The organism is Coprococcus sp. AF99-45, assembly GCF_027663865.1.
Lineage (GTDB): Bacteria > Bacillota > Clostridia > Lachnospirales > Lachnospiraceae > Allocoprococcus > Allocoprococcus comes.
In genome coordinates, this window is record NZ_JAQDGZ010000004.1 from 1 (window position 1) to 46,130 (window position 46,130).

Below are 46,130 nucleotides of genomic sequence, written 5' to 3' on the forward strand. Positions count from 1 at the left end.
TTATCTTTAACTGTTAATGACCTTCTTTTTTTGTATGGATAAGTATACGGTTTCTGGATTTTCATTTCTGTTGTAATAACAACATTATTCCGATTTATCTGTTCCAATCAGGACTTTCTTTCCACAAAACGCGAAACCATAATGCCGGATCTTTGATTTTGGGATACCATCAAATAATAATCCCATTCAGATGATCGCACTCATGCTGAATAATCTGCGCCGTCCATCCGCTGTATTTCTGTCTCTGCCGTTTAAAATTGATATCTTCATATTCTACTTCTATTTCCTGATAGCGCACACATTTTCTTACACCATCCAGAGACAGGCATCCTTCTTCTGTCTCATACTTTCCGTTTCTCTTTACAATCTTCGGATTGAACATCGCAACATTCATAAATCCCATATTGACTGCAATGATCGCTTTATTTACCCCGATCATATTTGCTGCCATTCCCACACAGCCATCTTCGTGCGCTTTTAATGTATCCAGTAAATCAATTGCAACTGGAAAATCTCCTTTCGTTGCTTTCTCTGCCTTCTGGCGCAGAAAAAAGAGATCTCTCATAATTGGTTTTACCATTTTATTTTTCCCCTTTCCGTAGTACTAGTTACTGTTCACAGTATCTGTGACCAGCAACTAGTACTTTCCAGTATACACGATTTTTCCCATTTTTAGGTTGGAAAAATTGGAAAATGCACATATAATTAGATTAGTTTTCAAATACAAACAGGAGTGTATTATCTATGAATAAAATCAAAATCATAAAAAAGAACGATGAATATTCTTCCGAATATCAGATCGGAGATACTTTTAAAATCGAGGGCACCTGGTATGGTGGTGTTCATATCATCGGCAAGACCGGCGCACCGGTTTCTCTCGATAAAGATGAGTATATTTATCTGGATGCAGATCCTGAAAATAAAATAGATTCTTCGTCTGTAATTTCTCACCCGGAATCGTCTGCCTCAACACAAACCAGTACGGTTATCCCAGAAGCACAGCCTGCTTCTACGCTTTCTGCCAATACCGAAAAAAATAACGCAGAACCTCTCCATGAAATCCATGTCGGAGATATTGTGCGCCATTTTAAAAGAGAATGGGTATCAGAAAGCAGCACCAAATACCTCTACAAGGTACTGGCTTTTGCTGAACATACCGAAACAGACGAAAAGTTGGTCATCTACCAGGCCATGTATACCCCATTCAAAATCTGTGCAAGACCATACGATATGTTTATGAGCGAAGTCGATCACCAGAAATATCCGGGGATCAGGCAGCAATGGCGTTTTGAAGTAAATGAATAAATCATGATTAAATAAAAATGGAGAATCTCTCCCAATCCCCGGCTGATACCGGAGCGGATGATTCTCCATTTCAGAATGTCTGCTTTGTTTGTTTCTTCTTATTTCAGGTTCTGATACTCCTCAATCACCTTATCCATCAAGCTTTCTGCTTTTTTATACACTTCTTCATCCATCTGATTGTATGGGAAAATTACGCGATCCAAAACTTCTACTCCTCTATGTTGCATTAGTTTTTTGAACAAGAGCGAGAAATTTGAATCCATGTCATAGAGTGGCATCAGTTCATTTGTATGATTTGGTTCTGACACGGAGTCCTTTAAACCTTTAATATTAGTATTATTTTCTACCAGTTTTTTCAAGGTTTCCGGAGCGATGGAATGTCCACTTCTTACCGGGAAATTATAGATATAAAGATTTCCTTTTATTGACTTTGCAAGCATATCATAATATACAAAAATCTTTTCCTGATCCAGTGCATAATAACATGGTCCGATAACCATTGCTCCTTCATAGCCCATTTCATTCACTTCATTTGACAACGCCACAGTATCTTCAAAATTAAGGCTTCCGGTTCCAGCATAAAGCTTTGTGCGCCCTGCAGTATAATCTGCATAGAATTTGAAGAAATCATGTTTCTCCTGTTTCGTAAGTCCTGTAAATTCACCGGACGATCCCAACACAAGAATTCCATCAACGCCTCCTTCAATCAGGAAATCAATTACCTTTTTATTCCCTTCATAATCCGGTTTTTCTTTTTCATCAAAAACTGTAACAACTGGTGTACCGGTTGCAATAATGTCACCAGCCTCCAGAGTAATTCCTTTGGACAATTCTGCAATCAGCCACTATCCATGTCTGGTCTGCAGATCTCTTGAAGAAAGATCATTAAATACGGAATATCCAAATACATATTCTTCTGCTCTTCCATTCTATGTACCGATCCATCTGTGCTGCTTTTTGCGGATCACCATTTACCACTGGATTACAATAATACGCCAATCGCAGCTTTAAGTGTATCCATGCCAACTTTCCGTATTTCTGGGGAAAAAGAAAAAGAAGTTGTTCAGATTTTATGGGAAGCCAAACACCGAATTGAAGCCCACTTTCAAGTGTATGGTGTTAATTTTGGAAATTAAAAAAACCTGGCAGAAAGCAAAATTCACTTTCTGCCAGGTTTTTCATTTTTCTATACGCCTTTCCCTTCCCCTGCAAAATATTCTTTTACAAGTTTTACCACAACTCCTGATAACAGGAATACTGCAATTAAGTTCGGGATTGCCATCAGTCCGTTAAATGTCTCTGCAATATTCCACATCAGTCCAAGATCCATCGTTGCTCCGACGATCGCAACCAGTGAATACAGCACCATAAACGGTTTGTTGATCTTCGTTCCAAATAAAAATTCAATACATCTGGTTCCATAAAGTCCCCATCCGATAATCGTTGAAAATGCAAAGCAGCACATTGCAACCGCGGTAAAGATCGATACCCAGCTCCCATATGTAGAAGTAAATCCAAGAATCGTAAGCTCCGCACCTGCTGCCTCCCCGTAACCAATCGGAACTCCGCTGCACAGGATTACCAGTGCGGTCAGTGTACAGATTACGATCGTATCTATAAATACCTCAAAGATTCCGAAGAATCCCTGTTTCACCGGTTTTTTTGTATCTGCACATGCATGTGCAATCGATCCGGTACCAAGACCTGCCTCATTAGAGAAAATTCCTCTGGACACACCTTTTTTCATACTGATAAAGAAGCTTCCGACTGCCCCTCCGGTAACAGATGCCGGTGTAAATGCACCTTCAAAAATTGAAACAAATACATGTGGTATATTTTTTAAATTCAACAGAACCACTCCGGCAGCTAACAGAATATAGATAACCGCCATGAACGGTACAAGCTTTTCCGTTACCTGTCCGATTCTCTTGATTCCACCGAGAAGGATCAGTGCAATCAACACCGCAAGCACAATTCCGATCACAAGATTGACCGTCTTTGCTGCATCCACTCCAATCACCCCGTAATTGAATAATGCGGAATCAATTGCTGTCGTAATCGTATTGACCTGTGTCGCATTTCCAGTTCCAAATACTGTCAGCACACCGAATGCAGCAAACAAATATGCAAGCCAGTGCCAGTTTTTATTCAGACCATTCTTAATATAATACATTGGCCCACCGACCAGATCCCCTTCTGCATTCTTTTCACGGAAATGTACGGCAAGTGTTACTTCTGAAAATTTAGTACACATTCCAAGAAGTGCGGAGATCCACATCCAGAAGACTGCTCCCGGTCCGCCGATTGCGATCGCTCCTGCAACTCCTGCAATATTCCCGGTTCCAACCGTCGCCGCAAGCGCGGTACAGACCGCCTGAAATGGTGTCATTGCACCATCTGTGGCATCTTTTTTCCGAAGCATGCGCCCAATCGTCACCTTCATAGCGTATGGAAATTTTCTGATCTGGATAAATCCGGTTCTGACACTGAGCAGAAGTCCTACTCCGATGATACAGATCATTGCCGGCACACCCCAGATAAAATTATTGACTACATTATTGACCGACTCAATCGTAGATAACATCCCTTATTCCCCTCCAGGATTGAAAGATTTTCCTCTTCATCTTTCATTTTCTTATTTTTGGTATATAAAATGAATATTTTATTTATTATACACAATTCGTCAGGGAAATACAACTGCTTTTTCATGGCGGACGTTTCTTCTTTTTTATGCCTCGTAACGTATTTCTTCTTTTATTTTATCCTGGATTTCCACAAGAACTTCCATTAAAAGCGGATTGAACGCTCCGCACTCTCCGTTCAGGATCATCTTCATCGCCTGCTCATGTGAATACGCATCTTTATATACACGCTTACTCACCAGTGCATCATAAACATCTGCCACAGATACAACCTGTGCCGCAATTGGAATCTGTTCTCCAATCAGACCATCCGGATACCCTTTACCATCATAACGTTCATGATGCCATCTGCAGATCTGATACGCGATCTTGATCATCTTCTCATCCTTATAATGCTCCAGCTTATCCAGCATAGAAGCATCAATCAGCGTATGCTCTTTCATAGTCTCAAATTCTTCTTTAGACACCATCCAGGCAACGGATCAGCTCGAGCACATATGGCTTCTCATCCACTTCTATATAACGTGCGATCACTTGATAAATCCTGCCATTTACAATCTCCAGCTTTCCTTTTTCTTCTTTCGTGGTCGCTGCACGCATCGCTACACAGTTATCACATGGTGTTTCCCGTTTTCAATAATGATAGCAGTTCTGCCCCTCGTTGATTTTTCTCCATTCTTCATCAATATCTGATATATTTCCAATTGGGAAAAGACGGATCTCCTGAAAGATCTTCCGAAAATATTGGATTTCTTCTTCTAATTGTCCTTTTGTCATTCGTTCTTCCGCATTCATGTCTTGTCCTCCAGACTTCTACTACGCAGTTTCCTGTTATTTTCATTTCTAATTATTTTACAATATTTACAAAAAATAAAAAGAATTATCCCGATATATGTGAAAAAATTTTTGTGAAGCATAGGCTACATCTGCATTACTGTGAAAAAAGGACCACCAAAACCTGTTTCCGGGAATTGGTGATCCTTCATGAAATACTTATATAACTATCCTTTTATGTAATTTATTTTCTCGTCATCACGCGATTTTCTACCGCTTCAGTCATCGGAACTTCCGCTGTCACTGATGCATTCTCGATTTCCACAGAATAGGTCTTGTGGATCAGACAGTTGATCGGATCTTCTGTCGTGATGACCAGTGCCAGGCTATGTCCAGGCTCTACCGTATATCTTGTCGCATTCAGATAAATATGGTAATCATGGTATTCACCCTTTTTCAGTTCGATACTGTTCTGTGCTGTCTCCGGTTCATATCCTGCTTCCGGATTGCACAGATCTGCAAATGCCCGTGTGATCACACGGTATTTCTTATGTACAGTAGCAAACTCCGCTTCATTCCATGCCGGAACCTCTCCTCCGCTGATAATTCCGCCTTCTTTTACCACATTGACCGGAATTGTATTTCTCTGCGGATCTACAGACTGAATGCTGTCAAATTCTTCATCGCACACGTCACAAAGAAGAAGAGTAAGCTTCACATCATCCATACGTCCTGACATTTCATGCATTCCAAGCTTCATCGTCAGAGTATCTGCATCATTACTGTTTACCGGATTGAAATCTGCTTCTGCATCTCCATCTTTTAACGCTGCTCTTAATCTTACGCAGGTTGTTCCCTGTAATGTCACTGCCTCTTTAAATGGATCCGTCACATAACGCTGTGCCATATTGCTTGATCTCACACCCATCACATCATCGAAGTTCTCTGCACTGACACCCGCTGCTTCCCAGTCTGTATCTATTACAGTTGTTCCCTGTTCTTCGCACGTAAGATTCATCTTATATGCTGTCTCCCAGGAATCTGCTGTCTCCCATTTTCTCTGGTCATAGTTCATCTGCACCAGGATTGCCGGTCTGTTCTCTGCACCATTTTCAACTCCGTATAAATAATGAGAAATCCATTCATTGATAATATCATCATAGAATTTACCATCCACAAGGATTCCATATCGTTTCGGCATCGTTGGTGTGATATGTGCACCCTGATGAAGGATTGCTTTTACATTCTTTCCTGCCTTCTGGAAAGATTTGTACATCATCTCATACTGCTTGGTAGACACGTTCTCGTCATTCAGTCCCTGTACAATGAGTGCACTGCATTTGATCCGGTCTGCATGAAGGCGATAATTTCCCATACCCCAGAATTCCGGATTATAGTCAAATCCACCCTTGATCTGCTGAAGACTCATCTCATGATGGAATGCTCCCATATCATCCCGCTGCTTCTCGGTTAATGTCTCATCATTGTAACGGCTGGAACAAAAATAGGCAAGGAAGCTGTTCAGCATTTCTTTCGGCCAGTACCGCTGTGCGCCCTGCATGTTCTGCTGGCTGTACCAGTCCGCGATTCCTGCGATCGGTACGATTGTCTCCAGTCCTTCTACTCCTGTTGTTGCCACTGCAAACGGCATGGTTCCGGCGTAAGATCTTCCTGTCATGGCAACCTTTCCGTTGGACCAGTCTGCCTTTGTCTCAACCGTTCCTTCGCGGTCTGCATATCCGATACGGTCTCCATGCAGCCATTCTACAATTGCTTTGAAAGCATCTCTTTCATAGTCTGAACCAACATAATTGAATCCGTCAGATCCTTTTGAACCAAATCCCGCACTTAAAACAACTGCAAATCCACGTACAAGATAATAATCAAAGGTGTCGATATTTTCAAAAGCCATAATGTTATTATTTCCTTTATCCGGATAATACCAGTCTGCCGGATCTGCTTTTAAAGAAAGATCCATTGCACTGATACATCCCTGCGGAACATGCGCATCCACTTTTTTGTCAAGATCTGCAAAATTAACCGGATGATATTCTTTTTCTGCCACTTCTTTCATATGCGGATATCCATCTTCCTGGACTCCCGCCGCATATGGACGTGCCTCATATAAAGTTGCAGCCTTATAATTCCCCTCTACTGCACTTCTTGGTACCTGGACAACAGCTTTCACAAGATCTCTTTTTCCATCTCCGTCCACATCGTAATCCGTTTCCACATAAACACAATATCTTACGATACTGGATGTTGCCGGATCATACTTTTCTCCTGTCTTTCCATCTGTAAGTGGAAATACCGGCTGTGCAAGTCCGTTCTCAAATACTGGTACTTTGCTGTAATTCTTTTCGTTCATGGTAAACCTCCCAAACATTAAATAAATACTCGGATCTAATCACATATTATTTCCCCAATATTATTGTGATTTCATTTCTCCATTTCCTATTATAACGGGATGCAAGAAGAACTTCAATGAGATATTTCGCTTTATTTTATAGTTTACTATACCTGTTTTCTTTTCTCAATTCTATAGAAATAATCTTTTAGACATGCTATAGTAAACTTATATTTTACATAGATTTATCTGAAATTTAACAAACAAAAAGGGGATATTATGAAAAAGAACATAAAAAAGATATTAAAAGTTCTCGGAATCTTCCTGCTTATCATTCTGGTTGCGCTGATTGCATATCTGATCTATCTCTTTGCAAGCTATCACCGCATTCCGGATAATCAGGCTTTGAAGATCGAGAAAACTTCCGATGGAACAGCCGCAGCTGACACACTGACAACCGAGAAAGAATATTCCACTCTGACCTACAATGTTGGTTTCGGAGCCTACACGCCGGACTTCAGCTTCTTTATGGACGGCGGAAAATCTTCCTGGGCAAAAAGTAAGGAGAGTGTCGAATCTGATATTCAGGGTGCCGGAGAACTGGTTGCTTCCAAAGATCCGGATTTCGCACTGATCCAGGAAGTTGATCTGAACTCTACACGAAGCTACCATGTAGATGAATATTCAATTTTAAAGGATACGATTCCAAGTTACAATACGGTATTTGCACAGAATTACGATTCTGCATTCCTTTTTTATCCATTCACACAGCCGCATGGTCGCAGCCGTTCCGGACTTGCTCTTTTCTCCAAATATCCGGTTACGGATTCTCTGAGAAGAAGCTTTCCGATATCGACAAGCTTCAGCAAGTTCTTTGACCTTGACCGCTGTTACAGCATTTCCAGAGTCCCTGTAGATAACGGGAAGGAACTGGTTATCTTCCTGCTTCACATGTCTGCTTACGGCAACAGTGATGCGATTCGCGAAGCACAGATCCGTATGCTGAGTGCAGATATGGAAAAGGAATACGAAGCCGGTAATTATGTACTTTGCGGTGGTGATTTCAACCATGACCTTAAGGCATCCGAAAAAGATGCAGAAAATTGTGAGTCCTGGGCTTATCCATTTCCACGCGAAGAGCTTCCGGAACACTTTTCATTCTGCCTGGACAATCTTTCTGACAGTGAAAAGGATGCTCTCTGGAACAGTGCACGGAATGCAGATATGGAATATGTACCTGGTGTGACCTACACGGTAACGCTGGACGGATTTATTACTTCCGATAATATTGAATGCACAGAATATGAAAATATAAATACCGGATATAGCTACTCGGATCATGATCCGGTGTATACGAAATTCAAATTATTGAATAAATAATGCATAAAAAAACTGATTTTGAAGATATCATAAATGTCATATCTTTAAAATCAGTTTTCTTTTATTCGTTCCACTTATGCACTTAGGGGAATATCATCCTGACTGGTCACAACAATCTCATCCATTGTAACTCCAAATACTGCCGCCAGTACAACCAGATTGTCAATTGTCGGAATGGCTGTTCCATGCTGCCACTTGTACACTGCCTGCGGTGTGGTAAAGCCAAAAATTTCAGCAAGATCTCTTACAGACAATCCTGACTCCTTTCTCAGTCTTGTAATGTTCTTTCCTGTAGCCACCATATCAATCGTTAGTCTCATAGTCTTTTTCCTCCTGTTCTACTTCATCATAATCTTTCTTACTCTCATTACTTTTCTACTTTGTGGGAAATACAAGGAGGAGGAATCGAACCTCCGGCTGCCGCTTTATAAGAACGGTCCCATCACCACTTGGGTATCCTTGTAAATAAAAAGAATATGCCTTGGCACATTCTCGCGCCGAGGGCGTTGCTGAGCGCCAGTGACGCTCATTAAGCACCGACCGAAGCGGAGCGTCGACCGCTTGCGACATTCTTCATCTTCGTGCGAGTGCGCATCTCCGGCACGTAGTGCCTTTAATTTCATAGGAAGTTCCTTCGGAATTCCCTGTGAAATTAAAAATACCGCTTACCTGTCTGATTCAAGGTAAGCGGTATGCTAAAAAACATGTTGATCTATCATGCCTGCTTTTCTATACTAGGTATAAGTTTCGCCGGCAATTTCAATCACACAATTCTCTCGTATTGGCTTTCCCTTAAATAAACGTACACAATTAAAGCTCTCTTCAACTTTTGATATGAAAAGTGCTGATGCTGTCAATTTTATAGTTAAATCCAATATACGATTCATTGTTGTCATGTCTTTTCCTTCCCCGGTCGTCTGATTCTCTTCATCTGACTCCGATTTTTCTTTCTGGAATATAATATACCATATCTGGATAAAAATGTCATTATACCTGTAGTATAAAACATGCCTTGGCACACCTTTGACGGAAGCTTTCCAAGGTGGATCATTCTCGGGATCACCAGTCCTACAAAACTTGCAATTACAGTTGTTGCAAGAAAGAACAGCATAGACGCACCGGTGATATGTTTCCGGTACCATTGATAAAAATTCTTCATCTGTACTCTCCTTACCTTTTCTTGCACAAATCCCTCAAATCCGTACATTCTTAACCAGATAAGTGTATAATAAATTTTTTCTCACACAATTGATAATTTTAAAACTTTACCACTGTGAATCTGCTTGTTATGCAATCTGAATGATCTGTTCATAGATCATGATTTCCTCTGCTGTAACATTACGGTTGTCATGATAATGTCCGAAAAACCATTTCTTAAAATGTACACTCTGTCGTATTTCTTCAAAGTAGGCAGATAACTGGTCCGGTTTAAACAGTCCGCCACTGAACAAGGCAAGCGTACTGGATGCACAACAGTGTGAAACAATAAAATCTACTGTATTATCATACTCCAGCAGATTTCTTCGGCCTTCTTCCATCTCCTCTTCTGACGGCATCTCTTCTTTCCACCAGTTCAGGTGATTGACACGGTATAATTTCCACTCTCTGTCAAACTGCCTTTTCTTTACTTTGTAAAACGGATCATCCAGTTCGAGAATTCCATCATCAATATCATGGCTTCTTGCTCCTCCAAACGAAAAAATCCTTTTTCCATCTATATTAAAAACCTGTCCCCTCATAAGGTGAAGCACAGACGGACGAATCCTGTGAACCTTACCGCCCTTCCATTCTTCCACCGGATATGCATACAATCGGTCAAAATTCTCATGATTTCCATCCACAAACAGTGTTGTAAAAGGTTTGCAGTCCAGCCAGTCCATAAGCATCATTTCTTCCCTGTCCGGTTCGTCTTTCATCCATACGCCTCCGAAGTCACCACAAACGATTACATAATCATCCTTCGTCATCTCTTTCTGTTCTGGAAAACATCTGGTATTAAACCGCTCATAATTCCTGTGGCAGTCACCAGTTATATAAATCATCGCTTTACCCCCTTTTCTTCTTATATCTGTTTTGTCAAATCAAGCCGCAGCTTACGCCACGGCTTTTGCTTTCATCTATTATAAAATTTTTCAATCCGTCTGTCATTGAACCTGTAGTATAATTTTACTTCTCTATATATAAAACGCCAAGCGTTCCCGGTCCACAGTGACTGGATACCACACATCCTGCCCGTGTCACAAGGATTTCCTCAAATACCTGCAGTCCTTCCAGATATTCTATGACACTCTGAACAATCTGCTGATCACAACCCGAATGTGTGATAAACACACGATCCGGTTTTGCTCCTTTCAATCCTTCTTCCATATCTTTTACATAAGACATGATCACTGATTTCATCTTGCCACGATATTTTTTCGATGCATCCATCACTCCATCTGTCACCACGATCTTCGGATGCAGTTTCAGAACACTCCCTGCCAGAACCGCAGCCGCACTGCATCTTCCGCCGCGTCCCAGATAAACCAGTGTGTCTGTCACAAAACTTGCCCTTACCTGCGGTCTTAATTTCTCAATCTCCACCGTAATCTCTGCTGCTGTCTTCCCCTCATCGGCAAGGATCGCTCCCTCTATTACAAGATGACCAATTCCGGTAGACAGATTTTTTGAATCAATTACTGTCACCTTACTCTCTGCTTCCAGTTCTTCTGCTGCAAGACGCATTACGTTTCCTGAACTGGACATACTTTCCGATATACAAAAGCATACAATCTCTCTTCCTTCCTCAAGATATGGTCGCATGAGTTCTACCGCTTCTATCATAGACGGAGCAGAAGTTTTGGGTGTTGTTTTATTTTTATCCGACCACTTATAAATTTCCTCCGGCGTGATATCTACTCCATCCGTATATTCTTTATCCCCGAGTACGATATGCAATGGCAAAATTGAAATATCATACTTCTCTAACAACTCTTTTGACAAATCACAAGTACTGTCTGAAATAATTTTTACTTTTTTCATATCCGTCCTCTGCCTTTCATTTACCTTATTACTGATTATTGCCATCATTATAACGCTTTTTTCGTTTTTATGGGATAAAATTTCATATCTGCATTTTTACGCATTATTCACAGCTCATTTTTCCTTAATCTGCAAAATCTGCACTTGACATAAGTCCGATTTCAGACTATACTCTTGTAAGTATGATTTCGGACTTACTTTATATGGTCAAAAATTCATTCATCTATATAATTATATAAATGGAGGAAATTATGGATTCTACTACACTGATCAGCAAATATTTAAAAGAATACAATTGCTTATATAAAGAAGCAAATGAAATTTACCACGAAGCTGCCCGCAAGCTTCATCTGTCTGACAGCGCTTTTGAGATTTTCTATACACTTCTTGATATGGGTGATAACTGCCTGCAGCGTGATATCTGCAAGGCTTCCTGCCTGCCAAAGCAGACAATCAATTCATCCATCCGAAAACTGCAGGCCGACGGATATCTCACTCTTTCTCCTGGAAAAGGACGGAGTATGCATATCCATCTTACAGCTTCCGGCAAGAAGCTGATTCAGGAAAAGCTGCTTCCTCTCATCCAGATTGAAAATGATACTTTAGCTTCTTTCAGTCCCGAAGAATGTGAACAGCTTCTGCGCCTGAATGCCAAATATAATCAGGCCTTACGTTCAAGACTTTCTAACCTTGAGGAGTATCTATAAAACTATGAAAATTCAATTATCCGAACACTTTACTTATAAAAAACTTCTACAATTTGTTTTTCCATCTATTATAATGATGATCTTCACATCCATTTACAGTGTGGTTGACGGACTTTTTGTCTCCAACTTTGTTGGAAAAAGCGCTTTTGCAGCGGTTAATCTGATCATGCCTTTTCTGATGGGCATCAGCGCTCTCGGTTTCATGATCGGAACTGGTGGTAGTGCCATTGTTGCAAAGACGCTTGGTGAAGGAAAGATCGAAAATGCTAATGAGTATTTTTCCATGCTCGTCTATATCACTGCTATCGGAGGAATCATTATCGCAATCCTGAGTATGTTCCTTGTAAAACCGGTTGCCATTTTATTCGGTGCAAGCGGTACTCTTCTTGACAACTGCATTTTATATGGACGTATTCTTTGCATTTCGCTGCCTGCTTTTATGCTGCAGAATGTATTTCAGAGCTTTTTTGTAACTGCCGAAAAGCCACATCTGGGACTTCGCGTGATCGTGATCGCCGGTGTGACCAATATGGTTCTCGACTTTTTGTTTGTAGCTGTACTCCACCTCGGACTTCCCGGTGCCGGATTTGCGACTGTATGCGGAGAGTTTATCGGAGGGCTTTTCCCGTTATTCTACTTTGGACGGAAAAATTCCAGCTTATTAAAGCTTGGAAAAACACATTTTCATGGCAAAATCTTATTAAAGACCTGTACCAATGGCTCGTCCGAGCTTATGACCAATCTTTCCAGCTCTGTTGTAAATGCTCTTTATAATATGCAGCTCATGAAATTTGCCAGTGAAGACGGCGTTGCAGCTTACGGAACGATCATGTATGTCAATTTTATCTTTGTTTCGATCTTCCTTGGTTATGCGATTGGAAGTGCCCCGATCGTCAGCTATCACTACGGTGCCAACAATCAGGATGAACTAAAGAATCTTTTCCACAAGAGTATCCGACTGATCGGAACCTGGGCTGTTTCCTTATTTATCATCGCGCAGCTCATCGCAACACCACTCGCCACATTGTTTGTCGGTTATGACCAGGGACTTTTGGAACTGACACGCAGTGGGTTCCGCCTGTACAGCTTTGCGTTCCTGATCAACGGGTTCAATATTTATGGCTCTGCATTTTTTACCGCATTGAACAACGGTCTGCTCTCTGCGCTGATCTCGTTCCTCAGAACACTGGTCTTCCAGATGGCAGTGGTCCTGCTACTTCCACTGCTTCTCGGGATCAACGGAGTCTGGTGCTCGGTTGCAATTGCTGAACTATTAACTTTATGCGTTACCGGAACTTTTATCATACGGAAGCGCAGTACTTATCATTATTTCTAATTTGTCTCTCTGGCAAGCAGTTTTTTGTAGCTTGCGTCCATACCAAGTGCTCCAAGCGGTGCGGTGATCAGAATCGCCAGTACCGCTACGGAGAGCACAATTTTTCCACAGGAAAGTCCCATCGCCATCGGGACTGAACCGATTGCTGCCTGCACCGTTGCTTTGGGCAGATAAGCAATCACACAGAACAGTCTCTCCTTTTTATTCAGTTTCGTTCCAAGCATACAGATAAATACACCTGCAGCACGGAAAATAAGAGCAACCGCAATCATTCCTACTGCCGCAATTCCGGCACCCATCGTATAACGGATATCTACCGCCGCACCGACTAGTACGAAGAGAATTACTTCCGCTGCAATCCAAAGTTTTCCAAATTTTTCTGACAATCTTTTCGATACAAATGCTGTACTTTTCATTTTCAGGACACATGCCATTGCCACAACTGCAAGAAGTCCCGATACGGATACTACCGGCTTCGCCCATGTCTCAATCGCCATAAGCATAAAAGAAACTCCCATAACAATGATCACTTTCATACTGTTACGGATACAGTGTTTTCGTGCATACGCAGTCTCAAAAAAACTACTGAGCAGAAAACCGGTTATAGCTCCAAGTGCCACTCCCAGCAAAATAGATACCGGAATATCAATAAAGTCCTTCAGATGAGCACTTCCTCCCTGTGCCATCCCGGTAAATGTTGAAAACAGTACAATTACAAAAATATCATCACAGGATGCTCCGGCCAGGATCATCTGCGGAATACTTTTTTTCGTTCCATATTTTTCCTCCATGAGCTGCACCATACGCGGTACAACTACCGCCGGGGATACCGCTCCAAGTACTGCTCCCATAACAGCCGCATCAATCCGGCTAATTCCAAGGATTATCGGTCCGAACAAAAAGTATCCAAGAATCTCAAAGCTTGCCGGAACACACGACATCATTACTGCCGGTCGTCCAACTTTTTTCAGATCCGATAAATTCAAAGAAAGTCCTGCTTTCAGTAAAATAATGATCAACGCAATCTGCCTGAGTTCCGATGAAATCGACAAGATCGAATCATCCAGAAAGTTTAGCACATACGGTCCCAGTATAATTCCCGTAAGCAGCATCCCGATAATCCGGGGTAAATGGATTTTCTGACAGATAGCTGCCATAGCCAGTCCAACCAGAAAAATAAGTGCAAGTGATGTTAACATATTTTTTCTCCTTTTCTTCCCATACACAGAAAAAGCTGATGCTCTTCTGTGCACTAAAAATAGTCCTACAGAAGTCATCAGCTTATATAAGCGGTTTAGGTTTCCCCAGGGAGAACTTCATTCCCTTGAAAAATGATTATACAGGATTTCCTTTTTCATATCAAGACTACAGTGTATATTTATCCTGGATTCTTACCGGTGGAACTATACTTGTTGTATACATACATCATATACACAAGATTAGGTTGAACTATTTGAACTCAAATTAAATATTATCATTGAACATTTCTTTTCAAAGTGATATAATCTCTTTAAGTTTTGAACCATATCGTTAATTATGTTGAAATTGAACTTTTTTTATTGAAAGGAGATTTTCCAGTGACAACTTTCTCGGATAGACTAAAACAAGCAATGACAGTACAGAACATGAAACAAATTGATCTGGTGCATAAAGCCGCACAGAGCAATGTGAAATTAGGAAAAAGCCATGTAAGCCAATACGTAAGCGGAAAAACTATTCCAAGAAATGACATTCTTCATTTTCTTGCAGATACACTTCAGGTAGATCCAGATTGGCTTCTTGGTGACAGTCAGGAAACCAGCTCTGCCCGAAGGACCGCTTCAGCTGCGTCCGGGGCTTCTTCAGCAAAACCTGTTTCAGACACAGAAAGCGAAAAACAATCGCTCTCTGTTACCAAAGAGTCAAAACAATCCAATAAAAACAGTACAGGAGATTCCAGTATGTATTCGTTCAAAAAATCATCCAAACTCGATAATGTATTATACGATGTCCGTGGACCGGTTGTTGAAGAAGCTGCCCGTATGGAAGAACGCGGTACCCACGTACTGAAGCTCAATATCGGTAATCCGGCTCCATTTGGTTTCCGCACACCGGACGAAGTCATCTATGATATGAGCCAGCAGCTTTCCGACTGCGAAGGATACTCTCCTTCTCAGGGACTTTTCTCTGCACGGAAGGCGATCATGCAGTACTCCCAGATCAAAAAGCTGCCGAATGTCACAATCAATGACATTTATACCGGAAATGGTGTCAGCGAACTGATCAACCTGTGTATGTCAGCTCTTCTTGACAACGGAGATGAAATCCTGATCCCTTCACCAGACTATCCTCTGTGGACCGCCTGTGCCACACTTGCCGGCGGCAAAGCCGTTCATTATATCTGTGATGAACAGTCTGACTGGTATCCGGACATCGAAGATATGCGCCGTAAAATCACAGACCGTACTAAAGCTCTTGTAATCATCAATCCGAACAACCCGACCGGAGCACTTTATCCGAAAGAGGTTCTGCAGAAAATTGTTGATCTCGCAAGGGAACATCACCTGATCATTTTCTCAGATGAAATTTATGACCGCCTTGTTATGGACGGAAAAGAACATATTTCCATTGCTTCACTGGCACCGGATCTGTTCTGCGTCACTTTCAGCGGACTTTCCAAATCCCATATGATTGCCGGATTCCGTATTGGCTGGATGGTTCTCAGCGGAAATAAAGCAATCGCAAAAGATTATATCGAAGGAATCAAGATGCTTTCCAATATGCGTCTCTGCTCCAATGTTCCGGCACAGTCTGTTGTTCAGACTGCTCTCTGGGGCAATCAGAGCGTCAACGACTATCTTGTTCCGGGCGGACGTATTTACGAACAGCGCGAATATATTTACAAGGCACTGACTGACATTCCGGGAATCACTGCCGTCAAACCGCAGGCTGCATTTTATATGTTCCCAAAGATCGATGTGAAGAAGTTCAATATTGTAAATGATGAAAAATTTGCACTGGATCTGCTGCAGGATAAGAAGATCCTGATCGTACAGGGAAGTGGATTTAACTGGAAGCAGCCGGACCATTTCCGGGTGGTATATCTGCCACGAATTGAAGTTCTGAAAGAAGCTGTGGAAAAAATTTCTGATTTCCTGAGTTATTATAGACAGGGGTAGAATGATAAGCACCGCCAGAAAAGAAACATAGGGTACGGGTTCCGTTGCACTGGACATTCCGATGAGCTCCCGAAACCGTCAATTGTGTCAGCAATGGCTTCCACAATTGACTGGATCTCATCTCCATAGTGCAAAGTCACCCATACCCTATTTCAATTTTCTTATGAAAGCAATGCTCTCACTGCCTCCCCATCGAATACAACTTCTTTTACATGATTCACCTCGATCTGATACAGTGCATTTGCTGCAATGTGCTCGGCCGCCTGCTCCAGATCACGGATTCCTGATGTATGGGAGTAAAGTTCAATGATCACATCCAGGGCATCATCTGTCACTGTACACTCATCCTGACGAAGGCTCATTCTCTTCAGAATCTTTGGAAGTGCAAATCTTGAGAAGATGATCTTCTTCTCTTCCGGTGTGTAATCCGGAATATCAATAACCGCAAAACGGGACATGATCGGCGCACTGATCTGATCCTTTTCATTAGCAGTTGCGATTGGGTATACACCAACTGTCGGAACATTACACTCGATATAGTTATCTGTAAATCCAAGGTTATCCAAGAGAGTAAGCAGTACATCCGCCGGATTTCCATTTCCTTTTCCGGATGCCGCTTTATCCAGCTCGTTGATGATAAATACCAGATTGGATTCTCCTGCCGCTGCAAATGCTTCCATAATGATACCCGGTTTTGCGTTGGCATATACACGGGAACTTCCTGTAAGCTGTTCTGGATCGTTAATGGAACTCATATCCAGAGTTGTCCACGGAAGCTTCAGGATACGTGCAATTGCATAAGCGATCTGCGATTTACCGGTTCCAGCCGGTCCGATCAGAAGGATTCCATACGCCGGAAGAGTGTGCGTTCTGTTGATCTGGATGATCGTTTCGATGATTCTCTGTTTGACACGTTCCATTCCGTAAAGCTCTTCATCCAGGATTCTTCTTGCCTCATCCGGATCAATAGATTCAAAATAATTGCTCTTCCACTGAATATTCATCATGATTGAAAGAGCTCTCTGCGCATGTCTTCTTTCTTCCGGAGACACTTCGTGTGATCTTGCAACAGCAAGGTTTCTTCTTGCCCACAGACGGATATTGTCCGGAAGGGTTCTTCCTGCACAGTTCATAAAATCGGTGATACTCTGCAGGCTTGTCAGCTTCATGCTGTCGCCGTCCTCTTCCATTTCCTCATCCACTGCTTCTTCTGTCGGTGCACTGCTTGCGAAAAGACGCTCGATCATGAACTGCAGGAAACCATCTTCAGCTGAAAGCTTGGTTGCTCCACCAAATGCGATCTCACGGATCTTGTATACTGCATAGCCATCCGCACGATTTTCACCGGAAAGACGGACATTGATATGATTCTCGCCCAGCCATTTGATCAGGCTGACAAATCTCGCATCAATCTGAAGAATATCCGCGCTTACAGTTCCATCCTCTTCATCAAACTCAAAGGATGTCTTCTTGATCGGGTTTGTGAAAACACCGCAGGAATGGTGTTTCCATTTCCGGTTGCTGTTATCAAGAACCAGCATCGGTTTCTCCGCTGTCGCTTCTGTCTCATTCGAGCGGAATGTTGTATAAGTACATTCCGGGGCCTTTTTTTCATCTGGTGTGTGTTTAAAATCAAAAACTGGCATGATTTTTACTCCTTTTTCCTTTTATATTCGCTCTTTCAAATTGTATATTCTTGCATATTTTATGAATAGTCTGTACTTATCTTAACATATTTACTGTATATCTGAAAGATGAAACCTTTTCTTCCTGGCATTTTTATTCACTTAGATTTTTATTTTCCTTCTGCTCCAGTCCTGCAAAAAACAGCTCATAAAAATCATCTTCTCCTTCCAGTTTCGGTGAATTTTCCCCACCTCCATTGGTGCTCCGCTTCATCTCAGCATGAAATTCTTCTCCGGCACAGATCAGCTCCATTTCATAAATCTCATAACCAAGCTCCCTGCATACTCTGCAAAATGCACTGAACGGTTCTTCTTCTTTTCTGGTTGCAAGAAGCTTTTCTTTTATGTCCTCTTCTTTTGCCGCCCGGTGCTGAAGTTCATCCAGCATTCCATAAATATCTGCCATTTTCAACTCCCTCCTTCTCTATCCTTATGCAGATCAGTCAGTCTTAAGTTCCACTCTGCTGCCACCTGCTTTTTCTTTTGTTACCACGATCTGTTTATCAATTCTTAGCTTCAGTTCCTGCACATGGGAAATGATTCCCACCAGACGGTTACCTTCAGTAAGACCGTTCAGTGCTTTCATCGCCTGTTCCAGCGACTCCTCATCCAGCGAGCCGAATCCTTCATCGACAAACATGGTATCCAGTTGGATCCCTCCTGCCGATGCCTGGATCTCATCGGAAAGTCCAAGTGCCAGCGAAAGAGAAGCTTTGAAGGATTCCCCACCGGAAAGCGTCTTCACGCTTCGCTCGGAACCATTGTAATGATCGATCACATTCAGTTCCAGTCCGCTCTGACTCTTCCGGTCATCGGTATTTGTCTGCCTTTTCAGCTCATACTGTCCGCCGCTCATCACCATAAATCTTGTATTTGCACGGGCAATGATCCGGTCAAAATAGTTTGTCTGGATGTAGGTCTCAAACTTGATCTTTTCTTTGGATCCGCCTTTGATCTTTCCATTTACCGTATCGGAAATCTCGCGCACCTGTGTCCAGTTCCGCTCAAGCTCCAGAAGTTTCGCACTCTGCTTATCAATCTCATGCAGGATTTTCTGATTCGTTTCATAGCGAATCTTCAACGTATCCATCTGCTTTTGAAGTTCTTTCTTCGCCCCCGATACTTCCTGCCGCGCCTGTACAAGCTCTTCCATATCAGTCTCTTTATTGCCTGCGATCTGCTTCTCCAGCGTTTTCTTCTTCGTCTTCGCTGCTTCCACCGTCTGGCTGCATTCCCGAAACGCTTTCTGGGCGACATCCAGATTCTTATCCATCTCTTTTTTCCGCTTTTCCAGCTCTTTGATCTTCTGCTCCGCTTCCGCTTTCTCCGGAAATTCCAGTTTGCCACGCACCTTCACAGCCTGCTCTTCTATATTTGCTTTATCCCTCTCAGACACAAGGAGCTGATTCTTTCGCTCCTGCTCCTCCTCCTGAAGCTTTTTCTGCATCTGCTCCAGTTCCGGAATCTCTGTTTCCAGCTTCTGCTTATCTGCCACTGCTTCTTTAGCTACTTCCAGCTTTTTCCGTAAGTCCTTTTCTGCCTCACCGAGTGCATTCATCTGCTGTCCGATGAACGTCAGCGATTTTTCAATCTCTTCTTCCTGTATGCTGCTGTCAAAACTTTTCACACTCTTTTTGATTTCTTCTTCCAACGCTTTTAACTGAACCAGTTTTGCATTTGCGCTAAGGCTCGCATCATTCGTCTTTTTCTCCACATCGGCAGTCTCTTTCCGGTATTTTTCAAGCTCTTCTTTTTCCGGTGCACCTTCCGTCATCTGTGCCGGACATGGATGGTGAATCGATCCGCACACCGGACACGGCTCTCCCGCTTTCAGAACCTTTGCAAGAATCCCCGCCTGCTCGTCCAGAAATGCCCTCTCCATCCAGGCAAGCTGTGTCTTTCGCTCTGTACATTCCTCCTGCATGACAAGATACGCCTTCTGCGCCTCTTCCACACTTTTCTTCTGTCTTTGGTATCTTTTATATTGAATAAGAATGTCTTCTGCCGCTTCTTTTCTTACTGAAACCTCTTTTTGTTCTGCTGTAACTTTCAGAACTTTAATTTCCGCATCCTTCAGCTGTTCCAGTAAATTCTTTTTCTGTTCCAGCTGCGCCTGCATCTGCGCTTTCTTTTCCTGATACTGGCTTTCCCGGCCCTTTAATATCTCAATCTGTTTTTCAAGCTCTTTAATCTGCTTCTGTAGCTTTTTCAGCTCGTCATACTCTGCAAGCTTTTCCTGCCTCTTTCCAATCTCTTCTGCCAGACGTTCTCTTTCCGGCACTTTTTTCTGTTCTTCTTTCAGCGCCACTTCCAGTTCTTCCAGCGTTGGTGTCTTCTCTGCTATCGTCTGCTCTGCTTTTTCCAGTTCCTTTTTCGCACGGATTACTGCCTCTGCCTTTCCGATTCTCTGGTTCAGCTCTTCCAGATCTTTCTCGATTTTCGTTAAATTCTTCTTCTTTTCTTTCACCGAATCTGCATCCTGATCCGTCAGAGTTTCCAAAAGTTCCAGAACCTTGTCCGCATGAACCACTGCTTTGCTCTCCCGGATCTTTTTCACATCCGCAGCAAGCACGTCATCCTCATCACAGCTGATATCCTTCATATACTGCAAAATGCTTTTACTGACATCCTCGTACTGTTCCTGCATTTTGCTGCTTGCATTTTTCATTTTTTCCTGAAATGCAAGATACGGCCTGGTATGAAAAATCTCCCGGAAAATTTTGCTGCGCTCCTCCGTTTTTGAAAACAAGAGCTTCATAAAATCTCCCTGCGCCAACATTGCAATCTGGGTAAATTGTCCCCGGTCAAGACCGATCAGTTCTGTCACTGCTTTTGTGACCTCTTTTGCCTTTGTGACCGGAAGCCTGTCATCCGGAAATTCCAGTACCGCATCCGCTCTTTGCAGCGTCATGCCCTCGCCCCTGTCCTTCGGACGCATATACTCCGGATTTCTCCGGATATGATAAATCTGCCCCTGATACAGGAAATCCAGTTCTACAAAGGTCGGCGTCTTCGGATCCGCATATTTGCTGCGCAGCATCCCCGGCTCTCTCTCATTTCCACTTGCCTCCCCGTAAAGCGCAAATGCAATCGCATCAAAAATCGTGGTCTTTCCGGCACCGGTATCACCGGTTATCAGATAAAGCCCCCGCTCTCCAAGTTCATCCAGAATGATCTCTGTCTCTTTTGCATACGGTCCGAATGCAGAAATCGTAAGTTTTATCGGTCTCATCTTTCATCCTCCCATATCTCTTCCATCATTCCTCTGGCAATCTCTTCCTGCTCATCCGTCATCGGCTGGTTGTTCTGAAGCTCATAGAACTCTTTTAAAAGCTCCATCGGAGATTTCTCTTCTACTTCTGCCGTTCCTCTCACCGTCACTGCCGCTCTTGTCCGCAGATTGTCATAAGACAGCTTCATGATATTCGGATAAATCGTTCTGAGTTTCCCGATTGCATCCGGAATATCCTCTTCATCGGTCAGCGTAATATACAGATAATCGTCCGTTTTCATATCCTTGTAAAAATCCAGCGCAGTCACTTCCATGTAAGTTCCTCTGATCTCCCGCATATCATGCTTCGGCACAAGCGGGATCTGCTGAATATTTATCTTTCCTTTTTCTTCTACATCCACAATGACTGCTGCCTTTTTCTGGTTAGCTTCGGAAAAGGAATATTTGAGTGGCGTTCCGGAATACCGCACTGTCTCTTTCCCAATCTTCTGCGGTCCGTGGAGATGTCCAAGTGCCACATAATCAAATCCGTCAAATATCGAAGCGTCCACATCATCCAGACCACCCACTGACAGTTCTTCCGAATCGCACCTTGCCGCACCGGTCACGAACTGATGCGCAAGTAGGATATTTCGTTTGTCTGTGTCGATCTGCATATGCTGCACCGCCGCATTTACTGCGTCCTGATAGGTGATGATCTCTTCTTCCGGATACACTCTTTTTACCAGGGACGGCTTCACAAATGGAAGCATGTAAATATGGATCTCACCGTACCGGTCACTTATCGTTATCGGTTCTACATCCGACTCAAATACCGGTGAAAGATAGATCTGTCTGCTGCTCATCAGTCTTGAACCGAAAGCAACTCTTTCTGCAGAATCATGGTTTCCACTGATCAGAAACACCGGCAGCTCCCGCGCGGCTATCCTTGTCAGGAAATCATCCAGAAGCCGCACCGCTTCTGCAGACGGAATCACCTTATCGTAAATGTCGCCCGCGATCAGAACCGCTTCCACCTTCTGCTCGTCGATAATGTTCAGTATCTCTTTTAAAATATATGCCTGATCCTCCAGCATGGAAAATTCATTCACACGCTTGCCGAGGTGCAGGTCTGATAAATGAAGAAATCGCATGGTTTTCTTCCTCCATAAATGCCTGATTAAAGAGTAATCTCTTCTATTTTACAGGTATGTTCTTTCGTTGCTTTTTTGTAATTAATTCCTACTAACAGTACTTCTCCATGATATTCTTTCAGACTCTTCGGATAATTTCTTTTCTTTATCTGAGCAAGCGCAGCCTCTTCCGTCTGATTCCATTTCAGTTCTACAATAATTGCCGGTTTCTCACTTCCTACTTTTGGATAGAATACAATATCTGCAATTCCTTTTCCTGCCGGAAGTTCTTCCATCTTTGTATAATAATCCTTACTGCTCAGATATGCCATTTTTACAACCGATCTAAGTACCTGCTCATTATTATAGAAAATTTCTGCTGTATCCTCGTCGTGAATTTCATCGATAATGTCTGCTACTGTTTCGCCATCTTTTTTCCAGGTCGCCTCCAGGATATTGTCCGAACGGATCACCGCTTTCCTAAGCTCCTGTCTGTTTCCATTTTTAATAGCACGGATAAACTCCTGCCGGATTTCCGCATTTGGAATAAATACCGTCCTGTCATCTTCATTGTACGCCAGATATCCGAGATGAATCAGCAAAGTAAGCACATCATCTCTGCTTTTCATGGAAGTCATATCATTTTGGAAGGAACCCGTATCCACTTCACAGGTCGCTCCACCAAGCATATCAATCACAGCATCTTTAAGACCATCAAAATTCAGGTCAATATAATCTCTGAGTGCTTCATAAGTCTCCGTTTTTGTCCAGTAACTGCTGTATTTATTCCGAAGAATTGATTCCATAACGGACTTTGGATTATACGCATGGATTCCTCCGACATAGTATCCGTCATACCACTGCCGCATCACCCGGTAATCTTTTTCATATTTCTGGCAGAGATACTGTACCTCTTCTTCGGTAAATCCAATATATTTCTGCAGGGGACTTGGTTCTACCATCGTATACTCATAAAAATCACTGACTGCCGATTCGTGTCCGTACTTCTTGATCGGTAAAATACCAGTCATATAGACGCCTGCAAAAAGCTGGTCTGTCAGACTACTCTTGAACAGGGAACGAAGCAGTAAAATATAAGAATCCAGAATTGTCTCTTTTCCTTTGCACTCGCGGAACATAGCATCCCATTCATCAATAATAAGGATTATCTTCTCTCCGGTAATTTTGTAAATCATACAAAGTGCATCCAGAAGCTTTGACTGCCCTTTTACTACCGGATATGCTTTTGCCAGATCTTCTATGATTTCCCGCTCCATCTGTTCTACCAACGTATCATCCTGCTTCATTGTAGACAAAAACAAAGTAATATCCAGATAAATCACATCGTAATGGTTGAGATATTTTTCAAAAGTCGCATTCCTCGAAATCTCAAGATCCGAAAATAATTCACGGGAATCACACCCTTTACTATAGTATGCACACAGCATCTTGGTCGCAAAAGATTTTCCAAAACGTCTCGGTCTGCTGACACAGATCAGCTTCTGTGGCGTATTCAGGCAACGGTTTACAAATGCGATCAGACCGGATTTGTCAATATATTCACTGTTTCGGATGGTGGAAAATCCTTCATTCCCAAGATTCAGGTATTTTTCACCAATTGGATCTGGCTGTTTTTCAACAGATCTTTTTGATTCATATACGGCATCTTCCGGTATCATCCAACGCTGTCCTTTTTTTACTGCACCATATATTTGTCCGCTTTTGCACAGCGCATTTACCTGACGTTTTGAAAGATTCCATTTATCTGCTGCCTGTAGAGATGTTATATATTCCATTGAATCCATCCTTTCTGACTTAATTTCTGTTATTCTAATTATAACCGGGAAGTGGGAAGTAAGCAATGCTTACTTCCCACTTCCCATCCTTTTTCAAACTTTCCTTACCCACAAATCTTCTCTCAAACTGCTCGTTCCCACATACACTTCATATGGAATTGACCACTCCGTCACAAATTCATTTCTACCCTCATCAAAATATGCCATCTCCCGAATCGGACAAACCAGTCTCACTTCTTTTTCTTCTCCCCGACTCAACCATATCTTCCGGAAATCTTTAAGCACATACTCCGGTCTTTCTACTTTCGATTCTTCTGCTCCTACATACATCTGCACAACTTCGCTGCCTTCCCGTTCCCCTGTATTTTTCACGATCACAGATGCATACAGATTTTCTTCATCTCTCCACGCCTTCATATCGGCAAGCGTAAATGTCGTATAAGAAAGTCCATATCCAAACGGATAAAGCGGCTCCACGTGATTTTTATTCAGAAGTGTATATCCATGATAGTAACCATATCGAAATTCTTCCGCATCCCAGTCAATCTCCGGCAGATCTTCTTCTTTCTTCGGAATCACAAACGGAAGTTTTCCACCCGGATTCGTTTTCCCGAACAATACATCTGCGACTGCCTTTCCACCTTCCATTCCCGGATAGTACGCCATCAATATCGCTCCGACCTGATCTTCCCACTCATCCATCAGGATCATGCTTCCGCCAACCAGAACCACCACTGCATCCTGCCGGACTTTTCCGACTGCATCAATGATTCTCAGATGTTCCTCTTTTAATCCCAAACAGTCTGTCCTGTCACCGCCCTCATTCTGAACCGTCACATCTGCCGATTCATTTGCCACACATTCTCCTTCATCCAGATAATCATTTCCCGCTACAATCACAACTACATCTGCTTCTTTTGCAAGCCGCCTGCAATGAGATGCACTTTCACCGGAATAATAGATCACTTCCGCATCGGAAGGATATTCCGTAATTCCCTGCAGGATTGTCACCACATACGGTGCGTAGACCTGACTGGAACCCCGGTCACCAATATTTTCTCTGTCAGCGTAACTTCCCAAAACTACGATCTTCTTTCTCTTTTTACAATCTATCGGAAGTAACTGATCTTCATTTTTCAGAAGCGTAATTCCTTCTCCTGCGCACCTCAGGGCAAGTTCCTGATGCTTTCTGTAATCACAACTTCCTTCTTTTTTGTGTTCTTCTATAAAATGTTCATGTGCCAGTAAAGTCCGGATGATCCGGAGTGCCGATTCGTCAATTGTCTGCTCCGTAACTTCTCCTTCTCTTACTGCTTCCAGAAGCTTTTCTCCATAAAAATGTGTGATCGGCATCTCAATATCAAGCCCACTTGAAGCTGATGCAACGGTATCTTTCACTCCCCAGACAAAATCACAGATCGTAAATCCGTCAAAATCCCACTCATTCCGAAGCACTTGTCTGAGCAAATATTCATTTTCCCCACACATCGCTCCCTGATACCGATTGTAAGCACTCATCACAGAACCTGCTCCGGCATCAATACACTTTTTGAAATGATTCAGAAAAATCTCTCTTTCTGTCCTTTTATCACATTCGATTGACACTTTAAACCTTGCATTTTCCATAGAATTAAAAGCAAAATGTTTGACACAGGCGATCACGCCATTCTCCTGTACTCCACGAACCAGTGCACTTCCCATCCTGCCAAGAAGATACGGATCTTCTCCATATACTTCCTGCGCCCGTCCCCATCCCGGATGATAGGGCAGGTTCACGCATACGCCACCAAAAAAGTTTGCACCAACATCCAGAACTTCCTCTGCAATGGCGCGTCCGATCTCTTCTTCCAGCTCCGGGTCAAAAGCTGCTCCTCTCATGGACGCCACCGGAAAACATGTTGCTTTTTTGCATCCGCATACAACACCTCTCGTTCCATCTGCAAAAAGCATTGCCGGTATGTCTTTCTCTTTTATACCACCTGCACGATATGGATGTTCATTATAGTGTACTTTTAATTTTTTCCGGATTGCTCCCCGGACTTCCGAACGGATTTCTGATCCACTCATCAGTGAAATCTTTTCTTCCAGTGATAATGTCTTTAAAATCGCTTCTGCCCGTTCTGTATAAGTCAGCCGGTATTCTCTCCAGTCCATTCTCTTATCCATTCAGAATCTCCCTCAAAATCCTTTTTACCTCCGAAGTCTCATAATTCAGATAACCCTTCAGCGCCTCATCATATTCTTCCACCTGTCCTTTCTCACGAAAGGCTTTCGGCGTAAACCCGGTTTCTTCCCTGAATACCCGGTAAAACGTTTTTTCCGATCCAAATCCACATGCATCCAAAATGTAATTCATATTTTTATCTGTATTCTTCAAAAGATTCTTCGCCTGCTCTATACGCAGATTTTCCAGAAGTTCTTTCCCGGTCAGATCCAGTGTTGTCTTCAGATTGCGGTCCAGGGATTTACGGCTGAGCCCGATCTTTTTACATACCAGATCCATTACCTTTTCTTCTCCCATATGTTCTTCCATAAGCGTGATCGCCTTTACCGTCAGTTCCTGATCGTTCTGTGCAGCTGCATCTTTAAACCTGATATCATAAATAACCTGATCAAACAGATCTGCGATCAGTGTACACACCTGTGCCCTTATCCGAAATGCCTGATGTCTGTCCTCACGCATAGATTCATATACCAGTTCAGCCATCTTTTTATAAAAATATGCGAATTCTTTTTCCGGCTCTTCCTCGTCTGTACTGTCAAGATAAAACCGTACCTCTTTATTGTCCTCCTCATCAAATGCCAAAAGCTCGCGGCTCATTTGCACGAACATACACAGATTTTCTTCATTTTCTACTCCTTTTATCGCATGGATCACATTCGGATTCACCAGATAGATATCCCCCTTTTTTAATCTGACCTGCTCCGACTGCACCTGCATCCAGATGCTCCCTTTTAATATTCCGATCATTTCATATTCATTATGCCAGTGATAGGTACTGCTCTGAATTGGCGCAACAAATATATTTACAGGAAAGCTCTGATTATTTGTTATTGACTCATAAATTGAATGTGGCATATGGACCTCCTGTGTTCATTTCTCCTCAAAATATACTTGAACATTCTTACAAATCATTATACAGGATTTTCTCCCATACTGAAATATATACGCAAAGAATAGCCGCCAATCCTGACGACTATCCTCTGTAATTTTTAAAATTTTCTATTTTTCGTTCGCTCTTTTTTCTTCCAGTCCTTTTGCAATCTGTGGATAAATCTTATCCAGGTTACAGAAGAACAGTGCAACCATTCCGATAATGATCAGAACTGCAGGAACCATTGTAAATACGGTCTTGATTCCTGAAATGGTAACTGCTGCCTGACCAATTCCCTGTGCGGTAAGACTTCCATCGTATGCAGCCCATGCAAGTCCCCATCCAACAATTGCGGATCCAAGACCAGCTCCGACTTTCATACCAAAGGATGTAACAGAGTTTGTCATACCATCAAGGCGGACACCTGTCTTCCACTCGCCATAATCAATAACATCTGCCACCATTGCGAAAAGTCCTGCATTGTGCGGAATTCCACCGATTCCAAGGCAGACAAGTCCGATGACTGCTGTTGTAAAAGAAGTTCCTGTAAATGCCATGATCAGTACACCAAGAAGTTCAATTGCATATCCGATCATCATGCTCTTCCATTTTCCGAGGAATTTATTGATGTAAGGGTAAATCAGGTTACCGATCAGTTTTGGTAAAATAAAGCATAATGTAAGTGTTCCCATCAGTCCTACATTTCCAAGGACATCTCTTGCATAATAAATACGAAGTCCGTTATTTACACCAAGAACTGTATAGTTGATAACAAATACAACCGTCAGAAGCCAGAAATATCTGTTCTCGAAAAGAAGTTTGAATGATTCTCCAACACTGATTTTGTTTTCCTGTTTCTTAGAAGTATTTTCTTCTGCATGTGTACGCTCTTTTGTTCCTGCAAATGTGATCAAAAGCAATATTGTAGCAATTACCCCAAAGATTACTGCCATTCCGGTCCATCCGAATTTTCCTACCAGGTTATTGCAGTTGTAGTTGATGAAAAGTACCACTGACATTGTAACAAAGAAACGGATAGAACTCATTGTTACACGGTCTTTCGGATCCGGTGCTTCCAGTGAAAGCAGTGTATTATATGCCAGGTTACATGCGGTATAAATAGCAACTGCCATCAGGATATAGGTAATGACCGCATAAGCCATCTTTCCTCCGCTGCTCAGTCCGGACGGTACACTGAACATCAGAACCAGTCCAAGTCCCATTGGGATTGCAGTCCATAAGATCCACGGTCTTGCTTTTCCCCATTTGGTATGTGTACGGTCGATAATGCTTCCCATGATCAGATCTGAAATTCCGTCCAGAAGTCTTGTGAGAAGCATCATCGTACCAATCGCTGCTGCTGCAAGTCCTACACTGTCTGTGTAATATAATGTCAGGTAAGAACCGATTGTTGTCCATACCAGGTTGCATCCACCATCTCCGACAGCAAATGCAAGAATCTCTTTCCATGTTGGTTTACTGTTTTTCATGTTTCTTCCTCCTTAATTCCTTTTTCCTTTTAGATTTAATGTCAAAAGAGAAAGTACACCTTCCCCTTTGTATACCAGATACAGTTCTTTTTCTTCGGTAAATGTTACTTCTGTTTCAGCGGTTTTCCACCATTTACATGGCTTCAAAGAAATAACTGCCTTTCTTTCTCCATTCTCTTCTGTGTAAATTTCCAGTTCACCCGGAACATCTGTCTGATAAACGACTTCAATTTTTCCGGTTTCTTCCAGATTGATATACTTATATCCAATTCTCGTTCCATCTTTAATGTTCGTGATATAACGTTCTTCATTTACACTCGTCATATAAGGAAAATCGATTTCCTGGTTGGTTCTTCCAATGGAAGACAATGCTCCCATGTGTCCATTCGTCAGATTACAACAATAAACTGCCGGATAAGATGCATCTCCGGAAAGAGGTCCTGGATTCATTCCGCTTGTCGTAATCGTTACCTGCGGAATCTGTCCGTTCTCATCAAAATACACCTTTTCTGCACATCCCTGTCGATTATACTGGTTCAGGAAAGTATGGCGGTGATAGAACATATACCATTGTCCGTTTATCTCCACCAGACCACCATGATTATTTCCAACAGACATCAGTTTGTCTTCTTCTTTTCTTCCGTTGTATCCGACATCCCCATTGCTTACAATGACTCCGCCAAATTCAAATCCTTCCATCGGCCTGTCACTAATCGCATAACAGAGCTGATGCGTATTTACGGAAGAATAGATCAGATAATATTTTCCATTTATTTTTCGAATAGATGGTCCTTCAAAGTATTCGTTTCCTTCAAATGAAGTTCCTTTTCCATAATTCAGACTCGGAATGATCACTTGCGGTCCTTCTTTTACGGTGATCATATCGTCTTCCAACTGAAGTACGCTTCCGCCTTTCAGATCCTGGTCTTTATAACGCGGAATATTGATCATACATGGTGCAAATCCAAAATACAGAAAATTTCCTTCCTCTGTACAGATCACAGATGGATCATAGGTCTGATTTTCCATCATCGCCTGACCGTCTTTGTACTGGACACGTCCATAAAATTCATACTGCCCTGCCGGCGTATCACAGACAGCCACATTGATGGAATCCTGGAATTTGATGCAATAATATAAGTAATATCTTCCATCACGCCCCTGTACTACATCCGGCGCATATAAAGGAAGCACATTTACGTTATATGGATCCTGATCTTTTCGGTAGATCACGCCTTCATAACGCCAGTCAGACAGGTCATCCAGCGGTGCCGACCATGATACATAATCCTGCTCACAAAATTCATTCCCATTCTCCAGATCATGACTTCCGAATATATATAATCTGTCTTCAAACACATGCGGTTCCCCATCCGGAATATGTTCCCACAACGGGAGATATGGATTATGACATTGCGTTTTCATACGCTTCTCCTTTCGCTTTTTTATTATTTTTCTTTGTTTTAACGTTTCTTTTTCGTTTGCAATATGATTCTATCTTGAATTTTAAATCTTGTTCTGTCATTTTAGACCTTTCTCACTGTCAAATTTGGACACATTTTGTGCTTGTTGGTTATTTTTGACAATTTTATAGTTTTGTTTTTATGCATTTTCACTAATCACATTTTGGAAAGCAGAGAATATCAGATGATTTTGAAAAAAGTCAAAAAAAGAAAGGGCGTGTGAAAAAACAAGAGTTTTTTCACACGCACTTCACACGGCATAGCCGTGAATAATCTAGGCTAATTATACGCAAGTATTTTCTTTTTATCCCTACGCTCTCATTATTATAAACAAATTTCCAATCATTTAATATCAAAAAAGAATGTACCTTTCCGCACATAGTTTACAAAAAGATACCACCCATAACGTGATATGATATTTTTAATTTTTATAAGAGATCCTTTATTTTTTTATCCGGTTCTTCTTCTCTGAGTTCTTTCATCTTTCTGAAATACGAACTCATCTCATCTGCCATTCCCGAAAGCCTGTTCAGCAGTCCGGAAAACTCCGTCAGCATCTCATCATCCTTGTAATACGGATACACAATATCATGGTCAATCTCGCTCCATCCTTCTTCAAAAAGCGTTCTGCCCTGAATTTCCAGATAGTATCCGTGATACTTGATAATATAATGCAGTGAACGGTAATACCCGCCTGTCCGCACTTCAATCTGCGTACTGTCATAAATCCTCGTATCTCCGGAACGCTTGTATACTTTTGGACGTTCTGCGATATAGCAGTGCTCCGGATCCTCATCAAAATCCCGCAGCCTGTCCTCTACATAATTGTTCGGATCATTTTCAAACATCGAAGTGATGAACTTATGAAAATGGATCCAGTCCTCCCGGTAAAGGAAGAAAACCCTGATACCAATCAAATCTGTGATGTATTTGTGGTAATTCGATTTGTTGATATGTTCAAATTTTGCATAATTTTCTTTCCGCTTCCGGATGATCTTTTCCAGAAGGTGCATTGGATTCTTGGTTCTGTAACGGTAGGAATGGATCCCTGCCCGCTCAATATCATAAATATATTCATCTACAAATTCTTTTCCCAGATGACGGAACAATTTCGTTTTTGACATATAATCTTCATAGATCTCTGTCAGCTCCTCCCAGGAAATCCGGGCAGCCGTAAGGTCATCCTCTGTCAGATTACAGGTTTTCAGAAATTCCTCTTTATTGATCATTTGCTCTCTCACCCAATTCTTTCCGGCCCATGCGGACCTCTTCCATATGACCGGCAAGCTCTCTGTCCATATGATCGAACAGATAATTTTTCGCACTCTCTTTGTGAAGCTCCCATTCTTCCTGAATCTGCCGGTTCACGATCTTCACCTCTTCCAGGAACTCCCGGGAAGATATGATCGTACCTCCCTGTCCCTGTGTGATCACCTGTTCCACACCATCTGATGTAACTACCGTCACATGATACTTTCTTCCGACTTCATGTACTACCTTTTCAATGTACATATCCGCCGTCTCAGCTTCTTTTGTATACACAACATGAATGTTGTGGTATTTGAAGATTTCCATTGCTTCGCCTTCAACCTTGTAGGCATCAAATACCAGAATCAGAGGATAGTTCTTGAACCCCTGATAATTGCAAAGCACATCCATCAGTTTATTTCTTGCTGCTTCAATATTCTCTTTTGCCAGTTCTTTCAGATCATCCCATGCGAAAATAACATTATAACCATCTACCAGCAAATATTCCTGTACGCCTTCTTCATCTTTCTTTGCTTTTGGCGTTTTCCCTGCAGTCACAGTCTTTGGAAGACGATCGGCTTTTCGCTCTACCCGTCCGTAAGTCCGGATAAAAATCTCTTCCAGTTCCCTGTCTTCTCTGGCATTACGTGCATAATGCCTGCCGCCTCTGACTGCTGCTTCTGCTGATCCGCTTTTCTCCTTGCGTAAATTTACCGGTACAGTCTCATCCAGACTTTTTTCTGTCTCTCCTGCCAGCCTTTTCCGCTCTTCCAGGATCTTCGGAAGCTGTGCCTCAATATGCATATGTTCCGGCACTTCCTGCCATGGTACATTATATCCTGCTCCATGAGCACAGAATACAGAGCCCGTCGGATTCTCCACATCCCGCTCCGGATCGTAACCAATCGCCTCTACAACCTCGTCCTGGTTATGGCATGGAAAATATCCCTTCAGCGTACAGAACAGTTTCCCTCTTCCTCTGCTGTATGTGGTTACTTCTCTCTGATAATCCTGCATTTCAGACACCGGTGCACTTCCGGTGACCACAGCCATATCATCTTCCGTCTCCGGTCCGTCAAATTCTCCATTCATCCGCTGAATATCCGTAAGTGCACGGCCTGTCATCTCTGACGGAATTTCCAGACGAAATGCATAATACGGTTCAAGCAGTACATTCTCTGCCTGCATCAGTCCCTGGCGGATCGCACGGTACACAGCCTGGCGGAAATCTCCACCCTCTGTATGCTTCAGATGTGCACGTCCACTGGCAAGTGTGATCTTCACATCAATAAGCACCGATCCCGTCAGAACGCCCCGATGCTCTCTTTCCAGCACATGCGTCAGGATCAATCGCTGCCAGTTCTTGTCCAGCACATCCTCACTGCAGATCGTATCGATCGAGATTCCACTTCCCGGCTCTCCCGGTTCCAGTATCAGATGCACTTCCGCATAATGACGCAGCGGCTCAAAATGCCCTACTCCTTCAACTGTATTTTTAATCGTTTCTTTGTAAACAATATTCCCGCTTCCAAAAGAAATATCCACGTCAAAGCGTTCTTTTACAAGGCTTTGCAGAATCTCCGTCTGCACTTCGCCCATCAGCTGGACCTGAATCTCTCCTGCCTCTTCATTCCAGACTACACGGAGCATCGGATCTTCTTCCTCCAGTTGCCTGAAATTCTGCAGCATCCGGTGTACATCACAGCCTTCCGGCAGCTCCACCCGGTAATTCAGAACCGGCTCCAGTATCGGTGCCGAAGAACCTTGCTGTATCCCAAGCCCCTGTCCCGGATAAGTCCGGGTAAGTCCTGTCACAGCACAGATACAGCCTTTTTCTGCTTCCTGCACCATCTCGTACTTGTCCCCGGAATAAATCCGGATCTGGTTAACTTTCTCCTGCATAGGTTCTTCCTCTGCCATATATTCCAGGATCTCTTTGACCTTCAGTACTCCGTTTGTGATCTTCACATGTGTCAGACGGCTGCCCTGTGAATCTCTGGATATCTTATATACCTTCGCTCCAAATGCTTCTTCAGCATGCGTCCCGCTTACCGGTCCGTCCATGTATTTTCCCAGTCCGTCCAGTAATTCCTGCACACCTTCCAGCTTCAGTGCCGAACCGAAATAGCATGGAAATACCTTTCGTTCCCGGATCAGCGTCTGAATCTGGCTCGCCGTGATCTCTCCATTTTCCAGATAGCTTTCCATTACCGTCTCGTCGCACATAGACAGCTCTTCCAGAAATTCTTCACCCGCTTCTGTAAAATCCACACACTCTCCGCTGAGCTTCCGCTTTAATTCAGTAAGTCTGTCCTGTCTGTCCGTACCGTCCTGATCCATCTTATTTATGAAAATAAAGGTCGGAACCTGATACCTTGCAAGAAGATTCCACAGGGTTCGTGTATGTCCCTGCACACCGTCCGCTCCGCTGACAACCAGGATTGCATAATCAAGAACCTGCAAGGTACGCTCCATTTCTGCTGAAAAGTCCACATGCCCCGGTGTATCAAGAAGAGTCACCTGCTTGTCTCCAAGCACAAAATTCGCCTGCTTGGAAAAAATGGTAATCCCCCGGCTTCTCTCCAGCGTATACATGTCCAGAAACGCATCTCCATGGTCAACTCTTCCAAGCTTTCTGATCTGACCGGTAAGATAAAGGATTCCTTCCGAAAGCGTCGTCTTTCCGGCATCCACATGCGCCAGGATCCCGACAGATATATATTGTTTTGGCTTATTTTCAGATGTTGCTGCCATCGAAAAAATGCCCCTTTCTGCTCATAATAATCTCTTGATTATCATATCACAGAAAGGGGCATAAGTCGACACGCGAATCTTTTTATCTGTCCTGCTTTTCATTTGACATTTTCTGCGGTAAGATACAATCAGAACAAATTTCTAAAAAAGGAGAGTGCCATTTACTCATGAAAAATACTGACTTAACCAATACTTACCGCGAACTTGACAGAGAACTTGCCATTTTGCATGACCAACTCGAAAGCCACCGTTCTTTTGAAAATATCCTTTTTCTCCCGACTCCCGAAAAGATCAGGTCGGTCTGCGAAAAATGGAACGATTTAAAAACACAGGTTGAAAACCTGGATGCACCGGACAATGTCTATCGTCTGGTGAAGCATCATCTGAATGACTTCCTGGATTCTCTTAAATTTACTATCGAAGAAAAAGAACACAATCCGGAAGCACCTCTCCTGGATTTTGTCTATTATCTTCAGGAAATCGCTCGCTGTGACAGGCGTTCTAATGAAGTACGTCTCGATCTCCTGACCAGAAAATTACAGGCATTCCATGAAAATCAGGATTTGATCCTTAATCTGATCCACACACAATACGGAGAAAATGAAGCTTCCCTTTCTTCTGCCTTTGCCCGCGCAAGGCTGGATATGCAGCGCGACCAGAAATTGTTAAATGAATATTTCCCGGATTTCACAGAAGAACAGATTGCATCTTTATCACAGTCCTTCCGGATTTTTATCGATCAGCTTCAGGAAATGGCAGATTTACTCGTTTCTGACTGCCAGTCTGACTCTGAAGAATTGTTAAAGGATGATCTCTCAAAGACCATCAAGATGGATCCGGAAGCTTACCGCAGCCTTCTGAAAAACCGTCTTGGTGTATCTCTCGACGAACTGCTTGCATGGCATAAAGAAGAAATTGAAAAGACCCGTGCTGAAGTATTCGAAATCGCCTCCAAATTAGAGCTTCCGGAAGGAACTCCGAAGACAATGAAAGAAGTCAGCGATGTGCTTTTCCGCTATGCCGGTCCTTGCGACAGTGCCGAGGAAATGTATACACGTGCCAGAAATTATCTGAAACGTACCCGTGCTGTCGCTCATGAATATGTACGTCTTCCGGAAGATGAAACCTGTCTGTGCGTTCCGCTTCCGCCTTGCTATAAGGATTCTTACCCTTGGGGCGGTTATGAGGGTGGTGATTTCCGTGTCAAACCGCTCCGCGGCCAGATGTTCCTGAATCAGTATAATTATCAGAACATTACCGATGGCTGGATCAAGATGAATACCATGCACGAAACTTATCCGGGACACCATGTCCAGTTTATCCGTGCAGCGATCGATCCAACACCGGAAACTGTAAAAATAGGAGCAAAAAGTGTACCTCTGGAAGAGGGAACCTGTATTCGTACTGAACGCGCATTTACCTTTATCTTTGCGGAAGACCCGTTCTTCCCTCTGTTCGTTGCATTCCGCCGTCATCATGCCTCTGTCCGTATCCTGGTTGATCTGCAGCTGTATTATTTTGGAGCGACACTGGAAGATGCTGTAAAAATCTACGAAGAAGAGCTTGGCTTTGACCGCGTAACTGCCCGCGCCCAGGTACAGGCACACCAGAATGCGCCGGGATATTTCACCTGCTATTATTATGGAATGAAGAAAATCTGCGACTGGGAAAAAAAGTATGGATATACGAAATGGGATTATACGGAACTGCTGTTCTCAGCCGGGCGGATCAGTATGGAAAGCCTGGAGATGCTGATTAAGATGACCAAAGAAGAGCAGGGACGCTTCTTTACGGAATTTCGGAGCTTGCTGATGGATGAATAGGGTTTAGGTTGTTGAAGGGATACGAAAAAACGGATAAGTAAATGGATCGGGTCTGCTTCCCACGCACTGGGCATTCCGATGAGCCTCTGAAAACGTATATTGTGTCAGCAATGGCTTCCACAACATCCTGAGTCTCATCTCCATAGTGCTCAAGCGAATCTGACCCGATCCATTTATTTATCCGTTTTTTCTGGTACTCCTGCAACTTGAAAATTTTCCCTTGTGGAGCATCAGCTCGCTGCGCATGGCTGATGGTGATTTGTTTGTCTAGGGTTTTAACCATATTCATAAATTTGAGTATAATGATTTGTTTTAGTTTTTAAAAATTTGTATCTTTAAAATAGTTCCAACAACACATTATTATAAAGATATAAGTCTACCAAGTTCTTCACGTTTCTTTTCAGTTATGCCATAGATATTTATATGGTTCAGGTCACCGCTGCGGTCTGTAAAGGCGGGGAAGAGGAAGCCGGATGTTGGAGAACCAGGTTCGTATTCGCCGACAAGGGGACAGATGGCGCAGATGAGATATGGGAACATCTCTTCGGATTCTCCGAGGCGTTCTTTGTCGGTGGCTTTGGCTGGGATATCGTAGTTATCATGGAAAACATAGATCGCGTAAGGGGTGGAGATCCGGATGTTTTCCATGATGATATCATAAAGAGTATCCATCAGGGCATCGTTTTTGAGTTCACAGTCTCTGAGCGCCATCAAAAGCTGCCACATACTTCCGGCTTTCTGATTTTCCGGCTGGATCTCGTATTTTTTCAGTTTTGTGTTTGTCTCTGCAAATGGAATCGTTTTGGCGATTGCGAGATTTTTTGTTTTTTCTGACGCAGAGAGTTTGAGGAAGTTGATGTTAAAGCTTCCGTCAAAATCTCCGTCTGCATCTACATAACAGCCTGCTATTCTTGTGAATGATGTTCTTGCAGGCGTCATCCGCCGCGTCAATTCCAGCATATCTTCTCGGTTGATCATTTGTATTTGTTCCTCTCTTTGAATATCAATTGAGTCTCACTCCGTTGACCTGTTTCTATTTTCTAAGTTCTCATATCATCCATTGCTAAAATTCTTCTATTTCAGCAACACGGTTCCCCTGTTTTTCTTTCCAAATCATCAGGTACACTTTGAAATCTACCGAATCTCTTGCCGCAGCAAATGGCTCCTCACGTACAAGTGTAACTTTCTGTCCGTTTGACTCCAGCTCTGCTTTTCTTTTTTCGGCTTTTTTCAAAATGTTCTGATATTTCTGATTAAATTTCTCCCCAAAATCCCTCCGTGGATAATTTTCCGCTTCTTTGGCAAGTTTTTTATTTAGCAAGTCTACAACCGCCGCATGTTTCTCCCGATGTAATAATCGGGCAATCCATCTGCTCATTCTTTTTCCATGATATCTCCGGTATCTTTGCAGCCACCACAACAGACTTTTATCCCCTGCTTCTTTAACGAGCTCTTCCATCACAACCATTGCCTCTTCGGTCGGATTCCACGGATCTTCCATCGGGACAATATATTTTGCCGGAACTGCCGGATAACAGGTATAGTTCAGCGGAGGAAAATGTACCAGTTTTGCAAGTTTCCGTTCTGTATCACTTGTTGCCTTTTCTCCAAGGTATTCACATTTATCATTCAGAATCGCCAGACGGTATTCCAGAATCCGCAGATACTCATACCCTTTCACCCAGAAATGTCCCACATCTCCGTAATTATAGAGATTCATCTCCAGCAAAAGATCCTGGAAGAAAATGGTCACAACCGTTTCGCCCTGATATACGACAAGTACATATTCTCCATCCTCCTGGCTTAAAGTTGCGTCCAGCTCTCCTTCATAATCTTTCTGATAATGTCCGGTCATTCTTGCACCAGAGAATACCAGAAAGCTTTCCACTGCATCATTCATCAGATACACCAGACGCATTTCATCCTGGTTTTCCACATCTTTGTCTGGAAACAGAAGTTCAAACTGATCCTGACCGAGTAACTGGGCAAGCTTCTGGAAGGCCTCCGGAATTTCTTCATATGCACTTTCTGTATCCATGAACGCTTCCTCTGCTGACATATTTTCCTGTATTTCCAGTTCACTCATCTATTCCTTTTCTCCTTCATTTGCCTCTTCCATATCCACACAGGCAAGTCCTCTGTCCTCCACATAACTGACACTGATCACTGCCTGCGACCAATTGAGGCTGATCCTGGCAGCCTTCTGCTTCTCTTCTCCGGCTTTCCGGAGCAGATCCAAAAGTTTCTCCAAAACTTCTCTTGTCAGATAGCCACCTCTCCACTGAAAGGTCAATGTCCTGCCCTTCTTAGCCGCCTGCAGCGACCGTTTATAGACATCTTCTTCTTTTGTAAAGGAAAGTTTCTTCTCCCGATAATAAAAATGATCCCCATTCGTACAGACCGGTGCCGGTGCGATCAGCGGTTCATGATCCCGGAAAATCTTCTTGTCGTCCAGATTGAAATAATCATAGCGGATCTCCTGTCCTGCCGCACTGTGTTTACCAAGCGTATTGTCAAAAGTTGCATCCAGATGATAATATGTACCACCAATTTTTACGATATTCCAAGTATGACGGTACTTGATCCCTTTTTCCGGATTGTTACCACAGACTGCGATCATGCACCAGATTCCAAGCGCATCACAGAGTACTTTCACAGATTTTGCAATCCCTTCACATACGCCAACTCCATGTCCAAGTGGACCGATGATCTCATGGGAATACGCCTTTTTCAGCTTATCATAAGTCACATTATCACAGATAAAATCATGAATATATTTCTCCTTTTCCCATTCAGACAAATCTTTTGCCGCCCGCGCAAGTTTTTCTACTCTGGAGGACATTGCCCTCTGATGCTCCCGGATTTTATTTTTGTCAAACAGATACTCCGGTACAAAGATCAGATTCGGAGAGTCCTGATAGTATTTATACTTATATCCTGTCATCCAGAAAATCTCCGGATGATCCAGCCGAAGTCTGAAAAAGACATCATAAAGCTCCGCACTTTCTATGCGCGGTATCTGAAATTCATCCGCAAGTGCATTCGCTCCCTGCATGATTACATGGTATGCTGCCTGCTGCTGTTTCGTCATTTTGGTATAATAGAATGGTTCCATGAAAGTCCTCCTGCGCAATGTTTCGATTCTCCTATTATACATTTTTTCACGAAAACACGAAATGTTTTTCCTTGCTTTTTAACGAAAAACAGAAATGTTTTACGCTAGTTTTTAACGAAAATAGAAAATGTTTATACCCATTTCTTAACGAAAAACAGAAATGTTTATACTTAGATTTTCACGAAATCACAAAATGTTTCTCCAGAATACAATATAAAAAAGTCCCATATGGCAACCCTTTCCGTCACCATACAGGACTTCTCCTTCTTTTCCTTTTATTCAACATTCTTCGTCGCAACAATATCCACGCCCGTGTCCGCCACATTTTCAAGAATCACATCCCCAATATGAACCGGAGCCGGAACTTCAATTCCTTTGAGCGCCTTCACACATTCAAAGATCTTGCCCTTCGGGATATCTTCTTTTGTCTTCACCGATACCATATCGATGCTTCCGCCGGACACACGCACGGTCGAAGTTACGATTCTCGTCGGATTCGTCACTTCTTTTCTTGCGTATACATCACCGCGCTTGCAGGTATTTCCGGTTACACCCACTACTTCTTTCCCATTCATTATAACTGTAAGAGGGCAGCCCATCGGACAGCCGATACATGTCAATTTTCTCTCTTCCATCGTCTACGCCTCCTCAATCTTTACTGTGATGGTCTGCAGATCCGGATATTTCAGAAGCTGCTCTTTTGTCAGCTTAATCTCTTCCATCTCACCTGGTGCAACAACCGGACGTTTTCTGTGGATCACTCTCTCATCATCAAAATATGCACTGATATAACAGTTCTTGTAGACACCGCCCACACGGAAACGCACAGTCAGATTTTCATCCATCCGGTCTACGTTAATTGTTCCGGGCACAGTATAGCGGACACCTTCAATCGGATTCATCCGAATCTCTTTTCCGTCCTGTCTGCGCTCTTCTCCCAGTTTGACGTATTCCGCAGCATTTCTTCCTGCAGTTCCGGCTTCTTCCGATACAAAGTCAACCAGGTCATGCACATGCAGGACATTTCCGCAGGCAAATACACCTTCGATGTTTGTTTCCAGGCTCTCATTTACCTTTGGTCCTGATGTGACAGGGTTCATATCCACGCCCATGCCTCTTGAAATTTCATTTTCCGGGATCAATCCTACGGAAAGAAGAAGCGTATCACAGCTGTATTCTTCTTCTGTTCCCGGAATTGGTTTTCCGTGACTGTCCACCTGTGCCAGTGTAATTCCTTCCAGCCGCTCTTTCCCTTTGATGTCCACAACGGTATGGCTCAACTTCAGCGGAATATCATAATCATCCAGACACTGTACAATATTTCTCTTCAGTCCTCCGGAATACGGCATCAGCTCTGCAACAACCTTAACCTTTGCGCCTTCAAATGTCATTCGTCTCGCCATGATCAGTCCGATGTCGCCGGAACCAAGGATCACGACCTCCCGCCCCGGCATATAGCCTTCGATATTGACCAGTCTCTGTGCCGTACCTGCTGAGAAAATACCCGCCGGACGATAGCCCGGAATATTAAGTGCGCCTCTGGAACGTTCACGGCATCCCATTGCCAGGACAACTGCCTTCGCCTGAATCTCGAAAAGACCTTCCTCCCGGTTCATTGCGGTGACAACCTTCTGTGGGCTGATATCCATAACCATTGTATTCAGCTTGTATTCAATATTCAGTTCTTTCGCCTGATCAATAAAACGTCCTGCATATTCCGGTCCGGTCAGTTCTTCCTTAAATGTATGGAGTCCGAATCCGTTGTGGATACACTGATTCAGGATTCCGCCAAGTTCTTTGTCTCTTTCCAGGATCAGGACACTGTCCACTCCGCTTTTCTTCGCCGAAATTGCAGCCGCAAGTCCTGCCGGTCCTCCTCCAATGATAACAATATCATAAGCTCTCATGATGCAATGCCTCCCTCTTATAACGAATCCTTATTAGTACCTGTGACAATTTTAGAATCTCCACCGGATTTTGTGATCTCGAACATACTCACATGGCGTTCTCTCGCCAGGATTTCCATCGTTCTCGGTGAACAGAATCCAGCCTGACATCGTCCCATTCCGGCTCTTGTTCTGCGTTTTACCCCATCAAGAGATTTGGCGCCGAGCGGTCTGTTGATCGCATCCATGATCTCACCCTCTGTAACCATTTCACAACGGCAAATAATATTTCCATATTCCGGTTTCTCTTTGATCAGTTCCATTCTTTCTTCCTTGCTGAGTGTATTCGGATCCAGAACACCCTTTCTTGTTGCGATAAAATCTTCTTTTTCTTCCAGATTCATTTTCTCTTTCAGGATCTGTGCCACCATTTCTCCGATTGCCGGTGCACTGGTAAGTCCCGGTGATTCAATGCCTGCACAGTCGATAAATCCTTTTGCATCCTCCACTTCCCCGATCAGGAACTCATGTCCGTCCTCATGTGCACGAAGTCCGGCAAATGAAGTAATCACCTGACGGAGCGGAATATTTTTCACATTCATCTCTGCTCTTTCGATCACCTGATCCAGACCTTCTCTTGTTGTATTGGTTCCTTCTTTATCTTCGATATCGATCGCCGTTGGTCCAAGGATCAGATTACCGTGAACCGTCGGTGCAACCAGAATACCTTTTCCATATTTTCCCGGAAGTGCAAAAATCGTCTTGCTCACATGACTTCCCGCACTCTTATCAAGCAGGCAGTAATCTCCTCTTCTAGGGGTAATATGGATCTTCTTCTCACTTACCATATTATGAAACTTGTCTGCATAGACTCCAGCTGCATTTACCACGTACCTTGTCTGGAAAACTCCGTTATTTGTATGGATCTCCCATCCCTCATCTATTGGTTTAAGATCCGTAACTTCCGTATCAAATTTGAACTCCACACCATTTACATTTGCATTCTCAGCCATTGCAATGTTCAGATTAAACGGACATACAATTCCGGCTGTCGGTGCATAAAGTGCGGCATACGCCTGATCGGAAATATTCGGTTCCATTTCTTTCAATTCCTTACAGTTAAGAATTCTTAACTCCTTAACACCATTTGCAACACCTCGGTCATACAGTGCCTGAAGCTTCGGCATATCCTCCTCATGCAGACATACAACCAGAGAGCCATTTTTCTTAAATGGGAAATCCAGATCCTTTGAAAGCTGTTCCATCATCTGATTTCCCCTGACATTCAGTTTTGCCATCAGCGATCCTTCTGCCGCATCATAACCGGCATGGACAATTGCACTGTTTGCCTTGGAAGTACCACAGCATACATCCTCTTCTTTCTCGATTACACATGCCTTCACTTTATAACGTGACAGCTCTCTTGCTGTTGCCGCACCGGATACTCCAGCCCCGATAATTATTACATCATACATTCCCAGATCACTCCTTAATAACTGTTTTTTCTTCCTGAACTTCCTGCTTATGAAAAAGAGCCTACCAAGTAAACGCATTTCCTTTATGCGGTTATCCTGTCAGGCTCTCTCATCTCATGCCATTACCATTTTCAATTCTGAACTTTTACCACGGAATTGCCCCATACAGTAATACTGCTGCGATTGCTCCGATGATTGGTCCGATGATCGGTACAACCAGACCGTATCCGAAGTTTGAATCACCTTTTCCTTTAATCGGAAGTACTGCGTGTGCAAGTCTTGGTCCAAGATCTCTTGCCGGGTTGATCGCATAACCGGTCAGTCCGCCAAGTGACATACCTACTGATACGATAATTCCGAATACAAATAATTTGTCAACGCCTGTGGAAAGTCCTGTCACGTTTCCAATTCCCTTGATCGCAAATACAAGGATAAATGTTCCAACTGCCTCACTGAAAATATTCAGTCCTGTGTTTGCAATCGAAGGTCCTGTACAGAATACACCAAGCTTTGTTCCCGGATCTTCTGTGGCGTCAAACTGTCCTTTGAAAAGTAAATAAACGATACAGCCGCCTACGAATGCTCCTGCGATCTGGGCGATGATATATCCAGGAACCATCGACCATGCAAAACTTCCGTCCACTGCAAGCGCGATTGTAAGTGCCGGATTAAAGGAAGCTCCTGAAGCCTCTCCGAAAATAAATGCCGGAAGCAGAACTGCAAGACCCCAGGCAAATGTAATCTGAACCGCACCGGCACCTTTCATACCGGATTTGTTAAGGTTCACATTTGCTACTACTCCATCTCCAAGAATAATAAGTATCATTGTTCCAAGAAACTCTGCTATATAAGGTAACATAATAAGTCCCCCTTTTCCCTATTCAATGTTCCGTTTTCATTTCCTTTTTACTGTCAAAATCTAATCTTCTTTTGCCCATCCGTAAGCATATTTGACAGCCTTATTCCAGCCTTTGATCCGTTTTTCTCTTTCTTCATCTGCAATCTTTGGCTCGAATGTCTTATCAATTGCCCAGTTCTTAATAACATCCTCTTTACTTGCCCAGTATCCAACTGCAAGACCTGCAAGATAAGCAGCTCCCATTGCGGTTGTCTCTACACACTGCGGACGGTTAACCGGTGCATTGATGATGTCAGACTGTGTCTGCATCAGGAAATCATTTGCACTTGCTCCACCGTCAACCTTAAGTGCTGCAAGTTCAATTCCAGAGTCAGCTTTCATTGCTTCCAGAACATCATTTACCTGATAAGCAAGGGATTCCAGAGTTGCGCGGATAATGTGATATTTATTAACGCCACGTGTAATTCCTACGATCGTTCCTCTTGCATACTGATCCCAGTGCGGTGCTCCAAGTCCGGTAAATGCAGGTACTACATAGCATCCGTTTGTATCTTTTACTTTCTTAGCCATGTATTCTGAATCCGGTGCGGAATCAATAATACGAAGTTCATCTCTCAGCCACTGAATTGCAGCTCCTGCCACGAAAATTGAACCTTCCAGTGCATAATTTACTTTTCCATCCAGTCCCCATGCGATGGTTGTTACCAGTCCGTTCTTTGAGAAGATCGGTTTCTCACCGGTATTCATCAGCATGAAACATCCGGTTCCATATGTATTCTTTGCTTCGCCTGCATTGAAGCATGTCTGTCCAAACAGTGCGGACTGCTGGTCTCCTGCTGCTCCTGCGATCGGAATCGGTCCACCGAGGTAAGAAGGATCTGCTTCTCCATATACACAGCTTGACGGTTTTGGTTCTGGAAGCATGCATTTCGGAATGTTCAGCTCTGCAAGAATCTCATCATCCCATTCAAGCGTATTGATATTGAACAGCATCGTACGGGAAGCATTTGAATAATCAGTTACATGAACTGCACCTTTTGTCAGTTTCCAGATCAGCCATGTCTCAACTGTACCGAATAATAATTCTCCCTTTTCTGCTCTCTCTCTTGCTCCCGGCACATTATCAAGAAGCCATTTTACCTTTGTTCCTGAAAAATACGCGTCGATAACAAGTCCTGTTTTTTCTCTGAATTTATCGGTAAGTCCTTTTTCCTTCAGACTGTCACAATACTCAGAAGTTCTGCGGCACTGCCATACGATTGCATGATGGATCGGCTCTCCTGTCTCTTTGTCCCAGACGATGGTTGTCTCTCTCTGGTTTGTAATACCGATTGCTGCAATGTCCTCTGCTTCTGCCCCAATCATGTTCATTGCTTCAACGGCTACACCAAGCATACTTGCCCAGATCTCATCTGCATCATGTTCAACCCAGCCCGGTTTCGGGAAATACTGTGTGAATTCCCTCTGTGCAACGCTGCACATTTCTCCTTTTTCATTGAACAGGATACATCTGTTACTTGTTGTTCCTGCGTCCAGTGCCATTACATACTTAGCCATACTCTTTTTCCTCCTTTAATAAAAATCGCTGCTTTGCATGTTTTATAGTAAAGCGGATATTCTATGCCGCTTCGCTACTTACTCATCCTCAAATACCTGTACTTTGTTTAAATATCTTCTGTTACTTTTGTTTTACATTTTCCAGACTTCATGATTCGTAGATGAAACTGCGATCGCTCCAGCTGAAAGTGCCGCCATCACAGATTCTTTGTCCGAGATCAGACCACCTGCAATGATCGGTGTCTTTGACATTTTACAGACTTTTCCGATCACCTTCGGCATCACACCCGGAAGTACTTCGATATAATCGGGCTTCACGGCGTGTTGTTGCTGCCTGATATTCTCATATGCCATTGAATCCAGAAGAAAATACCTTAGGACTGTGAACATCTTAAGTTCCTTCCCCCTTTTAATCAATGCGGCTTTTGTGGAAATTATTCCATCTGCTTCTGTATTTTTCCGAATAAAATCTACGACAATTTCCTTACTGCTAAGACCGCTTATCAGGTCTACATGAACCATCGCAACCTTCCCGGAATCTTTTATCTGTTGGACGATCTCACGGATCGAACAGACATCTCCAAATAAAATAAACACAACCCGGATATCTTCCAAAGAACAGCAGATTTTTAAATCATCCATGTTCTTTACTGCTGCAATGATCGGATTTTCTTCTACTGCTTCATGAAAAAAACTGTTCATTTTTTCACCCCTCATACTATGATCGAGTAGGATGCTCCTGCCCACTCTGTATACTTTGTACAGCCTCTGCACTTGACTCATCGTATAATCGAGCAGGCTGACTTCTGCTCGATCTGTATACTCCGTACAGCATCTCACTTAGCAGCTCGATGATGTACATTCGCCAAA

Annotated in this window: 38 protein-coding genes, 1 tRNA gene, 2 pseudogenes and 1 riboswitch; of the genes and pseudogenes, 6 read left to right on the top strand and 35 right to left on the bottom strand. The window is 43.0% G+C overall.

The features are described from left to right. Nucleotides 1-169 precede the first annotated feature (169 nt). Complete coding sequence (locus tag PGR14_RS04280; RefSeq protein WP_055247494.1) at nt 170-580, bottom strand: peptide deformylase; 411 nt, start codon at nt 578-580, stop codon at nt 170-172. A 164-nt stretch (nt 581-744) separates the two neighbouring features. Between PGR14_RS04280 and PGR14_RS04285 the strand changes: the two genes are divergently transcribed. After that, nucleotides 745-1,305: a DUF1653 domain-containing protein gene (locus PGR14_RS04285; RefSeq protein ID WP_270223029.1), complete on the top strand. Its 561-nt coding sequence runs from the start codon at nt 745-747 to the stop codon at nt 1,303-1,305. 98 nt (nt 1,306-1,403) lie between these two features. On the opposite strand, the gene PGR14_RS04290 is transcribed toward PGR14_RS04285, so the two are convergent. The 7 genes and pseudogenes from PGR14_RS04290 to PGR14_RS04320 all read right to left on the bottom strand — a co-directional run bounded on the left by PGR14_RS04290 (nt 1,404) and on the right by PGR14_RS04320 (nt 7,089). Next, nucleotides 1,404-2,147: a dihydrodipicolinate synthase family protein gene (locus PGR14_RS04290; protein ID WP_330663435.1), complete on the bottom strand. Its 744-nt coding sequence runs from the start codon at nt 2,145-2,147 to the stop codon at nt 1,404-1,406. A 3-nt stretch (nt 2,148-2,150) separates the two neighbouring features. After that, a pseudogene (locus PGR14_RS16230) lies at nt 2,151-2,222 on the bottom strand (hypothetical protein); the annotation flags it as partial. A 269-nt stretch (nt 2,223-2,491) separates the two neighbouring features. Continuing rightward, nucleotides 2,492-3,889, bottom strand: coding sequence for an alanine/glycine:cation symporter family protein (locus PGR14_RS04300; RefSeq protein WP_270223030.1), 1,398 nt, complete (start codon nt 3,887-3,889; stop codon nt 2,492-2,494). Nucleotides 3,890-4,033: 144 nt separating this feature from the next. Continuing rightward, nucleotides 4,034-4,414: pseudogene (locus PGR14_RS04305) on the bottom strand (HD-GYP domain-containing protein); the annotation flags it as partial. Then, complete coding sequence (locus PGR14_RS04310; RefSeq protein WP_156339386.1) at nt 4,407-4,547, bottom strand: hypothetical protein; 141 nt, start codon at nt 4,545-4,547, stop codon at nt 4,407-4,409. The pseudogene PGR14_RS04305 and the gene PGR14_RS04310, both read right to left, overlap by 8 nt. A gap of 33 nt (nt 4,548-4,580) precedes the next feature. Next, complete coding sequence (locus tag PGR14_RS04315; RefSeq protein WP_156333039.1) at nt 4,581-4,742, bottom strand: hypothetical protein; 162 nt, start codon at nt 4,740-4,742, stop codon at nt 4,581-4,583. Between the two features lie 223 nt (nt 4,743-4,965). Further along, a complete protein-coding gene (locus PGR14_RS04320; protein ID WP_175305750.1) occupies nt 4,966-7,089 on the bottom strand; it encodes a CocE/NonD family hydrolase in 2,124 nt (707 codons plus the stop codon). Between the two features lie 258 nt (nt 7,090-7,347). On the opposite strand from PGR14_RS04320, the gene PGR14_RS04325 reads away from it, so the two are divergent. Further along, nucleotides 7,348-8,448 (top strand): endonuclease/exonuclease/phosphatase family protein, encoded by a 1,101-nt coding sequence (locus tag PGR14_RS04325; RefSeq protein WP_270223033.1) that lies wholly within the window; start codon nt 7,348-7,350, stop codon nt 8,446-8,448. Nucleotides 8,449-8,522: 74 nt separating this feature from the next. Here PGR14_RS04325 and PGR14_RS04330 read toward each other — a convergent pair whose 3' ends face one another. The 6 genes from PGR14_RS04330 to PGR14_RS04355 all read right to left on the bottom strand — a co-directional run bounded on the left by PGR14_RS04330 (nt 8,523) and on the right by PGR14_RS04355 (nt 11,469). Continuing rightward, nucleotides 8,523-8,768 (bottom strand): helix-turn-helix domain-containing protein, encoded by a 246-nt coding sequence (locus tag PGR14_RS04330; RefSeq protein WP_243259160.1) that lies wholly within the window; start codon nt 8,766-8,768, stop codon nt 8,523-8,525. A 70-nt stretch (nt 8,769-8,838) separates the two neighbouring features. Next, nucleotides 8,839-8,911, bottom strand: a tRNA-Ile gene (locus tag PGR14_RS04335). Between the two features lie 271 nt (nt 8,912-9,182). Beyond that, on the bottom strand, nt 9,183-9,344 hold the full coding sequence (locus PGR14_RS04340) for a hypothetical protein (protein ID WP_173688288.1): 162 nt from the start codon (nt 9,342-9,344) through the stop codon (nt 9,183-9,185). Next, entirely contained in the window at nt 9,341-9,607 is a 267-nt protein-coding gene (locus tag PGR14_RS04345) for a hypothetical protein (protein WP_270223106.1), read from the bottom strand. The genes PGR14_RS04340 and PGR14_RS04345 overlap by 4 nt, the downstream gene beginning before the upstream one ends. A gap of 127 nt (nt 9,608-9,734) precedes the next feature. Continuing rightward, nucleotides 9,735-10,490 (bottom strand): metallophosphoesterase family protein, encoded by a 756-nt coding sequence (locus PGR14_RS04350; protein ID WP_270223034.1) that lies wholly within the window; start codon nt 10,488-10,490, stop codon nt 9,735-9,737. Nucleotides 10,491-10,614: 124 nt separating this feature from the next. Further along, nucleotides 10,615-11,469, bottom strand: coding sequence for a DegV family protein (locus tag PGR14_RS04355; protein ID WP_270223035.1), 855 nt, complete (start codon nt 11,467-11,469; stop codon nt 10,615-10,617). 251 nt (nt 11,470-11,720) lie between these two features. Between PGR14_RS04355 and PGR14_RS04360 the strand changes: the two genes are divergently transcribed. Together PGR14_RS04360 and PGR14_RS04365 are read left to right on the top strand one after the other, a co-directional pair. Beyond that, a complete protein-coding gene (locus tag PGR14_RS04360; RefSeq protein ID WP_270223036.1) occupies nt 11,721-12,176 on the top strand; it encodes a MarR family winged helix-turn-helix transcriptional regulator in 456 nt (151 codons plus the stop codon). 4 nt (nt 12,177-12,180) lie between these two features. Beyond that, a complete protein-coding gene (locus PGR14_RS04365) occupies nt 12,181-13,512 on the top strand; it encodes an MATE family efflux transporter (RefSeq protein ID WP_270223037.1) in 1,332 nt (443 codons plus the stop codon). Here the strand turns inward: PGR14_RS04365 and PGR14_RS04370 are convergent. Then, complete coding sequence (locus PGR14_RS04370; protein WP_270223039.1) at nt 13,509-14,711, bottom strand: cation:proton antiporter; 1,203 nt, start codon at nt 14,709-14,711, stop codon at nt 13,509-13,511. The genes PGR14_RS04365 and PGR14_RS04370 overlap by 4 nt on opposite strands. Before the next feature lie 61 nt (nt 14,712-14,772). Beyond that, a riboswitch (Fluoride riboswitch) is annotated at nt 14,773-14,845 on the bottom strand. Nucleotides 14,846-15,137: 292 nt separating this feature from the next. Between PGR14_RS04370 and PGR14_RS04375 the strand changes: the two genes are divergently transcribed. Next, nucleotides 15,138-16,670, top strand: a complete 1,533-nt coding sequence (locus PGR14_RS04375; RefSeq protein ID WP_270223040.1) for an aminotransferase class I/II-fold pyridoxal phosphate-dependent enzyme — start codon at nt 15,138-15,140, stop codon at nt 16,668-16,670. A gap of 161 nt (nt 16,671-16,831) precedes the next feature. Here PGR14_RS04375 and PGR14_RS04380 read toward each other — a convergent pair whose 3' ends face one another. The 11 genes from PGR14_RS04380 to PGR14_RS04430 form a co-directional block, all read right to left on the bottom strand. After that, nucleotides 16,832-18,316 carry an AAA family ATPase gene (locus PGR14_RS04380; protein WP_173688293.1) on the bottom strand — a complete coding sequence of 495 codons (1,485 nt, stop codon included), beginning with the start codon at nt 18,314-18,316 and terminating at the stop codon, nt 16,832-16,834. A 133-nt stretch (nt 18,317-18,449) separates the two neighbouring features. After that, a complete protein-coding gene (locus PGR14_RS04385) occupies nt 18,450-18,761 on the bottom strand; it encodes a hypothetical protein (protein ID WP_173688294.1) in 312 nt (103 codons plus the stop codon). A gap of 33 nt (nt 18,762-18,794) precedes the next feature. Further along, complete coding sequence (locus PGR14_RS04390) at nt 18,795-21,587, bottom strand: AAA family ATPase (RefSeq protein ID WP_270223042.1); 2,793 nt, start codon at nt 21,585-21,587, stop codon at nt 18,795-18,797. Next, complete coding sequence (locus tag PGR14_RS04395; protein ID WP_270223043.1) at nt 21,584-22,720, bottom strand: exonuclease SbcCD subunit D; 1,137 nt, start codon at nt 22,718-22,720, stop codon at nt 21,584-21,586. The genes PGR14_RS04390 and PGR14_RS04395 overlap by 4 nt, the downstream gene beginning before the upstream one ends. A gap of 26 nt (nt 22,721-22,746) precedes the next feature. Then, nucleotides 22,747-24,495, bottom strand: coding sequence for an AAA family ATPase (locus PGR14_RS04400; RefSeq protein ID WP_270223044.1), 1,749 nt, complete (start codon nt 24,493-24,495; stop codon nt 22,747-22,749). 93 nt (nt 24,496-24,588) lie between these two features. Then, nucleotides 24,589-26,661, bottom strand: a complete 2,073-nt coding sequence (locus tag PGR14_RS04405; RefSeq protein WP_270223045.1) for a beta-glucosidase family protein — start codon at nt 26,659-26,661, stop codon at nt 24,589-24,591. Then, the gene (locus PGR14_RS04410; protein WP_270223046.1) at nt 26,654-27,574 is read right to left on the bottom strand and encodes a helix-turn-helix domain-containing protein; all 921 of its coding nucleotides are present in this window, start codon (nt 27,572-27,574) and stop codon (nt 26,654-26,656) included. Before PGR14_RS04410 ends, PGR14_RS04405 begins: the two co-directional genes overlap by 8 nt. 144 nt (nt 27,575-27,718) lie before the next feature. After that, nucleotides 27,719-29,080: an MFS transporter gene (locus PGR14_RS04415; protein ID WP_270223047.1), complete on the bottom strand. Its 1,362-nt coding sequence runs from the start codon at nt 29,078-29,080 to the stop codon at nt 27,719-27,721. Nucleotides 29,081-29,092: 12 nt separating this feature from the next. Further along, a complete protein-coding gene (locus tag PGR14_RS04420; RefSeq protein ID WP_270223048.1) occupies nt 29,093-30,505 on the bottom strand; it encodes a family 43 glycosylhydrolase in 1,413 nt (470 codons plus the stop codon). 466 nt (nt 30,506-30,971) lie between these two features. Then, on the bottom strand, nt 30,972-31,772 hold the full coding sequence (locus PGR14_RS04425; protein WP_270223049.1) for a GTP pyrophosphokinase: 801 nt from the start codon (nt 31,770-31,772) through the stop codon (nt 30,972-30,974). Next, complete coding sequence (locus PGR14_RS04430; protein WP_270223050.1) at nt 31,762-34,545, bottom strand: translation factor GTPase family protein; 2,784 nt, start codon at nt 34,543-34,545, stop codon at nt 31,762-31,764. The genes PGR14_RS04425 and PGR14_RS04430 overlap by 11 nt, the downstream gene beginning before the upstream one ends. Before the next feature lie 167 nt (nt 34,546-34,712). Here PGR14_RS04430 and PGR14_RS04435 point away from each other — a divergent pair, with 167 nt between their 5' ends. Then, on the top strand, nt 34,713-36,368 hold the full coding sequence (locus PGR14_RS04435) for a DUF885 family protein (protein WP_270223051.1): 1,656 nt from the start codon (nt 34,713-34,715) through the stop codon (nt 36,366-36,368). A gap of 360 nt (nt 36,369-36,728) precedes the next feature. Here PGR14_RS04435 and PGR14_RS04440 read toward each other — a convergent pair whose 3' ends face one another. From PGR14_RS04440 to PGR14_RS04480, 9 genes are all read right to left on the bottom strand, one after another. Further along, entirely contained in the window at nt 36,729-37,346 is a 618-nt protein-coding gene (locus PGR14_RS04440; protein WP_270223052.1) for a DUF4317 family protein, read from the bottom strand. A gap of 85 nt (nt 37,347-37,431) precedes the next feature. After that, nucleotides 37,432-38,454, bottom strand: coding sequence for a DUF3878 family protein (locus tag PGR14_RS04445; protein ID WP_270223053.1), 1,023 nt, complete (start codon nt 38,452-38,454; stop codon nt 37,432-37,434). Further along, nucleotides 38,455-39,483, bottom strand: coding sequence for a transglutaminase domain-containing protein (locus tag PGR14_RS04450; RefSeq protein WP_270223054.1), 1,029 nt, complete (start codon nt 39,481-39,483; stop codon nt 38,455-38,457). A 275-nt stretch (nt 39,484-39,758) separates the two neighbouring features. After that, entirely contained in the window at nt 39,759-40,118 is a 360-nt protein-coding gene (locus PGR14_RS04455; protein ID WP_055155468.1) for a DUF1667 domain-containing protein, read from the bottom strand. A gap of 3 nt (nt 40,119-40,121) precedes the next feature. Continuing rightward, nucleotides 40,122-41,390: an NAD(P)/FAD-dependent oxidoreductase gene (locus PGR14_RS04460; RefSeq protein ID WP_008373326.1), complete on the bottom strand. Its 1,269-nt coding sequence runs from the start codon at nt 41,388-41,390 to the stop codon at nt 40,122-40,124. A gap of 17 nt (nt 41,391-41,407) precedes the next feature. Continuing rightward, nucleotides 41,408-42,844 (bottom strand): NAD(P)/FAD-dependent oxidoreductase, encoded by a 1,437-nt coding sequence (locus tag PGR14_RS04465; protein WP_270223056.1) that lies wholly within the window; start codon nt 42,842-42,844, stop codon nt 41,408-41,410. 145 nt (nt 42,845-42,989) lie between these two features. After that, nucleotides 42,990-43,703 (bottom strand): MIP/aquaporin family protein, encoded by a 714-nt coding sequence (locus tag PGR14_RS04470; RefSeq protein ID WP_022220047.1) that lies wholly within the window; start codon nt 43,701-43,703, stop codon nt 42,990-42,992. Nucleotides 43,704-43,763: 60 nt separating this feature from the next. Then, complete coding sequence (glpK, locus tag PGR14_RS04475; protein ID WP_008373317.1) at nt 43,764-45,260, bottom strand: glycerol kinase GlpK; 1,497 nt, start codon at nt 45,258-45,260, stop codon at nt 43,764-43,766. Nucleotides 45,261-45,392: 132 nt separating this feature from the next. Then, complete coding sequence (locus PGR14_RS04480; RefSeq protein WP_022220048.1) at nt 45,393-45,962, bottom strand: glycerol-3-phosphate responsive antiterminator; 570 nt, start codon at nt 45,960-45,962, stop codon at nt 45,393-45,395. Nucleotides 45,963-46,130: the final 168 nt, after the last annotated feature.

Excerpts from the sequence above, each read along its gene's own strand:
- PGR14_RS04280 (WP_055247494.1), bottom strand. The coding sequence starts at position 580 with ATGGTAAAACCAATTATGAGAGATCTCTTTTTTCTGCGCCAGAAGGCA.
- PGR14_RS04285 (WP_270223029.1), top strand. The coding sequence starts at position 745 with ATGAATAAAATCAAAATCATAAAAAAGAACGATGAATATTCTTCCGAA.
- PGR14_RS04300 (WP_270223030.1), bottom strand. The coding sequence starts at position 3,889 with ATGTTATCTACGATTGAGTCGGTCAATAATGTAGTCAATAATTTTATC.
- PGR14_RS04310 (WP_156339386.1), bottom strand. The coding sequence starts at position 4,547 with ATGCGTGCAGCGACCACGAAAGAAGAAAAAGGAAAGCTGGAGATTGTA.
- PGR14_RS04315 (WP_156333039.1), bottom strand. The coding sequence starts at position 4,742 with ATGAATGCGGAAGAACGAATGACAAAAGGACAATTAGAAGAAGAAATC.
- PGR14_RS04320 (WP_175305750.1), bottom strand. The coding sequence starts at position 7,089 with ATGAACGAAAAGAATTACAGCAAAGTACCAGTATTTGAGAACGGACTT.
- PGR14_RS04325 (WP_270223033.1), top strand. The coding sequence starts at position 7,348 with ATGAAAAAGAACATAAAAAAGATATTAAAAGTTCTCGGAATCTTCCTG.
- PGR14_RS04330 (WP_243259160.1), bottom strand. The coding sequence starts at position 8,768 with ATGAGACTAACGATTGATATGGTGGCTACAGGAAAGAACATTACAAGA.
- PGR14_RS04340 (WP_173688288.1), bottom strand. The coding sequence starts at position 9,344 with ATGACAACAATGAATCGTATATTGGATTTAACTATAAAATTGACAGCA.
- PGR14_RS04345 (WP_270223106.1), bottom strand. The coding sequence starts at position 9,607 with ATGAAGAATTTTTATCAATGGTACCGGAAACATATCACCGGTGCGTCT.
- PGR14_RS04350 (WP_270223034.1), bottom strand. The coding sequence starts at position 10,490 with ATGATTTATATAACTGGTGACTGCCACAGGAATTATGAGCGGTTTAAT.
- PGR14_RS04355 (WP_270223035.1), bottom strand. The coding sequence starts at position 11,469 with ATGAAAAAAGTAAAAATTATTTCAGACAGTACTTGTGATTTGTCAAAA.
- PGR14_RS04360 (WP_270223036.1), top strand. The coding sequence starts at position 11,721 with ATGGATTCTACTACACTGATCAGCAAATATTTAAAAGAATACAATTGC.
- PGR14_RS04365 (WP_270223037.1), top strand. The coding sequence starts at position 12,181 with ATGAAAATTCAATTATCCGAACACTTTACTTATAAAAAACTTCTACAA.
- PGR14_RS04370 (WP_270223039.1), bottom strand. The coding sequence starts at position 14,711 with ATGTTAACATCACTTGCACTTATTTTTCTGGTTGGACTGGCTATGGCA.
- PGR14_RS04375 (WP_270223040.1), top strand. The coding sequence starts at position 15,138 with ATGAAACAAATTGATCTGGTGCATAAAGCCGCACAGAGCAATGTGAAA.
- PGR14_RS04380 (WP_173688293.1), bottom strand. The coding sequence starts at position 18,316 with ATGCCAGTTTTTGATTTTAAACACACACCAGATGAAAAAAAGGCCCCG.
- PGR14_RS04385 (WP_173688294.1), bottom strand. The coding sequence starts at position 18,761 with ATGGCAGATATTTATGGAATGCTGGATGAACTTCAGCACCGGGCGGCA.
- PGR14_RS04390 (WP_270223042.1), bottom strand. The coding sequence starts at position 21,587 with ATGAGACCGATAAAACTTACGATTTCTGCATTCGGACCGTATGCAAAA.
- PGR14_RS04395 (WP_270223043.1), bottom strand. The coding sequence starts at position 22,720 with ATGCGATTTCTTCATTTATCAGACCTGCACCTCGGCAAGCGTGTGAAT.
- PGR14_RS04400 (WP_270223044.1), bottom strand. The coding sequence starts at position 24,495 with ATGGAATATATAACATCTCTACAGGCAGCAGATAAATGGAATCTTTCA.
- PGR14_RS04405 (WP_270223045.1), bottom strand. The coding sequence starts at position 26,661 with ATGGATAAGAGAATGGACTGGAGAGAATACCGGCTGACTTATACAGAA.
- PGR14_RS04410 (WP_270223046.1), bottom strand. The coding sequence starts at position 27,574 with ATGCCACATTCAATTTATGAGTCAATAACAAATAATCAGAGCTTTCCT.
- PGR14_RS04415 (WP_270223047.1), bottom strand. The coding sequence starts at position 29,080 with ATGAAAAACAGTAAACCAACATGGAAAGAGATTCTTGCATTTGCTGTC.
- PGR14_RS04420 (WP_270223048.1), bottom strand. The coding sequence starts at position 30,505 with ATGAAAACGCAATGTCATAATCCATATCTCCCGTTGTGGGAACATATT.
- PGR14_RS04425 (WP_270223049.1), bottom strand. The coding sequence starts at position 31,772 with ATGATCAATAAAGAGGAATTTCTGAAAACCTGTAATCTGACAGAGGAT.
- PGR14_RS04430 (WP_270223050.1), bottom strand. The coding sequence starts at position 34,545 with ATGGCAGCAACATCTGAAAATAAGCCAAAACAATATATATCTGTCGGG.
- PGR14_RS04435 (WP_270223051.1), top strand. The coding sequence starts at position 34,713 with ATGAAAAATACTGACTTAACCAATACTTACCGCGAACTTGACAGAGAA.
- PGR14_RS04440 (WP_270223052.1), bottom strand. The coding sequence starts at position 37,346 with ATGATCAACCGAGAAGATATGCTGGAATTGACGCGGCGGATGACGCCT.
- PGR14_RS04445 (WP_270223053.1), bottom strand. The coding sequence starts at position 38,454 with ATGAGTGAACTGGAAATACAGGAAAATATGTCAGCAGAGGAAGCGTTC.
- PGR14_RS04450 (WP_270223054.1), bottom strand. The coding sequence starts at position 39,483 with ATGGAACCATTCTATTATACCAAAATGACGAAACAGCAGCAGGCAGCA.
- PGR14_RS04455 (WP_055155468.1), bottom strand. The coding sequence starts at position 40,118 with ATGGAAGAGAGAAAATTGACATGTATCGGCTGTCCGATGGGCTGCCCT.
- PGR14_RS04460 (WP_008373326.1), bottom strand. The coding sequence starts at position 41,390 with ATGAGAGCTTATGATATTGTTATCATTGGAGGAGGACCGGCAGGACTT.
- PGR14_RS04465 (WP_270223056.1), bottom strand. The coding sequence starts at position 42,844 with ATGTATGATGTAATAATTATCGGGGCTGGAGTATCCGGTGCGGCAACA.
- PGR14_RS04470 (WP_022220047.1), bottom strand. The coding sequence starts at position 43,703 with ATGTTACCTTATATAGCAGAGTTTCTTGGAACAATGATACTTATTATT.
- glpK (WP_008373317.1), bottom strand. The coding sequence starts at position 45,260 with ATGGCTAAGTATGTAATGGCACTGGACGCAGGAACAACAAGTAACAGA.
- PGR14_RS04480 (WP_022220048.1), bottom strand. The coding sequence starts at position 45,962 with ATGAACAGTTTTTTTCATGAAGCAGTAGAAGAAAATCCGATCATTGCA.